Consider the following 54,838-nt stretch of genomic DNA (forward strand, 5'->3'; position numbering starts at 1 on the left):
GTCCTCGCCGAACTCCACGCGGTGGCGGTAGTCGATGTAGGTCATGCGGCCCCAGGGGGTGTCCCGCTCGATGTCCCACTGGTCGCGCGGCGTGCAGATCTCGGGCGTGCGCTTCTGGAACTTGACGGCGTCGCAGCCGGCTTCGGCGGCCACGTCGATCAGCTTGAACGCGTTGTCGAGGTCGCCGTTGTGGTTGATGCCGATCTCGCCGCAGATGTAGACGGGGCGGCCGGGGCCGGCCTCGCGCGAACCGAAGCTGCGGATACGGGAGTTGGTGCTCATCGCGGAGAGTTTCCTTACTGGGTGAGGGTGTCGAGCGAGGGTCCGAGGAGCCAGCCGGCGATCTCGCGGATCGCTCCGTCACCACCGGCGTTGGCGGTGACCGCACGGGCCGCGCCCCGGACGACGTCGTGGGCGCTGGCGACAGCCACCGGCCAGCCGACGAGGGCGAAACAGGGAAGGTCGTTGACGTCGTTGCCGGCGTACAGGACGCGCTCGGGCGAGATGCCCTGTTCCTCGCACCACTGCTTGAGCGCGAGGTCCTTGCGGTCGATGCCGTGCAGGACGGGGATCTGGAGTTTGCGGGCCCGAGCGGCGACGATCGGGTTCTGTTCGGTGGACAGGATCAGCAGCTTCTTGCCGCTGCGGCGCAGGGCGGCGACGCCGAGTCCGTCGCCCCGGTGCACGGAGACGAACTCCCGCCCGTCCTGGTCGATCATGACCCGGTCGTCGGTCTGCGTCCCGTCGAAGTCGAGGACGACGGCGTCGACTTCGGCGCCGGTGGGCAGTCCGCCGGCCCGCTCGGAGTCGAACAGGGGCGCCAACGCCCGTGCGCGGGCGAGGTCATGGGGGTCGTCGATCTCCAACACCCGTGCGGGGTCGGTGCGGACGAGTTCGGTGCGGCCGAAGAAGCGGTGGTTGTGGGTGCGGAACCCGGCCGCGTCCATCGCGTACGCGGCGCCGGTCTCCAGGAAGTCCTGCGGCCGGTCCTGGCGCCGGGGCCGGTACGCCTTGTCGTGGTTGACGCCCTGCCCGCCCTCGGTCTCCTCCCGCCACACGAACCCGTGGAAGGCGGCGACGGTGACGGCGGTGTCGGCGCCCTTCTCGACGACGGCGGCGGCGACCCCCTCCACGTCCTCGCGGACGAGGAACGGGCTGGTGCACTGGACGAGCAGGACGACGTCGACGGGGGCCCCGTGCGCCGCCTCGTGGGCGTCCATCGCGTGCAGGACGGCGGCCTCGGAGGTCGCGGTGTCCCCGGCGATGACGGCGGGCCGCAGGACGACCTCGGCGCCCGCCTCCCGGGCGGCGGCGGCGATGCCGTGGTCGTCGGTGGAGACGACGACGTTCGTGACGAGGCGGGCGGACAGGCACTCCCGCACGGCCCGCGCCACCAGCGGCACACCCCCGACCGGCGCGAGGTTCTTGGCGGGCACTCCCTTGGAGCCGCCCCGCGCGGGAATCACGGCAAGCACGCGGCGAACTGAACCAGCCTCAGCCGCTTGCGAGTTGGACATGGGGTGTACTCCTTGTACGAGTTCTTGGAACTTTCCGGAGGAGCCGGTCGCTGCGGGCTCACCGCTCACAGCGGCCCCACCCGTGCCGGAGAGTGCCCCCGTGTCCGGACAACTCCCTTCCCCGGTACCCCCGTTCATAGCTCCCCCATCCGCCGGATGACCGGCGCCACCCGCTGCACCCCGTGCCGGTAGGCCCCGCGTGCCGCGCGCCGGACGATCTGGCGCACGGGTCCCGGGGTCTTGTCGGCGGACGGTGCGCCGGGGAGCGGGGAGCCGTCGGGGGCGAGGTGGTGGCGGGCGAGGATGCCGGGGAGGTAGCCGGGGGCCGTGGCCTGCGTGTAGTACGGCTGGAGCGGCGGGAGTTGGGAGCGGTCGAGGAGTTTCGCGATGCGCGCGCGGGCGGCGTCGAAGGCGTGCTCGTAGCCCCCGTCGGCCGCGACCCCCTGCCGGGACACCCACTCCTCGTCCGCCACCGGCCGGTGTCCCGCGTCGAGTTGTTCCCAGGACGCGAGGCAGCCGGAGCCGACGAAGTGGTGGTTGCCGAGGGATTCGCGGATGCCGAGGTCGGTGAGGACGACGGTGGGGATCCGGCGGTGGAGCGATTCGAGCGCGGCCGTGGAGCTGATGGTGACCAGGAGGTCGGTGCGGTCGAGGACGTCGCCCATGTTCCCGTACACCAGCTGGAAGTTGGCCGGGAGGTCCTTGTTCTGGGCGAGCTTCTGGTAGGGCAACTCCTCGATGTGGGTGGTGTGTTCACCCGGCTTGGAGCGCAGCTTGAGCAGCACCTCGCGCTCCGGGTGCAGGCGTGCGTGCTGAACGAGCCGGTCCAGCAGGTACGTCCGGTCCTTGCGGCTCTCCGGCACGGAGGGCTGCGCGGCGAACACCACGGTGTACGGCTGGTGTTCACCGGTGTAGGGCGCCCCGCCGAGGAACGGCAGCGCGACCTCGGTCACGGCGGAGGCGTCGGCGCCGACCCCCTCGTACACGGCGGTGAAACGCTCCGCGTCCTGGCGGGAGTTGGCGAGGACGAGGTCCGCGCCGTGCCGCAGGAGGAGGCCGTCGGCCAGCTTCTCGTAGACGACGCCGACGTAGCCGGTGACGACGACGGGCCGGGGCCCGTCCCCCCAGACGTGCTTCAGGCCGTGCAGCATGGCCTGGACGCCGCCGCCGACGAGCGACAGGACGAGCAGGTCGTAGCGCTCGCGGCCCATCGCGCGCAGGAACTCGACGGCGGTCACCTCGGTCAGCGAGTCCGCGCTGATGCCCACCTCGGCGAGTTGCCGGGCGGTGGGGGTGGCGCGTCCGCGCAGCAGGTAGCCGTCCAGAATGGGTTCCGGGCCGCTGTCGGGGGTGATGCGCCGCGCGGTGCGGGCTCCCCATTTCCAGCGAGTGTCGGAGTCCGCTAGGACGGCGATCCTGAGAGGCGTAGAAGTACGTGGTGACACAACACGGGAGACTAGTAAAGCAAAATCTAGTCCCACAAGAACCAAGACTCAACAAAAAGTGAACAGAACCCCACCAAGTGACTAACTCGCCCGCTGCCTCACGGAAAGCAGACAGGATGCACGCTTCCGACGCACCGAGTTCACCGCCCGGCAAGATGTCTGACACTTTTCCCGCCGGGACACCTCCTACGCTCACGCAAGTGCCCAAGCTCTCCGTGATCGTTCCCTGTTACAACGTGCAGCATCTCGTCCTGGACACCCTCAGAAGCCTCCAGGAGAACGCGCGCGAGGACTTCGAGTTCGTCCTGGTGGACGACAAGTCGAAGGACGACACCGCGGCCGTTCTGGAACGCGCGGCGGAATCTATTTCCAAGATCTCCGAAGTACAGGTCGTGCGCCCCGAAAAAAACGGAGGGCTGGCCACCGCTCGCAATAATGGCCTGAATGTGGCGCGCGGGGAATACCTGACTTTCCTCGATGGCGACGATTGGTACGCTCGCGGCTTTTTGTCCGAATTGGTGGACGTGATCGAAAAGCTGGGCTGCGATTTCGTCCGAGTCGATCATGTGCAGACGACGGGCCGCGCGCGTTCGATCTTCCGCCACCCCCAGGGCCGCCGGAACGAGGTCCTGGACCCCCGTGACTCGATCCTGCCCGCCGACCGCTCGTCCTCGGTGGACTACCCGTACGCGTGGGCCGGCATCTACCACCGCAGGCTCGTCGACCGGGGCCTGCTGCACTTCACGGACGGTCTGCGCACCGCCGAGGACCGGCCCTGGATCTGGAAGCTGCACCGCGAGGCCGAGTCGTTCGCCGTGGCCGACCTGCACGGCATCTTCTACCGCCGGGGAGTCGCCAACTCCCTCACCCAGATCGGCGATGTGCGCCAGCTCGACTTCATCCGCGCCTTCGACCAGGTGATCGAGGAGACCTCGCGCGACCGCGACGCCGACCGGCTGCTGCCGAAGGCCGTCCGCACGTACTGCGCGATCATCGCCCACCACCTGTCGGAGATCGAGAAGTTCGAGCCCGCGGTCGCCAAGCAGCTCCGGATCCGCAGCGCCGCGGCCGTCCGGCGGCTGCCCCAGGACCTCCTGAAGGACGTGCTCGACACCATGGACATCCAGCGCGCCGCCACCCTGCGGCGACTGCGCCGCAAGGTCACGACAGCGAAGGCGGCCGCCTGATGCCCCGCACGACCCAGCTCTACGTCGCCTCCACGCTGTACGGCGTCGCGACCATCGCCGCGGGCCTCGACGCGGACGTCTTCCCGGCCGCCGACCGCAGGCTGCTGCTGGTCTGCAACAACGCGAACGCCCCCGAAGTCACCACGCCCCTCGACGAGATGCCGGGCTTCGCCCCGCTGCGGGGCCGCTTCGACGGCGTGCTGTCGTGGAACGACGCCATCAGCCCCTTCCACCCGAGCACCTGGGCGCCGCGCGCCGACGACACCGTCCTCTTCGAGCGGTACCTGCGCCTGCTGTGGGACCTCGGCGACGACCGGATCGAGATCGTCCTGGAGTCCATCCAGGTCAACCCGGCCCAGGCGATCGCCTCCTGCTTCACCGGCGCCCCGGTCGACGTCTACGCGGACGGCCTGATGACCTACGGCCCGACCCGCAACAAGATCGACCCGCTGATCGGCACCCGCGTCCGCCGCGTCCTGCACCTCGACCTGATCCCCGGTCAGCTCCCGCTGCTGCTCACCGAGTTCGGTGTTCCCGCGCAGACCCTGCCGACGGACGCCTTCCTCAAGGTGCTGGGGGAAATCGACGACACCGACGAAGAGTTGCCCCGGATTCCGGCCAACTCCGCGCTGCTGCTGGGGCAGTACCTCTCCGCGCTCGACATCCTCACCGTCGACGAGGAGGAGAACCTGCACCTGCGGATGCTGCGCGGGGCGGTGAAACAGGGCCACACCTCGGTCGTCTTCAAACCGCACCCCACCGCACCGGCCCGCTACAGCAAGGCACTTGAGGCCGAGGCGGCGAAACTCGGCGCGGAGCTGCTGGTGCTGGACACCCCCGTCCTCGCCGAGGTGCTGTTCGCGACGGCCGAGCCGGCGCTCGTGGTCGGCTGCTTCTCCACCGCCCTCTTCACGGCGAAGGAGTTCTACGGCATCCCCGTCGCCCGCACCGGCACCCAGCTCGTCCTCGACCGGCTGACCCCGTTCCAGAACAGCAACCGGGTGCCGGTGATCCTCGCGGACGCCCTGCTGCCCGACCTGGACGGCAAGGACACGCCCGTCCCGCTCGACGACCTGATCGAGACGATGGGCTTCGTCATGCAGGCCCAGATCTACCCCCACCTGCGCGCCACCGCCGAGCGCTACCTCAGCACCAGGCTCACCCCGCGCACCCAGCGCTACTTCCGCCGCAGGCGCCTCACCGCCCTCGGCCTGCCCGGCGGCATCCCGGCCCGCCTCGCCTTCATCCCCCGCAACTCGACGGCCCGCAGAGTGGTCCGCCGGGCGAGGGCACTCAAGAAGTCGGTGAAGAAGTAACGCGCGACGGCGCCGGGCCGGCCACCGTGCTCGCCGGCGAGGCGACTTGAGCCCCCGGCGCCCCAACTGCCCTTTGCCCACCTCTCCATGACGAGGGATACCAGCGTGACCGAGACGGCCGTAAGAACCGAGCAGGGCGAGGCGGAACGGATACCCGCACAGCAGCCCGCAGCACCCCGCGTCAACCGGCTCAGGGCGCTCGACGGGCTCCGGCTCGTGGCCGCGCTGATGGTCGCGGTGTACCACTACGCGGGGCGCGGCGCGCAGGTGTCGACCTCGTGGGGCGCCTCGCCGAAGACCGAGTTCCCGACGCTGCACAATTTCGCGACGTACGGGTGTCTCGGCGTCCAGGTGTTCTTCGTGATCAGCGGGTTCGTGATCTGCATGAGCGGCTGGGGCAGGTCCCTGACGTCGTTCTTCGCGTCGCGGGTCTCGCGGCTCATGCCGGGGTACTGGTTCGCCGTGGCCCTGCTGATCGTCGTCATGGCGCTGCCCGGGGTCCCGTTCAAGGGCGTCTCCCCGAGCGACGCCCTGGTCAACTTCACGCTGCTCCAGCAGCCGATCGGCGCCGACCGGGTGCTGGGCGTCTGCTGGACGCTGTGGGTGGAGATCCGGTTCTACGCGCTGTTCGCGCTGCTCGTCGTCATCCCCGGCGCCAACCGGCGCCGGGTGCTGATGTTCTCGATCGGCTGGCTGTTCGCCGTCGCCATCGCGCAGGCCGCGCACCAGCCGCTGCTCGACCTCGTCGTGATGCCGGAGTACGCGCCGTACTTCATCGGCGGCATGGGCCTCTACCTCGTGCACCGCGACCGCGGCGACATCTACGCCTGGGGACTGACCGCCGCCGGGTTCCTCATCGGCCAGCACTACGCCGTCAAGGACCTGTGGAACGCCTCCGACCCGAACGCCTTCGCGCACCGCACGACCTTCGGGATCGTCGCCGTCGTCGCCTTCGGCTTCATCGCCGTCGCCGCGATCGCGCTCGGCTGGCTGAACTGGGCGAACTGGCGCTGGCTGACCGTCGCGGGCGCGCTGACGTACCCGTTCTACCTGGTCCACGAGCACCTGGGGTGGGTGGTCATCTGGGGGCTGCACCGGAAGCTGGAGATCCCGGCGATACCGACGTTCTTCCTGACGATCGGGGGGATGCTGCTCCTGGCCTACCTGATCTACCGGTTCGTGGAGACACCGCTGACGCCGAGGCTGCGGACGGCGCTCCAGAAGGCCCGGTGATCTTCTGAAGGGCCGGTGATCTTCTGAAGGGCCGGTGATCACTCCTTCCCGTACCGTGCGGCGATCCCGGCGATGACGATCTCAAGACCGTCCGCGAAGTGCCGGTCGTAGTCGGCGAAGATCTCCGCCCCGGCCGCCGCGCTCAGCGGGAACTCCGCGAGCCTGCGCGCCCGTTCACCCACGTCGTACCCCTCCCGCCGTTCGCCGGGGAGGGGTACGACGCCCTGTTCCTCGATGACGAACCCGACGGTGTAGCTGGTGGCGGTGGTGTACGCGCGCACCCCGTCGGCCAGCGTGAACCCCGCGTCGAGGAAGAAACGCAGGTTCTCCTCCATGCGCACGGCGTGCTCGGTCCCCGTGAAGCGTGAGCCGCTGAACACCTTCGCCCCGTCGCGGTAGGCGAGCAGCGCGGACCGCAGTCCGGCGCAGGCGCCCCGGATCCGGTCCTGCCAGGTGTCCGCCTCGTCCAGGGCGGTCCCGGCCTCCATCCGCCGGAACATCACCGTCGCCATCTCGTCGAGCAGCGCCTGCTTGTCCTTGAAGTGCCAGTACAGGGCGGGTGCCTTGACGTCGAGCTCCTTGGCGATGGCCCGCAGGGTGAGCCCTTCGAGCCCGACGTCGTTCAGCAGCGCGAGAGCTGTTTCGGCGACGCGGGTGCGGTCGAGGGGGGCGCGGCGTGCGGGCTCACGGCGTGCGGGCTCACGTTCTGTGGTCACGGGGGACAGCTTGACACCTTAACGATGTTAAGGGCGTGCTCGTAGGCACGACCACTTAACAACGTTAAGGCGACGCCCATGCAGCACACCGACGTCCTGATCGTCGGCGCCGGCCCCACCGGCCTGACCCTCGGCATCGACCTCGCCCGGCGCGGCGTCGACGCCCTCATGGTGGAGCGGGGCCCCGCCCTCTCCCCCGGCTCCCGCGGCAAGGGCCTCCAGCCCCGCACCCTGGAGGTCTTCCAGGACCTCGGCGTCCTCGACCCGATCCTCGCGGCGGGCGGCCCCTACCCCGCCACCCTGTTCTGGAAGGACGGCGTCCAGCTCGGCGAACACCAGATGTTCGAGCCCGTGGAGCAGGCCACGGCAGGCTCCCGCTTCACCGCCCCGTGGATGGCCCCCCAGTGGCGCACCCAGCGGATCCTGCACACCCGACTGCGCACCCTCGGCGGCCAAGTCAGCTTCGGCCACGAGGTGGTGACGATCCATCAGGACGACGACGGTGTCACCGCGTCCTTCGCCGACGGCACCACGCTCCGCGCCCGCTACGCCGTCGCGGCGGACGGCGGACGCTCGGCCCTGCGCCGGGCCGCCGGCATCGGCATGACCGGCGACGGCGCCCCCGAGTCCGACCCGTTCCTCGTCGCGGACGTCCGCGTCCCCGGCCTGAGCCGCACGCACTGGCACGTGTTCCAGAGCGAGGCGGGCCTCCTTGGCCTGTGCCCGCTCGCCGGCACGGACGAGTTCCAGCTCTTCGCCCAACTCCCGTCCGACAAGCCCCTGTCGGACGCCGTGTCGGCGGAGACGGTCACCGCGCTCCTGCGGGAGCGCACGCACCTCACCGAGGCGGCCGGCCTCGGCTGGCACTCCGTCTTCCGCCCCCGCACCGCCCTCGCCGACCGCTTCCGCGCCGGCCGCGTCCTCCTCGCCGGCGACGCCGCCCACGTCCATCCGCCGTCCGGCGGACAGGGCCTCAACACCGGCGTCCAGGACGCCTACAACCTCGGCTGGAAACTCGGCGCAGACCTCAAGGACCCCTCGCTCGGCGTCCTCGACACCTACGAGGAGGAGCGCCGGGCGATCGCCTCGGACATGCTCGCCCTCGCGACGGCCGTCCAGCGCGGCGAGGTGCGGCGCGGCCGGTCCACCCATCAACTCGACCTCAACTACCGCGAGTCGAGCCTCACGCGGGAGACGAGGACCGCGCCGGCCGGGCTGCGCGCCGGGGACCGCGTCCCCCACACCCTGCACGGGCTCGACCTCCACGCCCGTATCCAGGGCCCCGGCTGGAGCGAACCCACCCTCCCCGAGGGCGTGTTCCTCGTCCGCCCGGACGGGTACGTCGGCTGGGCCGGGGACTCGCGTGAGGGGCTGGCCGAGTATGCGGCGGGGGTGGGCGCCTGAACTCACCTCGCCGCGAGCCGAGTTGAGTGGTGGGCCGACCTCGCCGCAGGCCGGGGTCTCACACGACTCACCCCGCCGCCGACCAAGGTCCCACGCGGCTTGCCTCGCCGCAGGCCGAGTCGAGGGGTGGGCCGGCATCGCCGCCAACCGAGTTCTCACGCGACTCGCCCCACCGCAGGCCGAGTTGAGGGGGTGGCCCGGCCGTGCCGCAAGCCGAGGTCTCACGCGACTCGCCCCGCCGCCCACCCAGTTCTCACGCGACTCGCCCCACCACAGGCCGAGTTGAGGGGTGGCCCGGCCGTGCCGCAAGCCGAAGTCTCACGCGACTCGCCCCGCCGCCCACCCAGTTCTCACGCGACTCGCCCCACCACAGGCCGAGTTGAGGGGTGGCCCGGCCGTGCCGCAAGCCGAGGTCTCACGCGACTCGCCCCGCCGCCCACCCAGTTCTCACGCGACTCGCCCCACCGCCCACCCAGTTCTCACGCGGCTTGCCTCGCCGCCGACCGGGGGCTCACCCGGCTTGTTCCGCCTCCGGGCGGGGGCTCACGCGTCGGCCGGCGCCGGCATCAGAACGCGTCCGACGGTACGTACGTCCCCCACACCTCGCGCAGCGCTCCGCAGACCTCGCCCACGGTCGCCCGTGCCCGCAGGGCCTCGCGCATCGGGTAGAGGACGTTGTCCTCGCCGGCCGCAGCCTTGCGCAGGGCGTCGAGTGCCGCGTCCACCGCGCCCTGGTCGCGCTCGGCGCGCAGCTTCGCGAGCCGTGCCGCCTGGCGGGCCTCGATCGCCGGGTCGACGCGCAGCGGCTCGTACGGCTCCTCCTCGTCGAGCCGGAACCGGTTCACGCCGACGACGACCCGCTCGCCGGCGTCCGTCTCCTGCGCGATCCGGTACGCGCTGCGCTCGATCTCCGCCTTCTGGAACCCGTGCTCGATCGCGGCGACCGCGCCGCCCAACTCCTCGATCTTGCCCATGAGTTCGAGGGCGGCGGCCTCGACGTCGTCGGTCATCCGCTCGACGACGTACGACCCGGCGAAGGGGTCGACCGTCGCGGTCACGTCGGTCTCGTACGCCAGCACCTGCTGCGTGCGCAGGGCGAGGCGCGCGCTCTTGTCCGTGGGCAGCGCGATGGCCTCGTCGAAGGAGTTGGTGTGCAGGGACTGGGTGCCGCCGAACACCGCGCCGAGGGCCTGGACGGCGACCCGGACAAGGTTCACCTCGGGCTGCTGCGCGGTGAGTTGGACGCCGGCGGTCTGCGTGTGGAACCTCAGCATCAGCGACTTGGGGTTGCGCGCGCCGAACTCCTCCTTCATCACGCGGGCCCAGATCCGGCGGGCCGCACGGAACTTGGCGACCTCCTCCAGGATCGTCGTCCGCGCGACGAAGAAGAACGAGAGGCGGGGCGCGAAGTCGTCGACGTCCATGCCGGCGGCGACGGCCGTGCGGACGTACTCGATGCCGTCCGCGAGCGTGAACGCGATCTCCTGCGCGGGCGAGGCGCCGGCCTCGGCCATGTGGTACCCGGAGATCGAGATCGTGTTCCAGCGGGGGATCTCGGCGCCGCAGTACTTGAAGATGTCGGCGGTCAGCCGCAGGGAGGGCTTGGGCGGGAAGATGTACGTCCCCCGCGCGATGTACTCCTTGAGTACGTCGTTCTGGATGGTGCCCGTCAACTTGCCCGCCTCGACGCCCTGTTCCTCGGCGACGAGCTGGTACATCAGCAGGAGCAGCGCGGCGGGAGCGTTGATCGTCATGGACGTGGAGACCTGGTCGAGGGGGATGCCGTCGAACAGGACGCGCATGTCGTCCACGGAGTCGATGGCGACGCCGACCTTGCCGACCTCGCCGGAGGCGATGGGGGCGTCGGAGTCGTGGCCCATCTGGGTGGGGAGGTCGAAGGCGACGGAGAGGCCGGTGGTGCCGTTCGCGATGAGGTCGCGGTAGCGGGCGTTGGACTCCGTCGCCGCGCCGAAGCCGGCGTACTGGCGCATCGTCCAGGGGCGGCCGGTGTACATCGAGGGGTAGATACCTCGGGTGTACGGGTACTGTCCGGGTTCCCCCAGCTTCTCCGCCGGGTCCCAGTCCGCCTGGGTGTCCGGTCCGTACACGGGGTCGATGGGGATTCCGGACTCCGACTCACGCGTCATGGTGCCGCTGCCTCTCGCCGAGCTGCTGGTACGCCGCCGGACCCGCGATGGGGTCCCGTCACCATCTTGGCTCAGGGGAGTTACGGAAGGACAAAGGGCGCGGGCGGGACCGGGGGAACGTGTCCCGCCCGCGCCATGCGCACGGAGCCGTAGGTACGGGGGGAACCCCCGGCTCCGTACTGAGGGCCGATGACCAGTCGGCTCACTTGTTACTGCGCCGGACCCCCGAAAAACGTCACACCCTCGGCGAAAAAACTTCGGACCGAGAAGAATACGCAGCTCAGGACGCTGTCATCGGCGCGGCGTTCCCGTGGGGGCGTGCCCCGCCGCCACCGCCGTGTCCGCCGCCGGACTTCCCGCCGTCGCTCCAGGAACCCTTGCTGCCGTCGGAGGACCCCCCGGACCGTCCCCCGGACTTGCCTCCGGAATCGCTCCCCGGGCCGACGCCGCCACCACCCCCGCTGCCCCCGCCTCCTCCGCCGCCGCCCCACCCCTGCTGGCCCCCGTTCCCCGAGCCCCCGCCGGATCTCGACCCGCCGGTACCCGTAGTACCCCGGGTACCCCCGAAGCCGCCGCCTCCGTAGCCACCGCCCGCAGCGGTCCCGCCACCGGAGCCCTGGCCCCCGCCGGCACCCTGACTCCCGCCCGAGGCCGCACCCCCGCCTCCGCCGTAACTCCCCTTGTCCCACTGGTCCTTGAGCACACCGGCGCAGTAGGCGGGCACCCGGTCCGAGCCCCCGGCGGCGCCTTCGAGCGACTTCCGCCGCTGCCCGTCGACGGCCCGCCCGAGCGCGAGATCACGGCAGACGGCGGCGTCAAGGGCCTCGTCCCGACGACCGCCCCCGGCCGTGCCCGCGCTACCCGTGACCCCCGTAGTACCCGTAGCCCCCGTAATACCCCCGGCGGTGTCCCCACCCTGAGAGCCACCCCCGGAACCCGTAGTACCCCCCGTACCCGTAGTACCTCCGGCGCCACCCCCCGGCCCCGGCACGACCTGCCCCGAGCCGCCCCCGTCCTCGGCCCCGGACGAAGCACCCCCGCGCTCCCCCGACCCGGTCTCCCGCGCGTCGGGCGTCGCACCGGCGGAGACGGTCGCCCCCGGCTCGGGCGACCCCCCGCCCGACCCCACCCCGGCGACGACGGCCGCGCCCCCGGCGACCCCGAGCACGAGCACGGCGGCAAGACCGAACCGGGCAGCCCGCCGGCGCCGGGACACCGCGGGCCCGGCCACGGGCACCCCGAGCCGCACGACGTCGCCCACCTCGTCGACGTCCCCGACCGGCGCCGCCGCCAGGGCCGCCGCGTCCGCCTTCTCCGCGCGCACCTTGCGGAACGCGGCCAGCGCGGCGGCCTCGCCGGGCAGCTCCTCACCGTCGTCCGGGGCGGCGGGCGCCAGGGACGCCAGCGTGTGCGCGAGACGCGCCGCCCGCTCACGGGCCGCGGGCTCGACGGCGTCGGGCGACTCCCCGCTCAGCAGACGTTCCGCCGTGTCGCGGTCCAGCCACCTGTACTGCTCGTCGGCCATCACATGTCCTTCTGCGTCCGCGCGCACGCATGCGTCACACCCGACGACGGTACGGTCCCCGACCGGCCCGGCAGCGCGTCGAGCACGCCCGACGCCTCGGGGTCCTCTCCGATCAACTCGGCGAGCTTCCTCAGACCGCGGTGCGCGGCGGTCCGTACGGCGCCGGGGCGTTTGCCCAGCGTCTCGGCGGCGGTCTTCGCGTCGAGTCCGACGACGACCCGCAGCACGACCGCCTCGGCCTGGTCCTGCGGGAGCCGCGCGATGAGGGAGAGCGTACGGCCGGTGGCAAGCGCCTCGATGGCCTCCCCGGCGGTGTCGGACTCGGCGGCGCGCCCGCTCAGCTCGGTCTCGTCGCCGACGGTCGCGGGCCGCCGGCCCCGCATCCGGATGTGATCAAGAGCACGGTTGCGGGCGATGCGGGCGGCCCAGCCCCGGAAGCGGTCGGCGTCGCCGGTGAACCGTTCCAGGTCCCGGGCGATCTGGAGCCACGCCTCCGACGTCACGTCCTCGGCGTCCGCCTCGCCCACCAGCGTCCGGACGTATCCGAGCAGCCGGGGATGCACGGCGCGGTACACAGCACGGAACGCGTTCTCGTCCCCGTCCTGCGCAGCGAGCACCGCGGCAGTCAGCTCCGCGTCGTCCCCCAGCACCCCGGCACCCTGGTCCCTAGCTCAGCCGATCGATGAATGTCCCGCCGATGGTCCCCACAGCACACGGCGGTGGTCCAGCCGCCCTGCTGTCCGGCGCGAAAGGCACGTTACGACCTGAAACCGCGCCCCGTCCACGCCGGTCCACCCCTCGCACACCCCGGGTGTGACAGAAACCGCCCCCGCGACGCTGAACAGAACACGGGCCGCCGCGCGACCCGTACAGCGACGACCGGGGCCTCTCCTGTGGGGGGTGGCGGCCCCGGTCGTTGCCTGCTCCCGCCGGGGGTGGGGCTGGTCCTTGGGAGCTACTGCTTGAGGACTGCTACTTGAGAGCCAGGAGTCCCTGAGGGCTACGGCGTGCCGTCGCACGGTGCCTCGTCCTCCCGCCGCCAGTCGTCGCACCGGCGTGTGGGTGCGGTGAGAGCGCCGGAGTCACGGGCGTCGCGGAAGGCGGCCAGGGCCTCGGCCTCCGCGGCGGCGTCGGGGCCGGGCGGGGTGAGGGCGGCGGCGAGCAGGCGGGGCAGGTCGGTCATTCGATCCCCAACTCCCGTGCGAGGCGCCGCAGTCCGCGGTACGCGGCGGTGCGGACGGCACCGGGCCGCTTCCCGAGGACGCGCGCGGCGGCGGGCCCGTCGAGCCCGACGACGACTCTCAGCAGGACGGCCTCGGCCTGGTCGGGCGGCAGCCCGCGGACGAGGGCGAGGGCACGCTCGGTGGACAGCGCCTCGGCGACCTGGTCGTACGTGTCGTGCGGGGCGACGGGGTCGGCGTCCTCGATCGCACCGCCCCGTAGGGGACGTGCCCTGGCCCGGCGCAGGTGGTCGAGCGCCCGGTGCCGGGCGATGGTCGCCGACCAGCCCCGGAACCCGGCGCCGTCCCCACGGAACCGTCCGAGGTCGCGGGCGATCTCCAGCCAGGCGTCGGAGGCGACGTCCTCGGCCTCGTCGCCCACGATCCCCTTCAGGTACCCGAGCAGCCCCGGCTGCACGAGCCGGTACACCACAGCGAACGCCACCTCGTCGCCCTCCTGGGCACGGGCGACAGCCACCCCGAGCTCCCCGTCGAACGCCGCCTGAGGGCGCCGGGGTTCCCCACCCTGCCCCACCACAAGTCCCCGTTGATGCCGTTGCCCGTCCGAGGGCGACGACCGCGCGGCCCACCCCCGTGGGACCGCACCGGCCGCCGGTCCGCGACGCGGCCCTCACTACCCCCAGCGACGAACGCCCCAAATCCATCACAGGGTTAACGTGTGGAACAGGTCACACGGGGCCTCCCCCGCACCGTCGTTCAGCGGAGGTATCAGCAACTCGCCGCAGGGATCGGCTCGTTCAGGTCGTCTCCACCACCCGCCCCCGTCGGGAGACGACCGCGCGCAACACCCTCCGCCCCTCCGTGGAGACGTCCAAGGCGCGGCGGAGGCCGGTGGGGCCGTGGGTGGCGATGACCTCCAACACCGTGGCCTGGCGGCGGAGTTCGGCGATGACGAGGGGTGGGAGGCCGTCGGTGCGGCCGTCGCGGGGGATCTCGCCGGGATGGTGGGCGGGGTCGAGGGTGAGGTGGATGCGAAGGGCGGCCCGGGAACAGGTGTCGGCCCAGTCGCGGACGGCCTCGCCGATGCGGTCGGCGGGGGCGGCGTCCAGCATCGACCGGGCGAGGAGGGCGGCCTCGCCGCTCTCGGGGGCGGCGCCGGTCTCCGGGACGGTGTCCAGTTTCGCGGCCGTCTGCTGGAGCAGGGACGCCCACTCGCCGGCGTCGCCGCCGGACGCCAGGTTCCCCCACAGCGGGCGCAGGACCTCGTCGTCGCCGCCCAGGAGCGACACGCAGCGATCCAAACAAGCCAACCCGCTCGCGGCCAGCCCCAGTTCGTCGGCCCCCGCCAACATTTCGACCAGGTTCATCGACTTCTCCCTCCCCTGGGCCTCACCCCCGCAACGAAGCCCGTACGTCCCTATGGCGCCCCAGTCTCACAGGGCCACCACCCGAAACGCCAGGCCAACCGGAACGGAGATTTCCAGCCAAGTGTGGGAGGGGGCGGGGTACGGAGATCTCACGGTCGCCGGACGAAGGCTCGACGACCCCCGCCGACAACTCGCCCGACCGGAGCGCGTCAACTCCCCGACCGGCGCACGGCCGCTCCCTGACCGGCGCGCACCGAGCCTTCGTCCGACGCCCGTCACACCCATGAACCGGCGTTCAGGCACCCCCAGCCCCAACGCCGCCTCACCCACGACCGGCGTTGCACCAAAGCCCTCGCCCGACGCCCGTCACACCCGTACCCGGCGTTCAGACCCCCGCAGCGAACGCCCGCCACCCCCCGAACCGGCGTTCACCCCGCCCGAGTTCGACGACCCCCGCCCTTCAACTCACCCCATCCGAACCGGCAGCGCCGCCGTCCAAGCCCCCGCCAACGCCTTCTCGTTCTGCATCCGGGTGACCCGCAGCACGACGAGGATCGCGAGGACCCCCGCGACAGCCTCCACCGCGTCCGTGACCATGGTCATCCCGGTCAGCCGCCGGAGTTCGGCGGCGGTGTCCGCGTGCCGGACCATCGCGGCCCCCACCCGGCCGGCGAGAAGCCAGAGGATCCACGCCGCCCACCACACGTTGACGAGCGCGGGGGACACCGTCCGCCCGAGCGGCGCGCTCGCGTTCCAGACGTCGACCATCAGGCGCCGGGGGAACCAGAGGTTGACGACCGGCACGAACCAGGCGCCGATGACCCACCCCCGCGCCTTGGCGTGCCCGCCCGGCTCGAAGACCTCCCCGTTCACCCGGACCCGCCAGAACCAGCAGAGGTAGACGACGACGGCGGCGATCAACAGGGGCGTCTGGATCATCGCCGCCAGATTCGTCAACCGGTCCGCGTCCTCGGCCCGTTCGACGACGTCGACCCCGGCCGCGAGGTCGTCATAGACGCCGTACGTCACACCCCCCGCCCACAGTGAGAAGAACTGCCCCGCGACAACGGCCCCCAGCAGCACGGCCGTCGCTCTTCCCAGCCCCACCGGCGAACGCAACCACACAACAGACATCAATCCCCCCGAACTTACCGAAACAAGTCAAATGAATTCCGGGCCTCCCCAGACCCGGAACGCGTATTCTCGCACGGAATTCCCTCAGCTCACCCGCCCGGCCAACTCCCGGAACCGCGCCCAGGAAAGCTTCGGCTGCCGCGCGTCCCACAGTTTCTGGGCAGTCGCCCGAAGCGGCATCCGAATCCCCGCGGCGACCTGAGCCTGGGTCTGCGAGTTCGACAGATCGCACCAGACGGCGAAAACCCCGCCGAGAATCTGCGAGTCGTAAGTGGCGGGAACCTCGGTGGTCCCCCGCAGCACCCGGGGATTCCACCGCTCATAGATCCGCTGCCCCGTCGGATAGACGAAGGTGTTCGGCTCCCCGAGCACGTAGTAAAGGAACTCGTCGTTGTAGTTGACGACTTGCCGCCCGGCGGCGAGATATTCGACCGGTTTGCGCGCCCCGATCTCCTTGCCGGTCCAGTAGGCGACCTGGATCCCCTGGTCCGCCTGGACGCTCGTCCCCTGGTAGAACCCGTCGTTCCAGGCCCGCACGGTCCGCCCGGCGACCGCCTTCGCACGGTCGTTGAGCCACCCGGTGGCGAGATCGGCGACGCCCGCGCCGGCGCCGTACTCGTCGCGCGCGGCGGTGGCGAGCTGCGGATAGAGGGCGCCGGGATTCGGCACCGTGAGCGCCTGGTACTCGTCGCCGCCGAGATGCCAGTCGGACCCGGGGAACAACTCGGCGTATTCACCGAGGAGTTCGTCGACGATCCGCGCGGAGGCCGCCTTGGAGATGTCGATGGCGCCTTTCGTGGGCACCCCGTTCACATTGCGCAGCCGCAATTCCGGATGCGCGGCGAGGACGGCCCCGAGATGCCCCGGCGAATCGATCTCCGGCACGATCTCGATGTGCCGGGACGCCGCGAGCGAGACGATCGACCGCACCTCGGCCTTGGTGAGATGAACCTTGGAGACGACCTCCGGATGCGTGTCGGAGGCGATCCGGAAACCCTGGTCGTCGGAGAAATGCAGCCCGAGCTGATTGAACTTCAGATCGCCCAGTTCCCGCACCCGGTCCTCGATCCAGGCGGCGCTGAAGTTCTTGCGCGCGATGTCGAGCATGAACCCGCGGACGGGCTTGGCGGGCGCGTCCCGTACGACCCCCTCCGGCGCGCCCCCGCTGCCGCGCACCTCCTGCTTCAGCGTCCGCGTCCCGTAGAACACCCCCGCCTCGGACGCCCCGCTGACGATCACCCTCCCCCCGCTCACCGTCATGCTGTACGACTCGGCGGGCCCGTCCTCACCGAGTTCGAGACGTACGTCACCGGCGCGCGCGTCGGCGGCCTCGCCCCCGTACGCGATCCCCAACTCCCCGGCGATCAGCCGTCCTTCGTCGGCGAGCCGGGAGTCGTCGACGACGACCCGGTACCCGGCGGCGGGCCGCCAGCCGGGCCCCCGCGCCGGGGTGTGCGAGGTGACGGCGGGGACGGTGCGGGGCGCGGTGGACAGGGGGTAGGAGGACGGGGGCCGCGTACTGGGCGAGGTACCAGGGGTACTACGGGTCTCCCCGGACGCCGAAGCCCCCGTCGACGACCCCGAGGACGCCCCGGACGACCCCGAGGACCCGGACGTCGAGGCCCACACCCCGATCCCCACCCCGAGCCCGACCGTCACCACGAACGCCCCGGCGACGACCGCGCCCCGCCGTCCGCCGGCCCCGCGCCCACCGCTCTCGCGCCTGCCGCGCCTGTGCCTGCTCACGCCGCCAACCTATGGCTCACGTCCGACCACCCGCCGTCCACCACACGTTCCGAAACTCTCCCGATCGAGTGAAATTCGGGCAACTGTCGGACACACCCCGACCACTCTCGATAACGTGACGCCACACCAGCCCCCCGTGACACGAGGATCACCGCTGCCCGCCCATCGCGTGGCCATACCGGCCCTACCCGAACAACCCACACCTACGTACACGCGCCTCACCGCGTTCAACGCCGCGTCCCCGGCAGAGGCGTACGCCCTCCTCCTCACCTGCCTCCACAGCGAAACCTGGGCAGCGAGAGTCGCGACCCACCGCCCGTACCCCACGCTCGAAGCACTCCTGGCGGCAGGGGACGAGGCGGCGTACGACTTGACGAGGGGGGATCTGGCGGAAGCGCTGGCGGCGGAGAAAATGCCGCAACTCCCGCCAGAGACATACGTAGCAGCCCACATGGCGCTGAGCGCGGCACACGCGGCATACGAGTCGAAGTTCGGCCACTCGTTCGTCATCGCGGCCGAAACCATCGATCACACCCTGGAAGCCATCCGGTCACGTTTGCTGAACGATCCGGAGGACGAACGGGTACTGGCGGCGGACGAACTCCGCAAGCTCGCAAAGCAACGGTTGTCCAGTGCCGTCAGGGGCGCGGGGAACTGCGCGACCAGCCACAACGGCGCCGCACCCGGCACATAACAGGACCCACCACCCCGGATGCCACCACAGTTCACCCATCCGCGTGCCACTTCGATCACGCCGGTAGGCCCGCCGTAAACCCGCGCTCACCGCGTAGCTAACATGCTGGGGGCCGGTGGACCGTACCCGGCCGGGCCAGACCGACAGCACAAGCCGGCAGGCCCCGACACCCCGCTCCCGGAGGGACTTCCGTGCCGGCTGGAACGCTGTACCGCGGCCGGGAAGGAATGTGGTCCTGGGTGGCTCACCGAGTCACCGGCGTCCTCATCTTCTTCTTCCTGTTCGTTCACGTGCTGGACACCGCTCTCGTCCGTGTCTCCCCCGAGGACTACGACAAGGTCGTAGCCACGTACAAGACCCCGATCGTCGCGTGCCTGGAGTACGGCCTCGTCGCCGCCATCCTCTTCCACGCGCTCAACGGCCTGCGCGTCATCGCCGTCGACTTCTGGTCCAAGGGCCCGCGCTACCAGAAGCAGATGCTCTGGACGGTCGTCGGCCTGTGGGTCGTGCTGATGATCGGCGCGATCTACCCCGTCCTCGGCCACGCGGCCCGCGAACTCTTCGGGAAGTGACACCGATGGCCACCACCGAAACCACCGCGTCCGGCATCGGCCCCGTCGAGGGCGGTTCGCTGTACGACGTCGACAACCCGGCCCCGTACATCGAGGCCCCGCGCAAGCGCACGAAGAAGACCCCGAAGTCGACGAGGGGCAACTTCGAGCTGGCGGCGTGGCTGTTCATGCGCCTGTCCGGCGTCGTCCTGGTCGTCCTGGTCATCGGGCACCTGCTGATCCAGCTCGTGCTGGACGGCGGCGTCTCGAAGATCGGCTTCGCGTTCGTCGCGGGCCGCTGGGCCAGCCCCTTCTGGCAGGTCTGGGACCTGCTGATGCTGTGGCTGGCGATGCTGCACGGCGCGAACGGCCTGCGTACGGTCATCAACGACTACGCGGAGCGCGCGAACACCCGGCTGTGGCTCAAGGGCCTGCTCTACACCGCCACGGTGTTCACCATCCTGCTGGGCACGCTGGTGATCTTCACCTTCGACCCGAACATCCGCTAGGCACGGGGCTGCGACCAATCATGAAGATCCACAAGTACGACACCGTCATCGTCGGCGCCGGCGGCGCCGGTATGCGCGCGGCCATCGAGTCGACGAAGCGCAGCCGCACCGCCGTCCTGACGAAGCTGTACCCGACCCGCTCCCACACGGGCGCCGCGCAGGGCGGCATGGCCGCCGCGCTGGCGAACGTGGAGGAGGACAACTGGGAGTGGCACACCTTCGACACGGTCAAGGGCGGTGACTACCTGGTCGACCAGGACGCCGCCGAGATCCTGGCGAAGGAGGCCATCGACGCCGTCCTCGACCTGGAGAAGATGGGCCTGCCGTTCAACCGGACGCCCGACGGGACGATCGACCAGCGCCGGTTCGGCGGGCACTCCCGCAACCACGGCGAGGCCCCGGTGCGCCGCTCCTGCTACGCGGCCGACCGCACCGGTCACATGATCCTCCAGACGCTGTACCAGAACTGTGTGAAGGAGGGCGTGGAGTTCTTCAACGAGTTCTACGTCCTCGACCAGCTGATCACCGAGGTCGACGGGGTCAAGCACTCCGCCGGTGTGGTCGCGTACGAGCTGGCGACCGGCGAGATCCACGTCTTCCAGGCGAAGGCCGTGATCTACGCGTCCGGCGGCACCGGCAAGTTCTTCAAGGTGACGTCGAACGCGCACACGCTGACCGGTGACGGGCAGGCCGCCTGCTACCGCCGGGGGCTGCCGCTGGAGGACATGGAGTTCTTCCAGTTCCACCCGACCGGCATCTGGCGCATGGGCATCCTGCTGACGGAGGGCGCCCGCGGTGAGGGCGGCATCCTGCGCAACAAGGACGGCGAGCGCTTCATGGAGAAGTACGCGCCGGTCATGAAGGACCTCGCGTCCCGTGACGTCGTCTCGCGCTCCATCTACACGGAGATCCGTGAGGGCCGCGGCTGCGGTCCCGAGGGCGACCACGTCTACCTCGACCTCACGCACCTCCCGCCGGAGCAGCTGGACGCGAAGCTCCCGGACATCACCGAGTTCGCGCGCACCTACCTCGGCATCGAGCCGTACACGGACCCGATCCCGATCCAGCCGACGGCGCACTACGCGATGGGCGGCATCCCGACGAACGTCGAGGGCGAGGTCCTGTCGGACAACACCACCGTCGTCCCGGGTCTGTACGCGGCCGGCGAGGTCGCCTGTGTCTCCGTGCACGGCGCGAACCGCCTCGGCACCAACTCGCTGCTCGACATCAACGTGTTCGGGCGGCGGGCCGGCATCGCGGCGGCCGACTACTCGAAGACGGCCGACTTCGTCGAACTCCCGGAGAACCCGGCGCAGTTCGTCGTCGACCAGGTGGAGCGGCTGCGCGCGTCGACCGGCAACGAGCGGGTCGCGGTGCTGCGCAAGGAGCTCCAGGAGACCATGGACGCGAACGTCATGGTGTTCCGGACCGAGCAGACGATCAAGACGGCCGTCGAGAAGATCGCCGAGCTGCGCGAGCGCTACAAGAACGTCTCGGTGCAGGACAAGGGCAAGCGGTTCAACACGGACCTCCTCGAAGCGATCGAGCTGGGCAACCTGCTCGACCTCGCCGAGGTCATGGCCGTCTCGGCGCTGGCCCGCAAGGAGTCGCGCGGCGGTCACTACCGCGAGGACTACCCGAACCGCGACGACGTCAACTTCATGCGCCACACCATGGCGTACCGCGAGGTCGGCGACGACGGCACCGAGTCCATTCGTCTCGACTACAAGCCGGTCGTGCAGACCCGCTACCAGCCGATGGAGCGTAAGTACTGATGGCAACTCCCGTTCTGGACAAGGTGGAGGCGGAGGCCGCGGCCTCGGACCACCTCATCACCGTCACGTTCCGCGTCCGCCGGTTCAACCCGGAGGTCTCGGCCGACGCGACCTGGGAAGACTTCCAGCTGGAGATCGACCCCAAGGAGCGCGTCCTCGACGGCCTCCACAAGATCAAGTGGGACCTGGACGGCACGCTGACGTTCCGTCGCTCCTGCGCGCACGGCATCTGCGGGTCGGACGCCATGCGGATCAACGGCAAGAACCGGCTGGCCTGCAAGACGCTGATCAAGGACATCAACCCGGCCAAGCCGATCACCATCGAGCCCATCAAGGGGCTCACGGTCCTCAAGGACCTGGTCGTCGACATGGAGCCGTTCTTCCAGGCGTACCGCGACGTCATGCCCTTCCTGATCACGAAGGACACGAACGAACCGACGCGTGAGCGGCTTCAGACGGCCGAGGACCGCGAGCGGTTCGACGACACGACGAAGTGCATCCTGTGCGCGGCCTGCACGTCGTCGTGCCCGGTCTTCTGGAACGACGGCCAGTACTTCGGCCCGGCGGCCATCGTCAACGCGCACCGCTTCATCTTCGACTCGCGTGACGAGGCGGGCGAGCAGCGCCTCGAGATCCTCAACGACCGTGACGGCGTGTGGCGTTGCCGCACGACCTTCAACTGCACGGACGCCTGCCCGCGTGGCATCGAGGTCACGAAGGCGATCCAGGAGGTGAAGCGGGCGCTGATCACGCGCCGCTTCTAGCAGTTCCCGCGAAGGGCCCCGCCGCTCCGGTTCACTCACCGGGGCGGCGGGGCCCTTCGCATTGGCCTGATGCGTCAACTCACCTTGATCTGCTTGAGAGTTCAAGCCAGACTCTGCCGCATGGCAATCCTGAGAAAAGCGGCGACGGCCGGACTGGCCCTCGCAGCCGCGCTCTTCGCGATACCCCCCACTGCCTCGGCCTCTCCCGCAGGCGCCTCTCCCGCGTGGACGACGGAGACGTCCGCCGGGAGCACGATCACGGTGGTGCCCAGCACAAGTGGCCGCCCCGGCAAGGAACTTCTCTTCCACACCGAGGGCAACGGCAAGGCGTTCGTCGTCCTGCCGCTCAAGCACCTTCCGGCGAACAGCCTCTGGGCCCGGGTACGGGTGAAGCTGGGGGCCCTGCCGGTCAAGCCGGACTGGGCGCACTGGACGCTCGCGGAGGCGTCCGGCAGCGATTCACCCACGCTGGTGCGGCCGTTGGGCGGTCAGTACGCGCCCACCGACAACGGGAACTTCTACGGCGTCGGCTCGGACCTGGGCCCGACCGGTGACTGGACGAACTGGCGGACCTCGGCGCCGGCCGCCGCGGGCGTCTGGCAGTGCGTGGAGTTCCATCTGGACGCGTCCGACAACAAGGTCACGGTGTACTTCGACGGGGTCGAGAACCCCGACCTGACCGTGTCGACCAAGAGCCACGGCGGGACCTCGGACGACTTCGTGTTCCCCACGTTCGACAAGCTGAAGCTCGGCTGGCAGCTGTACCAGGCGGACCCGAGCCCGTCGTCGTACGACGTGCGGATGTCCGGCATCGCGGTGGGCCCGCGGCGGGCCGGCTGCTGAGCCCGTAGACCCGCGGAGGGGTCCGCCCCTGGGAGAAGATCAGGGGCGGACCCTTGGACCCCGCGGGGGGGGGATCAACCGCGCAGGACCCGGCCCTGCTTGTCCGTGCGGTCGTTGCTGACGAGGAAGATGATCCCGTCGATGAGCGCCCAGAAGCCGAGGCCGCCGCAGGTCAGGAGCTGGGCGATGCCGACGCCGACGCTGCCGACGTAGAACCGGCCGATGCCGAAGCACCCGAGGAAGATCTGGAGGATGCCCGCGACGATCTTCGACTTGTCGGAGTACGAGCGGCCCTGCGGGTCGTAGCCGTAGGGGGCCTCGGGGCCGGGGACGGGGACGGTCATGTGAACTGCTCTCCTGACGGACTGCTGGATGCGAGAACCGGGGAGCGCGCGCACCTGTCAGCGCATGACTCGGCCGTCCCCCCGTGTGAGCGCTGAGCGTAAGTACGGGACGTCACCGAACGACACCTCTGTCGAACTATCGTTCCCGTACCGTGATAAAGCTTTCGCCAACTTCCGATCGGTTCCGGCCACTTCGAAAGCCCCGGTCAACCCGGAAGCGCCGCGCGCAGTCGCGTCAGCGAAGGTTGCGGACGACGGCCCAGACGACCGCGAAGCCCAGGATCAGCACCTGTGTCCGCCCGCCCATCCGGGGTCGCCAGTGCCGTCGGCGCACGGCGCCCTCCCACATCCAGCGGGCCAGCAGCGCGAGTGCGAACGGCGCCGCGAGGAGCAGCGCGCGGTTGTCCAGCCAGGCCGCGCCCCAGCGGCCGTGCATCAGGTCGTACGCCATCCGGGTGCCCCCGCACGCGGGGCAGAGCAGGCCGGTCACCGCCCGGAAGGGGCAGCGCGGCAGCAGGTGTCCCGGTTCGTGCGGGTCGGTGCCGTAGAGGTACGCCGCCCCGGCGGCCCCGGCGACGAGCACCGCGAGGGGGCCGGTCGTCGGGTGCCGCAGGAGGCCCCGCGCGAAGGACGTCATCTTGGAGCCTGCTCCGGGCAGGCTCTCAGCCACGGAGGACCCGGCCCTGCCCGTCCGTCGTGTTGTTGCCGGTCAGCAGGATGATGCCGTCGATCAGGGCCCAGATGCCGAAGCCGCCGCAGGTGAAGAGCTGGGCGAGGCCGAGGCCGACGTGGCCGATGTAGAAGCGGCCGACGCCGAGGGTGCCGAGGACGAGCTGGAGGATGCCGGCGACGATCTTCGACTTGTCGGAGTAGGGGCGCCCGTAGGCGTCGTACCCGTAAGGGGCGTAGGGGTCGCCGGTGTAGGTGCCGGGCGGGACGAAGCCGCCGGGCTGGCCGGGGCCGGGCGGCATCTGGCCCCCGGGGTACCCGTAGCCCTGCGGGGGCGGCGGGTAGGCGCCCTGCGGCGGAGGCGGGTAGCCCTGGCCCTGCGGGGGCTGCTGGTACCCGTAGCCCGGCTGGGGCTGCCCGTAGGGGTTGTCCTGGGGAGGCTGCCCGTAGGGGTTGCCGCCCGGGTAGCCGTATCCCGGCGGCTGGTTGGGCTGCTGCGGCTGTTCCGTCACGGTGGGGCTCCCCCGGGGTCTGACAATCGGATGCACGTCATCTTGCCCGATATCCCTGTGCCGCAGCCCTCGATCCGGTACGGAGTGCACCTATTGTGACGGTATGTCTGATGACGAGTCGTACGACCTTCTCGGGTTCGACAACGTGCTGCTGCCGGTCGGCGACATCGCCGAGGCGGTGCGCTTCTACGAGCGTGCCGGGTTCGCGGTGGGCTTCCGGTTCGACGAGGCCGGGATCGCCCTGCTGAAGGTGGGGCGCGAGACGCCGGGGATCCTGCTGCGCCAGGAGGAGGCGCTGGGCCACCGTCCGCCGCCGTGGGGCTGCACGCGCGTGTGGCTGGAGGTGCCGGACGCGCGCGCGATGGGGCGCAGGCTGACGGCGGCCGGCCTCGCGCCGCTCGACGAACCGGCGTCCGTGGCGACCGGCTGGACGGTCGAGATCGCCGACCCCTGGGGCAACGTCCTCGGCTTCACGGACTACACGAAGCGCCCGGAGCTGGCCCGCCGCTGACACCCGTGTTGAACGTGTTCAAAAATAGGTCTACAGTCACCACATCAGCGTTTTGAACGCGTTCAAGAAAGTGGTGGGGACATGGATCGCACCGTCATCGCGTACGTCGTCTACCTGGCCGTCAGCATCGCGCTGACCGTCTGGGTCGCCCGGACCCTCAGCCGCAACGGGCGGCTGTTCCTCGCGGACGTCCTGAACGGCGACGAGAAGCTCGCCGAGGCGGTGAACCACCTCCTGGTGGTCGGCTTCTACCTCGTCAACCTCGGCTTCGTCGCCCTCTACCTGAGCAGCGACGACGCCCCGGCGAACACCCGGGAGATCTTCGAGGCCCTGTCGACCAAGCTCGGCGTCGTCCTGCTGGTCCTCGGCGCGATGCACCTGGGCAACGTGTACGTCTTCAGCCGCATCCGGCGCCGGGGCCTGCTGGAACGCCGCGAGGTGCCGCCCATCGCGCCGCAGGCGTGGGTCGCGCCGACGAAGCCGGCCCAGGCGTGAACGCCACCGCCACCGCCGCCGCCGACCGGGACGCGCACGGCGTCCCGGTCCGCGGGCTCACCGTCCTGTACGACGCGGACTGCGGCCTGTGCACGGCCCTCAGCGGCTGGCTGGCCCGTCAGCCGCAGCTCGTGCCCCTGGACCTCGTGCCGGCCGGCTCCGACGCCGCGCGGGCGCGCTGCCCCGACCTCGACCACGGAGCGACGCTCGACGAGATCACCGTCGTCGGCGACGGGGGCCAGGTCTACCGGGGCGCCGCCGCCTGGGTCGTCGTCCTGTGGGCCCTGCGCGGGCGGCGGACGCTCGCGCACCGGCTCGCCACGCCGTCCGGGACGCGGCTCGCGCGCGGGATGGTGCTCGCGGCGGCGAAACTCCGTGAGCGCGGGCGGGTGTACGTCTGTGACGGCGGCTCCTGCGCCACTGGTTAGGCTCGCGACCGTGTCCGTGAACAACGACGGCCCCGCGGTGGCCCCCAGCAAGTCCGAGCAGACCCGTGCGCTGATCCTGGAGACCGCGATGCGGCTCTTCCAGGAGCGCGGGTACGACAAGACGACCATGCGGGCCATCGCCCAGGAGGCGGGGGTCTCCGTCGGCAACGCGTACTACTACTTCGCCGGCAAGGAACACCTCATCCAGGGGTTCTACGACCGGCTCGCCGCCGAGCACCGGGCGGCCGTGCGGCCGCTGCTCGCCCGCGAGACCGACTTCGAGGCCCGCCTCGCCGGGGTGCTGCGTCTCTGGCTCGACCTCGCGACGCCGTACCACGAATTCGCCGTCCAGTTCTTCAAGAACGCCGCCGATCCCGACAGTCCGCTGAGTCCCTTCTCACCGGAGTCGGAGCACGCGCGCGAGGAGGCGATCTCCGTGCACCGCGAGATCCTGCGGGGCGCCGCGAAGACCAAGGTCGCCGACGACCTCAAGGACGTCCTCCCCGAGCTGATGTGGCTCTCCCAGATGGGCCTCGTCCTCTACTGGATCTTCGACCGTACGGAGGGCCGCGAACGCAGCTACCGCCTCGCCGAACGCGGCGCCCGCCTCACCGCCCGCGGCGTAGCCCTCTCCCGCTTCCGTGTCCTGCGCCCCCTGGTCCGCGAGGTCCACGAACTCTTCACGGACTTCCTCCCCGGCATGACAAAGCTGCTCCCGAATCCGGGGTCAGAGGTCAAGGGAAAGGGCAAGTGATCGCTTCCGGGTGAACCCGTTCGATCGGGACATCCGGGGGCGGGCCTGCCTACGATGATGCTCTCGACACCAGCCCACAGGAGGCACGCGATGTCCGCAGCATCTGTCGAGCGGCCCCATGGAGACCGTCCGCTGATCGCGGAGGCGAACCGGCTCATGGATCGCAATCCGGGCTACCGCGTCGAGATCATCGGAGGCCAGATCCTCGTGACCCCGCCACCGGACGGCCCGCATGGGGAAGCTCTGATGGACCTCGCCCTGGTCCTCTCCGAAGCCGGTCTGCACAGGGCCGGGTCCAAGATCATCCCGGGTCTCGGCATCTGGTTGCCCGGCACCGAGGACTACGCGATCCCGGACCTCTCCCTGGTCGACGCCGACTATCGGGACCACCGCGCCGAGAACGGCTGCTACGCACCGGTCTGCTTCCGTCTGGTCCTGGAAGTCACCTCCAGCAACTGGAAGACGGACCTGCGCTACAAGGTCAAGGCGTACGCCGCTGCCAAGGTTCCCGTCTATCTCATCGTGGACCGCCATCACCAGCGTCTGCACGTCCTGAGCGACCCCGCCGGGGACGGGTACGAGAACCATCGCCCCTACTCCCCCGGCGAAGTCGCCCCACTGCCCCGCTCCATCGGCACCGACGTCACCGTGGACGTCGCCGCGATCCTCGAAGCCGGGCGCTAACCCACCACCTCCCCCTCCCTCAGCTCCACGTCCTGGACCACCGGTCCCTCGCCCACGTTGACGTGGCGGGCCGACGACCCGTACGCGGGCGCGGTGACCGCCAGGAGGTAGGTGCCCGGGGTGGGGACGGCGAGGATGTAGGAGCCGTCGGCGAGGGTGGTGACGTGGTCGAGCTGGCGGCCTCCGCCGTGGGAGAGGAGGGTGACCGCGGCGCCGCCGACGGGGAGGCCGGCCGTGTCGCGGACGAAGCCGTGGACGACGGAGGAGGGGCCGTCGGGGGCGGCCGGCGGGGTCTCCTGGGGCTCGACCGCGAGGTGGGGCAGGCGCCGGTCCAGCCAGGCCGGCAGCCACCAGTTGGACGTGCCCAGGAGGTGCATCGCCGCCGGCACCAGCGCCGTCCGCAGGACGAACGCGTCGAGGGCGACGGCGACGGCGAGCCCGACGCCCGCCATGGCGGCCCCGGCGTCCCCGCTGAGGACGAACGCGAGGAACACGCACACCATGATGAGCGCGGCGGAGTTGATGACGCGGCTGGTCTCGGCGAGCCCGACGCGCACGGCGCGCGCGTTGTCGCGGGTGTGGACCCACTCCTCGTGCATGCGGCTGACGAGGAACACCTGGTAGTCCATGGAGAGCCCGAACAGCAGCGACAGCATGATCACCGGGAGGAAGGCGTTGATCGGCCCCTCCTTGCCGAGCCCGAGCAGTTCGAGCCCCCAGCCCCACTGGAAGATCGCGACGAGGACCCCGAACGAGGCCGCCGCGGCGACGAGGTTCATCACCGCCGCCGTGAGCGGCACCACCAGCGACCGGAACGCCACCAGGAGCAGCAGGAACCCGAGCCCGATGATCGTGGCGACGAACAGCGGGAGCCGGTCGCCGGTGACGGTCGCGAAGTCCTTGGAGACGGCCGTGACACCCCCTACGTGCGCGTGCGCGCCGGCGTCGGGGATGACCCGGTCGCGCAGGGTGTCGATGAGGTCGTCGGTCTCCCGGGACTGCGGCGACGTCGTGGGGATCACCTGGACGACGGTGACGCCCTGGGCCGGCGGAAGGGCGGCCACGCGCGCGACCCCGTCGGCCGCCTGGATGCCCCGCACGAGCGCGCCCGTGTCACCGCCGTCGGCGACGACCTGGAGGGGCCCGTTGAAGCCGGGCCCGAAGCCCTCGGCGAGGAGGTCGTACGCCTGGCGGGTCGTCGTGGAGGTGTCGTCGTTGCCCTGGTCGGTCGCGCCGAGCCGCAGGGACAGCACGGGCAGCGCGAGGACGACCATGACGGCGAGCGCGAGCGCGGCGATCTTGCGGGGCCCGGCCTGGACGCGCGCCGCCCAGCGCGCCGAGAGCCCGCTGGCCCGCTCCGGCTCGGGCCCTTCGGCGGCGAGCCGGCGCCGCTGCTTGCGGCTGAGCACGCGCGCGCCGAGGAAGCCGAGCAGCGCGGGCAGCAGGGTCGTCGCCGCGAGGACGCTGAGGACGACGGTGAGGGAGGTGCCGATGACGACGCCGTCGAGGAAGCGCAGGTTGGTGACGAGCATCCCGGCGAGCGCGATGCAGACGGTGCCGCCCGCGAAGAGCACCGCGCGCCCGGAGGTGTTGAGGGCGGTGACGGCCGCCTCCTCGGGGTCGAGTCCGCGCAGGACGCCCTTGCGGTGGCGGGTGACGATGAACAGGGCGTAGTCGATGCCGACGCCGAGGCCGATCAGGGTGGCCAACAGCGGGGCGAGGTCGGGGATGTCGGTGGTGTGGCTGAGGAGCTGCGTGCCGAACAGGCCGAGGCCCACGCCGAAGACGGCGATGGCGATCGGCAGGAGCATCGCGAAGAGCGAGCCGAACGCGAGGAACAGGACGATGGCCGCCGCGGCGAGCCCGACCAGCTCGGCAAGGCCCGTGGGCGGCTCCTGGACGCGCTGGATGGCCTGGCCCCCCAGCTCGACCCGCAACCCCTCCTGTTCGGCCGCCTGAGCGGCGTCCACGACTTTCTCGATGAGTTCCTTCGGGATCTCGTTGGCCTGCTGCGTGAACGTCACCTGCGCGTAGGCGATCGTCCCGTCGCGGCTGATCTGCGCGGCCCCCGAGGCGCCCGCGTAGGGGCCGGCGACGTCGCCGACGCCGTCCAGGGCCGCGATCTCCTTCAGCGCGGGTTCGACGCGCTGCCGTACGGCGTCGTCGCGGACCGTGCCTGTGTCGGTCTTCCAGACGACCGTGTCGGTGTCGCCCGCGCGTGCGGGGAACGCCTTCTCCATCAGGTCGTACGCCTTCTTGGAGTCCGTGTCCGGGAGCGAGAAGACGTTCGCGTAGTCGGAGCCGGCCGTCGAAGCCGTGAACCCCATCCCGAACAGTGCCCCCACCCACAGCAACAGGACCACCAGCCGGTGCCGATAGCACCAGCGTGCCAATGCCGCCACGCTTCAACTCCTTTTCTTCTCCGGTCGGTTCGGTCGGTCCCCCAGGTCCTGACGGACAGCATCGACAGGAGCACGCGCGCCTGGACATCCACTGGGCGCGACTCTCAAGGAACTCCAAAGACAAACCCGGGACGGCTGTCGGTGGGGGCGCCGATACTGGGGGCATGACGACGGCCCCGGGCACTGTGCTGGTCGTGGAGGACGAACCGAGCATCGCCGACGTCCTCGCGATCGCCCTGCGTTTCCACGGCTTCGAGGTGATGGTCGCGGGCACGGTCCGCGAGGCCCTGACGCTGGCCGGCCGCACCCGGCCCGACGTCGCGCTGCTCGACGTGATCCTCCCGGACGGCGACGGGCGCGCCCTGGGGCGTGAACTGCGCGCGCGCCGGGCCGACCTGGCGATCGTGTTCCTCACCGCGCGCGACTCGCCCGCCGAGATCGTCGGGGCGCTGTCGTACGGGGACGACTACATCACCAAGCCGTTCGACATCGACGTCGTCGTCGCGCGCGTGGGCGCGGTGCTGCGGCGCACGCGCGCGGACGACGTCCTGCCACAGCGCCCGCCCCTGCGGTACGGGGACCTCGAACTCGACGAGACGACGTACAGCGTGCACCGCGCGGGGCGCACGGTGGAGCTGACGCCGACGGAGTACGCGCTGCTGCGGTTCCTGGTGCGCAACGGCGGGCAGGTCGTGCCGAAGGAGCAACTGCTGCGCCACGTCTGGCAGTACGAGCACACGCCGCCCGAGTCGACCGTCGTCGAGACGTACATCAGCTATCTGCGGCGCAAACTGGCCGCCCTGGGGCCGCCGTTGATCACGACGCGGCGCGGGGTCGGGTACGGGCTGGCGTGACGGGGTTGGTGTGAGGGGACTGGTGTGATGGGGCTCCCGCGCGCGTGGGCGATGCGTTCCCTGCGGGTGAAGCTGACGCTGGCGAATGTGGCGCTGCTGGCGCTGGGGATCACCGCGGCGACCGCCGTCAGCCTGATGGCGATGCGGCACTACCTGATCGGACAGATCGACTCGGGGCTGACCAAGACGCGGGCCTCCCTGGAGAGTTCGCAGCTCACTCTGCGGGACATCGACTCGTTGACCGTCCTGGCGTTCATCCGCGACCAGATGCAGCCCGAGCGGGCTCAGGAGCCGTCGACCCCGGACTCCGTGTTCGCCGTCCTCGACGAGCGGGGGAACGCGCTGCCGCTGTTCGGGGTCGGGCCGACCGAGCCGCAGAAGGGGATCGCCGAGGCCGTCGGGCCGCCCGCGGAACTCGTGCGCGGCAGCACACCCCAGGACGTCGAGCTGCACGGCGCCCCCTACCGGGCGACGGCCACACGCCTGAAGGACGGCACGGTCATCGTGATGGCGGCCTCCGCCGACGGCCTGCACAAGGGCATGGCGAAGGCGCTGAAGGCCGATCTCGCCGTCGGGGGGCTGCTGCTGGCGCTGCTCGCGTGTCTGACGCTGTTCAGCGTGCGGCGGCGGATGCAGCCCCTTGAGGACATGGTCGAGACGTCGTCGGCGATCGCCGAGGGTGATCTGACGCGGCGGGTGCCCTCCAGCCGGGAGGCGACGCAGGAGGTGGAGCAGCTGCGGCTGGCCCTCAACTCGATGCTGCACCAGGTCGAGACGGCCCACCGTACGCGCGAGCGCAGCGCGGCCCAGTTGCGCAGTTTCGTCGCGGACGCGTCCCACGAGCTGCGGACGCCGCTGGCGGCGATCCGGGGCTATCTCCAGCTGTACGACCGGGGGATGCTGCGCGAGGAGGGCGAGCGGCGGCGCGCCTGGGACCGGATGAACGCCGAGGTGGACCGCATGGGGCGGCTGGTGGACGAACTCCTCACGCTGGCCCGCCTCGACCAGCACCCCGAGCTGCGGCTGCGCCCGGTGGACGTCGCCCGCCTGGTCCGTGACGCGGCGCAGGACCTGCGCGCCCAGCAGCCGGCGCGGCCCCTGACGGTGGACGCCTCCGGCGCCGTCTTCCTGCACGCCGACGAGTCGGGCCTGCGCCAGATCCTCGGCAACCTGCTCTCCAACGTGCGCACCCACACCCCGCCGGACGTCCCCGTGCACCTGTCGGTGTGCCGGACGGACACCGGGGTGACCCTGCGGGTGGCCGACAAGGGCCCGGGGCTGGAGCCCGACAGCGCCGCCCGCGTCTTCGACCGCTTCTTCCGCACCGGCACCGCCGCCGGCAGCGGCCTGGGCCTCGCGATCGTCCAGGGCGTCGCCGAGGCCCACGACGGGACCGTCACCGTCGAGACGGCCCCGGGAGAGGGCCTGACGGTGACGGTCGAGCTACCGGAGCGCCCGCGGGAGTGCTCCTAGATCCAGTTGAGGCTCCACAGGCGGAACACGCCGTTGCCGTCGGCCAGGTACTGGCTGCCGCCGACGTCCTCGGTGGCGACGACGTACTCCTTGCGCTGCCACAGCGGGATGACGGGGACGTCCTGGGCGACGTCGTCCTGGAGGCGGCGGAAGTCGGTGGAGACGCGGCTGCGGTCGGCGTACTGCTGGCTGGAGAGGATGAGCTTGTCGACGGCCTTGCTGCTGTAGCCGGTGTTCATGGTGGAGCCGGTGCCGACGAGGGGGGCGGCGAAGGTGTCGGCGTCCGGGTAGTCGGCGACCCAGCCGACGGCGTACGCGTCGAGCTTGCCGTCGGCCCACTGCTTCTTGAACTCGGACCACTCGTAGCCCTTGACGTCCACCTTGAACAGGCCGCCCGCTTCGAGCTGGCGTTTCAGCTCGGCGGCCTCCGGCTCGGCCGCGCCGCGCTTTCCGTAGCCGTAGGTGAACGTGACGGGGGTGCTGACACCGGCCGCCTTCAGGAGCTGCTTGGCCTTGTCGACGTCCGGCTGGGGGTAGGCGTCGAAGAACGACGTGGAGTGCCCGGTGATGCCGGTCGGGATCAGCGAGTACAGGGGCTCGACGGTGCCGTCGTAGACGGACGTGGCGATCTCCTGGCGGTTGACGAGCCAGGCGAGGGCGCGGCGCACGCGCTCGTCGCGCAGGGGGGAACCCTCGCGGACGTTGAAGTACAGGTTGCGCGTCTCGGAGCTCTCGGCCTCGGTGACCCGCTGGGTGGTGTCGCTGGCGCTGAGCGACGCGAGCATCTTGGGCGGCAGCTGGCGGGTGGCGACGGAGACCTCCCCCGCCTTCCAGGCCGCCTGGAGCTTCGCGGAGTCCGCGTAGTACCGCAGCTCGACGGGCTTGCCCGCCTTGAAGGCGCCCTTGTAGCTGCCGTTGGGCTCAAGGGTGATCTTCTCGTCCTTGGTGTACCCGGTGAGCGTGTACGGGCCGGTGCCGTCGGCGCCGTCGTCCGTACGGACCTTGTTCTCGGGGTACTTGGTGCTGTCGACGATCGCGCCGACGCCGGTCGCCAGCTTGAACGGGAACGTCGCGTCCCCGGACGACAGCCGGAAGACGACGTTGTCACCGTCCGTGTCGACGGACTTGAGGTTGGACAGCAGGGGCGCCGGACCGACCGGGGAGTTGATCGCCTTGATCCGGTCGATGGAGTACTTGACGTCCTTGACGGTGACCTTGCGCCCGCTCGGGAACTTCAGGTCGTCGCGCAGTTCGCACTGGTACGTCGTCAGCCCGCCGCCCTCGAAGCCGCAGCTCTTGGCCGCGTCCGGGACGGGCTCGACGCCGCCCGGCTCGTACGTGAGCAGCGACTGGTAGATGTTGCTGTAGAGCGCCCAGGAGCCCGAGTCGTAGGCACCCGCCGGGTCGAGCGAGGTGATCGAGTCCGTCGTCCCGACCACGATGGTCTTGTCGTTGTCGCCGCTGGACGGCAGCAACTGCCACCCGCCCACGCCGACGGCGGCCAGTACGGCGACCGCCGCGATGATCCGCATGCGAACAGATCGCATGGTGGTGCCCTGCCTCCCCAGGCCCGCCGAGGGGCCCAGTGCTTACGAGAAATAGGCCACTCCCTCAAGTGGCCGGGTCACCTAATCACACACGCTTTCACCCAGGGAAGGCTAATCGGATGAGATGAGGGAGAACTTACCCGAACAGTTGTTTCGGTCCGGTTTCAGGCCTGACGGGACGCCAGCTCGATCACGGTGACGTCGGACTGCGCGCCCACGCGCGTGGGCATGCCCCAGGCGCCCGCGCCGTTGGAGACGTACAGCTGGGTGTCCTCGTACCGCTCCAGGCCGGAGACCGTGGGGTTGGCCGCCGCCGCGATGTAGTTGCCGGGCCACAGCTGGCCCCCGTGCGTATGGCCGGAGAGCTGGAGGTCGACGCCGTGGTCGACGGCGTCGTGGATCTGCACGGGCTGGTGGGCAAGGAGCACGCACGTGCGCGCGGTGTCGCGGTCGCCGAGCGCCTTCGCGAAGTCCGGGCCCTGGCCCTCGCTCTCGCCCGCGAGGTCGTTGACCCCGGCCAGGTCGAACCACGGGAGTTCGGTGCGCTGGTTCTCCAGCGGGCGCAGGCCCAGGCGGCGCACCTCGTCGACCCACTGCTCGGCGCCGGAGAAGTACTCGTGGTTGCCGGTGACGAAGTAGCTGCCGTGCCGGGCTCTGAGCTGCGCGAGCGGCGCCGCCGCCGGGCCGAGGTCCTTCACACTGCCGTCGACCAGGTCGCCGACGACCGCGATCAGGTCGGGCTGCGTGCCGTTGATCGTGTCGACGACCTTCTGCGCGAAACCCCGGCCCAGGACCGGGCCGAGGTGGACGTCACTGACGACGGCGATCCGGTAACCGTGCGCGGCACGCGGCAGCTTCGCCAGGGGGACCGTGACGCGTTTCACCTTCGGGCCGCGCAGGACGCCGTAGGTGCCGTAGCCGACGGTGGTCACGGCGGCGGCCGCCGCGGCGCCGGCGACGACTCGGGAGACGAAGAGGCGGCGGGTGGGGGTGGCGAGGGGGGAGGGAGCAGACGTGGTCGCTGGTTCAGGGGCCGTCGGGCCGGAGGCCGTCTGGGGCGGTTCAGGGGCCGGGGAGACGTCTGGGGTGGCCGGGACCTCGGAGAGGGTGCGGGCGGGCTCCTGGGGGGCCTTCAGGGGCTCGGAGGCGGGGCTGGAGGCGGGGTCGGCGGTGCGGCGGGCCGTCCGGCGTTCCAGGAACAGCCGCAACAGCGGACGTACGGCCTCGCCCGCCACCAGCGCCAGCAGCAGGTACATCGCCACGGCCAGCCACAGGAAGCCCGGCCAGGCCAGGACGCGCTGGAGCCAGAACGGGGCGCCCGCGCGCTCGGCGACCAGGGCCGAGATCGCGAGGATCCAGCCGGCCGCGATCAGGACGGCGCCCCCTCGGCGCGCCCAGCCCGGACCCCGGGTCGTGTCGCGGAAGAGCCGGCGCCACAGGTACCAGTTGCCGGCCACCAGGACACCGAGCACGAGCACACCGAAGACGATCACCATGACTGACGTAAACCCCTTGTTCCCACGGTCACTTGAGTGACGGTCACTTGTGTGGCTCGATCCGCTACGACGTGGCGCGCAACGCACGCAGGGAACGCAACCCGATGAGCCCGATGGCCGTCCCCAATACGAAGGAAACGACGGCGAGGGTCAGGTGCACCCAGAAGTAGGCCGTGGGATGTCCGTCCTCGAAGGCGAGACCACTGCCGTCCTTGATCAGGTTCTTGACGAAAGTGGTCCATACGCAAGTAACCAGTACCCCCACCATCCCCTCGTGGAGGCGCTGAGCGGATACTGACCTGGCACGACGCCCCGCCCACAGAGGACGCACCCCGATGAAGCTCAGCCGCCGCACCTCCTGGTTCCTGCTCGCCTTCGGCGCCTGGTCTTGGGTGATCTGGGTGACCTTCATCAAGAATCTCTTCGAGGACGCCAGCGGGTTGGCGTTCGACGACGGCAACCCCACGGCGTACTTCTGGGTCCACCTCGCGTTGGCCATCACGTCGTTCATCCTAGGTACTGCCGTGGGCATGATCGGCCTGCGAGGGGTGCGGGCTGCCCAACGAGCGACCGAGTAACCTCGCCCGATTCCAAGCAGCAGTCAGCCCCGCCGCGCTTCTCTTCAGAGGCGGCGGGGCTGACTGCTGGCGGGCTCTACGCGGCGTCGCGAACGAGGCTGACGAGACTGGTAAAAGCCGCGCGGCTCACTGTGAGGTGCGGCCCGTCAACGGCCTTGCTGTCGCGGATCTTGACCTCACCCGTCGTCCGGGCGTGCTCCGGGGCCCACTCAAGGCACTCGCCACCCTGCCCGTTGCTGTAGCTGGACTTGGCCCAGCTCAGAGTGTGCTCGTTCTGGTTAGCATTCATTTTCATACTCTTTCAGGCACTTACGGAACAGAGTGACACTCTCCCCACTTCGAGCGCCTGTGGAACATCGGCTTCAAGGCCACTGATCTCGTTGCCGCCGCTGACGACACGGCCGAGCACGATGACGAGGGCGACGCCGAGGAGAGGCGGTCGGCATGAGCGCACCGGCCTCGCCGCCGCGCACGGCCGCCGCACTGGCCGCCCGTGAACGCCGCGTCAAGGACATGCTCCAGCGGATCGAAGCCACCGTCGCCGAGTTGCGGCATCGACACACCGCAGTCAGCTTCCAGGCCGTCGCCCGCAAGGCTGGCGTCTCCCGCACCTTCCTCTACGAAAACCCCGAGGCCAGGAAGCTGATCGAGACCGCACGGGAGCGGGGCGAAGGAGCCGGCCGACCAGAGCGGCAGCACAGCAGCGAGGCCGAGGTGGCCTGGCGTGAACGCGCGCTCAACGCCGAAGACGGGCTCAAGACCGCACACGCGGAGATCAGAAGACAGCGCTCCCGCATGGGCCAGTTGCTCGGTCAGATCCGCGACCTGGAGGCCCGCTGGTCGGACGAGTCTGTGACACACCTGGTCGAGCAAAACGCGCAACTCAAGCAGCGAGTTCAGCAACTGTCCCAGGACCAGCGGCAGATGGAGGAGCGACTGCAGGCTACTCGGACGAACAACAGGTTCCAGGACCGCCGCATCGCCCAGTTGGAAGCACAACTGCTGGAACACACCGGCGGCAGTTGAGCGCCGTGCTCGCCTTGCGACTCGGCACCCGCTTCTGGCGCCTGGACGGGGGCCGTCATTCTCCCCGTCCGGCGCCTGGAGCGTACGGCCCGCGTCAGGGCCTCGGCAGCGGCAGGTCGGGCATCTGCGGGTGCCGCAGGTGCTGCCCGCCGCCGTAGACGTGCAGCGTGAACGTCTCCGGTCCCGGCCTGCCGGCCGTGTCGTAGGCGTCCAGGACGCGCTCGATCCGTTCCCACAGCTTCACCGGGCCGCCCTCGCGCACGGCCCATCCGTGGCTTGCGGGGGTGAGGGTGGCGGCGGAGCCGGTGACGACGTCGACCAGGTGCACCACTTCGCCGACGGTCGTCATCTGCGCGTCGGGCACAGCGCTTTGGGCGAGGAAGCGCAGGTGGAACGCTTCCTCGGTGGCGGCCGCGATCCGCTCCGGGCTGTGCGGGGTGGCGCGGGGCTTGTCGGGCAGGCCCGCGGCCCAGTGGGCGGGGTTGCCGAACACCGGCGCCGCGTGCGTACGCGCTGACATGAACGACACGGTGCCGCCGAGCAGTCGGCCCTCGGCGGTGCCGTCCTCGGCCACCGTCAGCAGGACGCGGGCGTATCCGTAGAGCCAGCCCGACAGGGTGAGCAGGATCTTCCCGCCCGGCCGTACTTGCGCGAGCAGAGCGGGCGGGATCGCGCGGAAGGAGCAGGCGGCCACGATCCGGTCGAACGATGCTTCGGGCCAGTACCCGTACAGTCCGTCCGCCACCGCCAGGGTCGGGGTGTAGCCCAGGCCGTACAGCGCGCTCGCCGCCTGCTCCAGTCGGCGGCCGTCGACCTCGATCGACGTGACGTCGGCGGAGCCGAGGCGTTCGCAGGCGAGCGCGGTCGAGTAGCCGGTCCCGGTGCCGATCTCCAGCACCGTGTGCCCGTCGGTGACCTCGGCGTCCGCCCACATGCGCACGACGAGCGAGGGCAGCGTGGATGAGGAGGTGGGGGCTCCGCCGTGGCGTACGACGGGGGCCTTCCAGTCGGGTTCCTCACCGTCGAACTGCGTGATCAGCGTGGTGTCGGAGTACGCGGCGGCCAGCCAGCGGCCGTAATCGAGTTCGGCGGTGACCGGCTCCCACACCGTCAGGCCCTGCTCGTCACGCTCATCGGCGGGCAGGTAGAAGCCGGGCACGAACCGGTGCCTGGGCACCGCCTCGACGGCCTGGCGCCAGGCCGGATCGGCGAGGACGCCGTCGGCAGCGAGGCCCTTGGCCATCGCCTCGCGCAGGCGGACGGAGTCGGTCTCAAGGTCGGCGGGCATACTCATCTCGGCCCCGCCTCCTTCCTGCTCAGGATGTCGGCGAATGCCTCGGTGATGGTCGGCGCGTCGGGTAGCCAGCCCCACTGCCCGTTGCTGTTGCACTCGATCGCCGTCCAGTGTTCCGGGGCATCTCCGTCGCCGGTCAGGGCGAAGTCGAAGCAGCCGAAGACCAGGCCGAACGAGGCCAGGTAGCTGTGCAGCGCGGCCTCGATGGAGGCAGGCACGGTGATGGGGGCGTGGATCAGGTCGTCCCAGTTGCCGCGGCGCCAGTCCAAGGCGCCGTCCGGGGCGGCGATCTGTTGGGCGAAGACACGGCGGCCGACCACGGTGACCCGCACGTCCCCGGTCTTGGGGATCTCGGCCTGGAACAGGTGGGCGGTCACCGCGAGGGAGTCATCGAAGGTCTCGGGATCAATGCGCTGGGCCCAGATCGCGCCGGTGTGCCCGTCTTCGTCCCGGGGCAGGCCACGGAATGTCTTGTAGATGACGGGGCCGTGTTCGGCGGCGAACTTGCGGGCCGCCTCGACGTCGTTGGTGACCAGGGTCGGCGGGATCGACAGCCCGAGCTCGGTGAACCTCTGCAACTGGGCGGGCTTGAAGTCCGCGCGGGTCACCGCTGCCGGGTGGTTGACGTAGACGGCGCCGTGCAGGGTGTTCAGGATGCCGCCGAGCCCGTGCCTCGCCTCAGCGGCGGCGAACTCCCGCTGTTGCGGGGGCAGATGCTGATACCGGGCGGCGTAGGGGGTGGGGCGGCGGTAGTAGACCGCCGCCACCTCCCCCAGCTCCACCTCCCGGCTCGCCGTACGCAGTCGCCCGCCCCACGAGGGCGCCCCCGCCTCGATGCGGGCCCCGAAGGTCAGCCCGGTGCCGATATCGGCGGGGTCGACGCGTACGACGGGCACCTCACGCTCGTTCAGCGCGGCGATGACCCAGTCCGCGGTGACGTCTTCCAGCGCGGTGACGACCAGGACGGTGGAGGCCATCGGTCAGTCCGACTCGTAGTCGGTGGTGTTGTCGTCCTGGGTCTGCGGCTGCGGGTTCTGCCCGTCCCCGCCCCCGGACATCGACGCCGTGCCGGTCGTCTTCGACGTGCCGTGCTTGCCCATCTCCACGACCTGGCCGGCGGCGTCGGTGTAGCGGGCGGTCTGCGTGGCCCCGTCCAGCACCACCGTGGCGTACGACGGCGGGCCGATGGGCAGCCGGTCGGTGACCAGCCCCATCGCCCACGGTGCCTGAGCGGTCGGTGTAGCCATGTGCTCACCCTTTCCCCACTGGATGAAGCGGAAGCCGATCAGCCCCCGCTTGAGCAGAATCGATGCCCACCTATGCTCCTGACCAGTACCGTAAGGGTCGCGAACCGTGGCGAAAATGCCACGCTCCGTATACGCAGGCGGGGAGGGCGAGACAGTGATGGCCAGCAGATCCGGCAACCCGCACCTGGCGCTGTGGACCGCGGCGAGCGGCCTGTCCCACGGGGAGATCGCCCGCCGGATCGCCGTGGCGGGCAAAGCCCGAGGCCACCGGCAGATCGCCCCCGACGCCACCCGTATCCGACGCTGGATCGACGGCGAGAAGCCCCGCCCGCCGGTCCCCGCCCTGCTCGCCGACGTCCTCTCGGAAGCGGTCGGCCAGCCGCTCACTGCCGGTGATCTCGGCCTGACGGGTACCGGTGTGGTGCTGGATAGCATCCAGCTCCCGCTGCTGACCGAAGCAGCGGCCCAGGCCCTGGCCGGATGGACGCAGATGGACTTCATGAACCGCCGCGATACCCTCAAGCTCGCCGTCGGCGCCCCGCTGATCCTCGCCGCCGAACGGATGCTCGGCGGCACTGCCCGCGCACTGAACCATGACCACAAGGGCTTCGACGCCGACACCGTCACCGCCCTCGAAGAGGTGACCGCCTTCTTCACCAAGGCCGACGCCTCCAAGGGCGGCGGCCTGTACCGCTCGGCGATCGTCGCCCAGCTCGACGAGGTCGCCCGCCGTATCCAGGACGGCGTCCCACCGAAGCTGAAGGCCCGAGTGTTCGCGGCGACCGCCGACCTCGCGGCGCTCGCGGGCTGGGTGAGCCATGACGCCGGCCGCTACGGCATCGCCCAGCGCCTGTGGAGTTACGGCACGTACGCCGCTGGCGAGGCCGGGCAGCGCGACCGCGGGGTGGAGATCGTCACCCGCATGTCACACCAGATGATCTACCTCGGGCACCCCCAGGACGCCCTCGGCCTGCTCGGCGCCGCCGCCAAGAAGGCCACACTGCCCGCGACGAAGGCGCTGGTCTCCTCGCAGACCGGCCGGGTGCACGCGGCCCTCGGCGACGAGCGAGCGGCCCAGAGGCACCTCGGCACCGCCGACGAGCTCCTGGCGGACGGTCTCGGCGACGACGTCCCCGAATGGGTCGCGTACTTCGACGCGGCCGAGCACGCCGGCGCCCGAGCGGTCTCCGCCCGCGACCTCGCCGGACTCGGCCGTGGCCGCAGGGCCGCGAGCGTCCACTTCGAGGACGCCCTCAAGCTCAGGAAGCCCGGCTTCGACCGGGTCCGCGTCATGGACCGCGTCGGCCTGGCCGCCGCGCTCTTCGACGAGGGCGAGGTCGAGCAGGGCGCCGCTGCGGCCCACCAGGCGCTCGACGACGCGGCCCGCATCGACTCCACCCTCGTCGTGTCCCGGCTCAACACGCTGCTGGACGCGGCCCGCCCGTACAAGACCGCCGCGATCGACGACGTACGGACTCGGGCAAAAGAACTGGCCGCCGCCCGGCCGACCACGATCGCGGCCTGAGAGTATCGAGCGCATGGGCAAGCACCGCCGACCCGGACCGTCGAACCAGCCGTCGCGCGCCGTGCCGCGCGTGGACGCCGACGACCCACTCGCCGCCTACAACAAACGGCGCCGCCCCCCGATGGACCTTTCCCGCCGTCACTGGCCCGTGCACGGCGGCGCCAGCCACCTCCGGCCCGACGAGCCGCGCGTCCTGGAGGAGTGGACCGGGTTCGCGTATGAGGTGGTCGGCACCGCTCCCAGCCTCGCGGCCGCCCAGGAATGGGTGAACGAACTCCAGATCGGCGACGACACCGCAGCCTGATGCCCCGTGACGAAAGGCATCCCGGTCCACGGCCAGTGCGATGGCCTAGCGAACGCCAGCCACCGCAGCCTCGACCGGACACGTGCCGAACATGTCCGGCACGCAAAGCGCCTGGTCAAGCCAGCTTCTCGCGAGAGACGGTCGGAAAACTGGAGATCACCGGGAAGTGCCAACTGACGTGCACGCACTGCCTGTCGGAGTCCAGCCCGCAGGCCACGCACGGCACGATGGCCCCCGAGGACTGGCGTGCGGTCATCGTCGACGCCGCCGCGCTCGGCATCCGTTCCGTCCAGCTCATCGGGGGCGAACCGACCGTTCACCCCAACTGGCGGGAGTTCACCGACCTCGGGCTGTCGCTCGGGCTGCACGTCGAGATCTACAGCAACTTGTTTCACGTCGCGCCCGGCTGGTGGGAGGTGTTCGAGCGGGACGGCGTGACGCTGGCGACGAGTTACTACAGCGACGACCCGGCCGAACACGACAAGATCACTGGCCGCGACGGGAGTTACGCCCGTACTCGGTGCAACATCTGGGAAGCCATCACGCGGGGGATCACGCTCCGGGCGGGGATCGTGGACATTCTTCCGGGGCAGCGCGTCACAGAAGCCGTCGCGGAGTTGGAATCCATGGGCGTGACGGCCATCAAAACGGACCGGGTTCGCGCCGTGGGCCGTGCCGCGCTCCCCGGCACCGCACCGTCGCTCGACGAACTGTGCGGCAGGTGCACCCGAGGACGCGCGGCCGTTCTCCCGAACGGGGACCTCACCGGATGCGTGCTGTCGCGCGGCTTCCCGGCGGGCAACGTCCGGGAAACCCGGCTCGCCAACCTGCTGGGCGGGAAGGCGTGGCATGACCTGGCGGCACGCATCCCGGCGCCCCGGGCCGCATGCCCGCCGGACGACTCCAACGACTGCACCCCTGCCAGCACGGATTCGTGCGACCCGCAGTGACCGGCAGGACCGCTGAAAGGACCTCGATGGACTGGGAAGAGCACGCGTCACGGCTCGCGTCGCACGTCACTGATCCCGATTCCCGCTGGGTGGGCGCGGTCGCGCACACCCCCCGTCACGAACTCGTCCCCCGCTGGTGGGAGCGCGCGGGCGAGAAATGGCAGCTCCGTGACGGGCCGTCCGACCATGCGGCATGGATGCGCGCCGCGTACGCGGACCGTTCGCTGATCATCCGAGTCGGCTCGCTCCACGCGGACCGCGCGCACCCCGGTGACCAGCCGCAGGGGCGTACCACTTCGTCCGCCACGCTGCCGACCCTGGTGGTGCGGATGCTGCGGCACGGCCGTCTCGGGGACGGGCTGTCGCTGCTGGACCTCGGGACCGGGGCCGGTGGGCTCGCCGCGTACGCCTGTCACCGGCTCGGGGACCACTGCGTGACCAGCCTGGACATTGACCCCTACCTGGTCAGCGTGGCCGGTAAGCGGCTCGCCCGCATGGGCCACCACCCCAAGATGGTCACAGCGGACGCCACCGAGTGGGTACCGGGCACGTACGACCGGATCGTGGCCACCGTCGCGCTCTCCCCCGGTCCCGGACTCCGGGCCGTGGTCGGGGCACTGGAACCCGGCGGGCGCCTCGTGACGACGCTCGCCCGTACCTGCCTGCTCGTCACCGGCTGGAAAGACCGGTCGGGGGACGTCGTGGGTCGGGTGGAACGGGACATGGCCGGTTTCATGTCGACCCGCTCCGGCAGCGACTTCCCGCCCGCCCAAACCGAGTTGTTCGCCCTCGCCCGCGACGCGGAAGGGGAACACCGCAGCAGCGGACGCTATCCCGTGGTGGACATCGAGAACGCGTGGGAACTGCGCTCCATGCTCGAAGTCACCACGCCCGGTGTGGAGATCGACTACCGGTCCGACGGGGACAGTCGCACCGCCTACCTGATCCACCCGGACGGTTCATGGGCCCGCGCATCCGCCGAACGGCTCGACGACCCGCCGGAAGTGCACCAAAGCGGCCCTCAGCGCCTGTGGGACGCCCTGGAACGCATCCGGTTCCAACTCAACACCGAGGGCTCGTTGCCACTGCTCGGCGCGAACCTCCGGATCACCCCCGACGGGGTGTGTCACCTGTCGCGCGGACGCTGGCAGACGTCCTTGGGCGCGCAGTAGCCCCGGTGCGGCGGCCGAACAGCGCCGAGTACAGGACGCGTAAGGAGAAGGCACGCCCTGACTCCCCGCCGGTATGCCCCGTGGCGTACCGGCGGGGCTTCCTTTCCTTCCGACACAGACGAACGAGGATCACGGCCGATCATGCCGCTGCAATGCACCGCCTTCATCGAGGTGCCGAGAAGGGTCGGCGTGAGCCCCCTCTCGGCGCTGCCCGTGGCAGCAGAAGAATGGGAGGACATAGTTCCCACTGAGGTTCTGTGCGTGCTGGGTGAACACGACGAGAAAACCGAGCATGCGCAGTGCTCTGGCCCGGTTCCCGCTTGGGCAAGCCGTGCCTGTGGACAGTGCGTTGGGCAGACGGCGACCGATTCGTCCGCGCGAGCGGGCCCGGCGTAACGCTCTACGCCTGCCCGGACTGCGTGGTCGCCGTCGGCGTGGGGCGGTAGCGGACGACGTACTCAAAGGACAACGACTCACCTTCCGGCAGCCGTAACCGACTTTCCGCCACGCCCTGCCACTCCCGTGTGCGACGAGTGGCAGGGCTCACCTCGCCGCACGCGTTTCCCGGCTCATCGGCCTGGCCACAGTCCGATGAACTGGCCAGAGTCACGCTGTCGGGAACCCCGTAGGCGGTTCCGCCGTCGCTAGGAAGGGGGGAGGGGTCTCGCTACCCGGTCGGGCCGAGCCCCAGGAGGTGGACATGAGGTCTCACCTGCTCCTTTAGCGTGATCTTGCGGCAAGTGGCCGGCGTGTTATGGAAGGTGACCCGAATGACCCAGCTCCACACCCCGAAGGCGAGCAGGAACCAGGAGAGGGGGCGGGTGAGCTTCATGGGCCCAGTATCGCCGTCGGGTGTCCGGTTCCAGGAGGCGGGGGACGGGCGCGCTGGGAGTCCGGCGGGGGTGGCGGGTACGTTCTGGGGCGTGCCCGCACCCATGAAACGGACGGTCAGGCGATCCCTGACGGTCACCGCAGCCACGCTCGCGACCGCCGCGCTCACCGCGCCCTTCGCCGTCGCCGCGCCCTCGCCGTCCCCGTCGCCGACGCCCTCGGTGACGCCGCCCGCGAAGATGTCCACGGTCGGCGGGGCGCGGCTGGGGCTGCCGGGGACGCAGGCGGATCTGGCGAACGGGGCGCCCGTGCTGCCGAAGGACGTCACCGCGCGGTCCTGGATCGTCGCGGACGCGGAGTCCGGGGAGGTGCTGGCCGCGCACAACGCGCACTGGCGGCTGCCGCCGGCGTCCACCATGAAGATGCTGTTCGCGGACACCGTCCTGCCGCGCTTCCCGAAGACGACCCAGCACAAGGTGACGCCGGCCGAGCTGGCGGGCATGGGGGCCGGGTCCAGTCTCGTCGGGATAAAGGAGGGCGAGACGTACTCGGTGCACGACCTGTGGCTCGGGGTGTTCCTGCGGTCCGGGAACGACGCCGTGCGGGTGCTGTCCGCGATGAACGGGGGCGTGCGCGCGACGGTGGACGAGATGAACTCCCACGCGGAGGAGCTTCAGGCGCTCGACACGCACGTGGTGTCTCCCGACGGGTACGACGCGCCGGGGCAGGTGTCGTCCGCGTACGACCTCACGCTGATCGCGCGGTCCGGGTTGCAGAAGAAGGACTTCCGCGAGTACGCGTCGACCGTGCGCGCGAAGTTCCCGGGGCAGACCAAGAAGGACGCGAAGACCGGGAAGACGTCCCGGACGCCCTTCGAGATCCAGAACACGAACCGGCTGCTCAGCGGCGACTACGACATCGCCCAGTACCCGGGGATCGCGGGCGTCAAGAACGGCAACACCACCAACGCGGGCGCGACGTTCACGGGCGTCGCCGAACGGGCCGGGCGCGTTCTGCTGGTCACCGTCATGAACCCCGCCAAGGAAGCCCACAACGAGGTCTACAAGGAGACCGCCGCCCTCTTCGACTGGGGCTTCCAGGCCGCCGGCAAGGTCCGTCCCATCGGCGAACTCGTCCCCCCGAAGAACGCCACCCTCTCCACCCCCCGGCCCGGCTCCACCCCCACCCCCGAGGGCCAGGCCGGCGGCGGCACGTCCCCCATCGCCGCGAAGTCCACCCCCTCCAGCACCAGCGGCATCGGCACAGCCCTCGCCATCACCGCCGCCGCCCTCCTCACCCTCGCCGGGGGCGCATTTCTGGTCAACCGCAAGTGGCCCCTGCGGAGGCGGTGAGCACACCGGGGGGCGGGGCGGAACGGCGTCGCGGCGAAGGAGACAGGGAGCACAGGGCCGCACGGCGTTTCGGAAGCCGTGCCCGCGCGGGCACGCGGGACATCGCGGACGCCGCTCCGCACGGGCGCGCGGCGCGCGGGCGACTGAGGAGCAGCTTGCGGAGAGCCGAAAGCGAGGGCCGGGGCAGCGGGACAAGGCGGCCTCGCGGAAGGGGAACGCGGGCCGGAGAGCGGAAGCCGATGGTGTTCGCGAGCCGCACCGTGCGGGCTCGCACCTCACAGGCACGGTCCGGCAGGAGGGACGCGGGCGTCCGCCCCGCCGGAGGCATCGCCGGTCGCTCCTCGCGGCGCCTCACCGACTCTCCCGCCCCGTCCGCGAAGGGCCGCACGGGCGCCCGGCGAGCTGCGGGGTCCGTGGCACAAGTGCCCGCGCGGACGTCCTCGCGGCGCGACGGGGGCAGCACCCGCGCGCGGGCCGGAGCGGCAGACCTTCGGCTCCGCCGGGCGGGGTCTCCCCCCGGACGACCACCAGGCGGGCCACCCACTCACCCGGCCCCGCCGAGCACACGGACTCCCGTCAGCCGGGGTTCCCATCGGCCAACGTTCCTAGCGGCCAGGGCACCCGCCAGCCAGGACCCCCATCGGCCGGTGCTCCCGCCGACCAGAGCACCCGCCAACCAGTGCTGCCGCCGCCCAGAATTCCCAGCAGCCAGAACTCCGACCGCCCAAACCTCCCGGCGCCCAACGCTTCCGCCAGCCAGCGTTCCCGCCGGCCAGCGCTTCCGCCGGCCAAGATTCCCGCCCCGTCGCCCCCAAGGCTCGCCCCGGCGCCTGCGCCGTACCCCGCGGCTACCAGCCCCGTCGTCCCTGGCGAACCCCCTGCCGGCGCCCCCTCACTTCCCCCCCTCGGCTACCGGCCCCGCTGTGCCTGGCGAGCCCCCTACCAGCGCCCCCTCACTTCCCCTCCCCCTCGACCTCCCCCGCCGACGCCCCCCGCGTAGCCGTCCAAGCCGCGCAATACAGCACCAGCTTCGCTGTGAGGTTGATCCAGAGGAGGAGGGCGACGGGGACGCCGAAGGCGCCGTACATGGATTTGGTGGCGACGGATTGGAGGTAGCCGCTGAGGACGAGTTTGAGGAGTTCGAAGCCGAGGGCGCCGATGAGGGCGGCGGTGAGGAGGCGGTGGCGGGGTGGGTCGACGCCGGGGAGGAGGGTGAGGACGTAGAGGAGGAGCAGGAAGTCGGCGAGGACGGCGACCGCGAAGGCGACGACGCGCAGCAGGAGGGCACCCCAGCTGTGCTGGTCGAGACCGAGGGCGTCGGCGATGAGACCAACCGCCCAGGAGGCGACCGTGGAGGCCGCGAAGGTGACGAGGACGGCGCCGCCGAAGCCGAGGAGGACGCCCGCGTCCTTGGCCTTGACGAGGACGGGGTTGGCGTCGTCGTCGGGAAGTTCCCAGACCGCGCGCAGGCAGTCACGGATCTGGCCGACCCAGCCGAGCCCGGTGAACAGCAGGACCGCACCGGCGATGAGCCCGACGGTCCCGGCGTTCTGGACGAGGGAGGCGACGTCGAGCTGTCCGGAGATGCCGGGGACCTGGTCGGCGATGCGGTCTTCGAGCCGCTTCTGCTGATCGCCGCTGAGCGTGGCCGCCGTGACCGCCGCGGCCAGCGTCAGCAGCGGGAACAGCGAGACGAAGCTGATGAACGTCATCGCCGCCGCGAGCCGCGTCCACTTCACCTTGTCCAGCCGCTCGTACGACCGCCACGCGTGCGTGGCCGACAGCCGGACCACCCACGGCCCCACAACCGGAAGCGTTTTCAGCCAGTCCATGATCCGAACTCTGCCTCACCTAGTGACGGAAGACCCAGGTCCGGGTTCCCCAAAACCGCGGAACTGTACGCCGTCCCGTTCACCAGCGCGCCACCGCCAGCCCGTACATCACCGCCCACACCACCCCGATGACCGCCAGCGCCCGATCCCCCAGCACGACCTTCTCCGGCTCCCCGGCGGCCCCCCGGTCCGCGAAGACGGCGTACCGCAGCACCGCCAGCACGAACGCGACCACGGACAACTGCCGCCAGGGCAGCACGCCCGCGTACGCGTGGCCGTCCCCTTCCAGCGCCCACAGGCAGTACCCGAGGACGGCGGCCCCGGCGGCGAGTTGCCAGACGAACCGCAGGTACCCGGCGGTGTACGCGGTGAGCAGCGCACGCGTAGCGCCCGCGTCGCCGCCCATCTGCACGGCCTCGGAGTACCGCTTGGCGGCGACCATGAACAGCGCCCCGAACCCGGTGGTGATGAGGAACCAGCGCGACAGCGGGATGCCGAGCGCGAGCCCGCCGGCGCCCGCGCGCATGAGGAACCCGGTGGAGACGACGGCCAGGTCGACGACGAGGACGTGCTTGAGCCGCACGCAGTACGCGAGTTGCAACGCCACGTACGCCGCCAGGAGCGCCGCGACGGCGGGCGTGGACAGCCGGAGCGCCAGCGCGGGCCCCGAGGCCGCCAGAACGCCGCCCAGGCCGTACGCGAGGGGCACGGGGACCTGCCCGGCGGCGACCGGCCGGTGCCGTTTGACGGGGTGGGCGCGGTCGGCGTCGGCGTCCCGGGCGTCGTTGACGAGGTAGACGGCGGCGGCGCAGACGGTGAACAGGCCGAAGACGAGGGCGAGTTGACCGGCCGCGTGCCAGGACAGCAGGCGTCCGGCGGCGGCGGGCGCGGCGACGACGAGGACGTTCTTGACCCACTGCCGGGGCCGTGCGGTCCTGAGGAGACCGGCGAGGAGGCCGCCCCGCCCGCCCTCACCCAGCGCTCGCTCGCCCTCACCCAGCGCCCGCCCGCGCGCGTGGGGCGCGGTCAGCAGGCGCCGGTCACAGCCCTCGTCCATAGCGGTCATAGCGGTCATAGCGGCTCACTGTTCACGCCCGACCGGCCGCCCGACCGGCAATATTGAGCGAAATCCCATTTATCACCCATTTCGGGGAGGGGATTTGATGTTGACGAGGTTTCAGGACAAAACGCCTACAGAGGGGCGCTACGGTCGCCGACATGCCTGCCGAGACCGTTTCCGTCACCGGATGGGGCCGCACCGCTCCCACCACGGCCCGTCTGATCCGCCCAGGGACGTACGAGGAGGCCGTGGCGGCCGTCCGTGACTGCGGGGCCCGGGGAGGGATCCCGAGGGGCCTGGGGCGGGCGTACGGGGACGCGGCGCAGAACGCGGGCGGCGCCGTCCTGGACATGACCGGCCTGGACCGGGTCCACGCGATCGACGCCGCCGAGGGGGTCGTCCTGTGCGACGCGGGCGTCTCCCTGCACCGCCTGATGGAGGTCCTGCTGCCGCTGGGCTGGTTCGTGCCGGTCACGCCGGGCACCCGGTACGTCACCGTCGGGGGCGCGATCGGCGCCGACATCCACGGCAAGAACCACCACGCGTCCGGCGCCTTCGCCCGCCACGTCCCCTCGTTCGAACTCCTCACCGCCGACGGCACGGTCCGCACCGTCCGCCAGGGCACCCCCCTGTTCGACGCGACCGCCGGCGGCATGGGCCTGACCGGGGTGATCCTCACCGCGCGCGTGCGCCTGCTGCCCGTCGAGTCGTCCCTGATGGCCGTCGACACCGAGCGCGCGGCCGACCTGGACGACCTGCTGGCCCGGCTGACCGGGGGCGACCACCGCCACCGGTACTCGGTCGCCTGGATCGACCTCCTCGCGCGCGGGGCGGCGACGGGCCGCGCGGTCCTCACGCGCGGGGACCACGCCCCGCTGGACGCCCTCCCCGCACGCGCGCGCAAGGCCCCGCTGGCGTTCCGGCCCGCCCGGCTGCCCACCGCCCCCTCCTTCGTCCCCGGCGGCCTGCTCACCCGCACGACCGTCGGCCTCTTCAACGAACTCTGGTACCGGCGGGCCCCTCGCACGCGGGCGGGCGAGTTGCAGCGGATCCCGGCGTTCTTCCATCCGCTGGACGGCGTCCCGCACTGGAACCGGGTCTACGGGCGGGGCGGGTTCGTGCAGTACCAGTTCGTCGTCCCGCACGGGCAGGAGGAGGCGCTGCGGCGGATCGTGCGGCGGGTGTCCGAGCGGCGCTGCCCGTCGTTCCTCGCGGTCCTCAAGCGGTTCGGCGAGGCCGACCCCGGCTGGCTCTCCTTCCCGCGCCCCGGCTGGACCCTCGCCCTGGACGTCCCGGCCGCCCTGCCCGGCCTCGCGGCCTTCCTGGACGAGCTGGACGAGGAGGTCGCCGGCGCGGGCGGGCGCGTGTACCTCGCCAAGGACTCCCGGCTGCGGCCCGACCTCCTCACCGCGATGTACGCGCGCGTGGACGACTTCCGCGAGCTGCGCGCCCAGCTCGACCCACGCGGGGTGTTCGTCTCGGACCTCGCGCGCCGACTCAGCCTCTGAAGCCTCCAAAGGCCCCCGCCCGCCACCCCAGCCCTCAAGGAGCCCCGTGAAAGACGCCTTCGGCCTCCCCCAGTCCCTCCTCGTCCTCGGCGGCACCTCCGAGATCGCCCTCGCGACCGCCCGCCGCCTGATCGCCCGCCGCACGCGCACGGTGTGGCTCGCCGGCCGCCCCTCCCCCGCCCTGGAGCGGGCCGCCCGCGACCTCGGGGCGCTCGGCGCGGACGTCCGCACGGTCGCCTTCGACGCCCTGGACGCCGAGTCCCACGAGACCGCGCTCGGCAAGGTCTTCGCGGAGGGCGACATCGACGTCGTCCTGCTCGCGTTCGGCGTGCTCGGGGACCAGGCGCACGACGAGCGCGAACCGCTGGCCGCCGCGCGCGTGGCGCAGACGAACTACACGGGGGCCGTCTCCTCGGGGCTGGTGGCCGCCCGCGCGCTCCAGGCGCAGGGGCACGGCTCGCTGGTGGTGCTCTCCTCCGTCGCCGGGGAGCGGGCACGGCGCGCGAACTTCATCTACGGCTCCAGCAAGGCGGGCCTCGACGCGTTCGCCCAGGGCCTCGGCGACGCGCTGCACGGCACCGGGGTGCACGTCATGGTCGTCCGCCCCGGCTTCGTCCGTACCCGGATGACGGCCGGCCTGCCCGAGGCTCCGCTGGCCACCACGCCCGAGGCGGTCGCGACGGCGATCGAGGCGGGGCTGCGCAGGCGGGCGGAGACGGTGTGGGTGCCGGGGGTGCTGCGGGTGGTGATGTCGGCGCTGCGACACGTCCCGCGCGGGGTGTTCCGCCGACTGCCGGTCTGAAAACCCGGGATCAGAGGCTCGGGATCGAGTCCTCGGCCACCGGCGCGGACGCCTGCGGCGGGACCAGCGGGCTGCCGAACGGGTACTCGCGCAGCTTGCGCCACACACCGTCCGCGCCCTGCTCGTAGAGGGCGAAGCCGGTGCAGGACCACTCGGCCTCGTAGCCGGACAGCTCCTCGTAGGCGCGGTCCATGGCCGCCTCGTCGATGCCGTGGGCGATGGTGACGTGCGGGTGGTAGGGGAACTGGAGGTCGCGGGCGATGGGCCCCGACGCGTCGCGGACCTGCTGCTGGAGGCGGGTGCACCCCTCGGCGCCCTCGACGATCCGGACGAAGACGACCGGGGACAGCGGCCGGAAGGTACCGGTGCCGTCGAGGCGCATCGGGAACGGGCGGCCCGCGCGGGCGACGTCCGTCAGGTGCGCGTCGACGGCCGTGAGCGCGTCGTCCGCGATCTCGGTCGGCGGGAGCAGGGTGACGTGCGTGGGGATGCCGTGCGCGGCGGCGTCGCCGAAGCCCGCGCGCAGCTCCTGGAGCAGGCTGCCGTGAGGCTCCGGGACCGCGATCGACACGCCGATCGTTACGGTCCCCACGTCGTCTCCTGTCGTCTGGTGTCGTGCCGTTCCGGCTATCGACTGTAAGGCCACGGCCCGCGTAGGGGCAGGCGCAGCCGGAGTGATGTTCAGCGCTCCGGGAGCGTCAGTGCTTGGCGGGCAGGAAGCCGACGCGCTCGTACGTGCTCGCCAGGGTCTCGGCGGCCACGGCGCGGGCCTTCTCGGCGCCCTTCGCGAGCAGCGCGTCCAGCGTCTCCGGGTCGTCCAGGTACTGCTGGGTGCGCTCCTTGAACGGGGTGACGAAATCCACGACGACGTCCGCGAGGTCCGTCTTGAGGGCGCCGTACATCTTCCCCTCGTACTCGGCCTCCAGCTCGGCGACGGTCTTGCCGGTCAGCGTCGAGTAGATCGTCAGGAGGTTGCTGACGCCCGGCTTGTTCTCGGTGTCGTAGCGGACGACCGTGTCGGTGTCCGTGACGGCGCTCTTGACCTTCTTCGCGGTCGCCTTCGGGTCGTCCAGGAGGTTGATGAGGCCCTTCGGCGTCGACGCCGACTTGCTCATCTTGATCGTCGGGTCCTGGAGGTCGTAGATCTTCGCCGTCTCCTTCAGGATGTACGGCTTCGGGATCGTGAACGTCTCGCCGAACCGGCTGTTGAAGCGTTCCGCGAGGTCGCGGGTCAGCTCGATGTGCTGGCGCTGGTCCTCGCCGACGGGCACCTCGTTCGCCTGGTACATCAGGATGTCGGCGACCTGGAGGATCGGGTACGTGAACAGGCCGACGCTCGCGCGGTCCGCGCCCTGCTTCGCCGACTTGTCCTTGAACTGCGTCATCCGCGACGCCTCGCCGAAGCCGGTCAGGCAGTTCATGACCCAGGCGAGCTGGGCGTGCTCCGGGACGTGGCTCTGGACGAACAGCGTGCAGCGGTCCGGGTCCAGGCCCGCCGCGAGGAGCTGCGCCACCGCCATCCTCGTGTTCGCCCGCAGCTCCTTCGGGTCCTGCGGGATCGTGATCGCGTGCAGGTCGACGACCATGTAGAACGCGTCGTGGGACTCCTGCAGCGCCACCCACTGGCGCACCGCGCCGAGGTAGTTGCCGAGGTGGAACGAGCCGGCGGTGGGCTGGATACCGGAGAGCACACGGGGTCGAGCAGAGGCCATGGGCCCATTCTCTCAGGTTCCGCGAGCGGAGTTGGCGCGCGGCCGGGGTGGGGAGTGGTCCGGGGTGTGGGGGCGGCGGCCCGCACACCCCGGAAGGACCCGAAAGGCTCAAGCCCTTCAGCCCAGGTCGATCTCCGGGTACAGCGGGAAGCCCTTCACCAGGTCCGTCGCCCGCTGGGCGATCTCCTGGGAGACCTTCTCGTCCAGGACGTGGGCCGCCTTCGAGGGGGCGCCCGACTTGGTCGTCCCGGCCTCCGTCGTCGTCAGGACGCGGTCGATCAGGCCGGCCACCTCGTCCATCTCGGCGGTGCCGAGGCCCCGGGTCGTCAGGGCGGGGGTGCCGACGCGGATGCCGGAGGTGTACCAGGCGCCGTTGGGGTCGGCGGGGATGGCGTTGCGGTTGGTGACGATGCCGGAGTCGAGGAGGGCGGCCTCCGCCTGGCGGCCGGTGAGGCCGTAGGAGGTCTCGACGTCGATGAGGTTGAGGTGGTTGTCCGTGCCGCCGGTGACGAGGGTCGCGCCCCTGCGCATCAGGCCCTCGGCGAGGGCGCGGGAGTTGTCGACGATGCGCTGGGCGTAGTCCTGGAAGTCGGGCCGGCGGGCCTCGGCCAGGGCGACCGCCTTGGCGGCCATCACGTGCGGGAGCGGGCCGCCGAGGACCATCGGGCAGCCCCGGTCGACCTGGTCCTTGAGGGAGTCGTCGCACAGGACCATGCCGCCGCGCGGGCCGCGCAGGGACTTGTGGGTGGTCGTGGTGACGATCTGGGCGTGCGGGACGGGGTCGAAGTCGCCGGTGAGGACCTTGCCCGCGACGAGGCCCGCGAAGTGGGCCATGTCGACCATGAGGGTCGCGCCGACCTCGTCCGCGATCTCCCGCATGAGGCGGAAGTTCACCAGCCGGGGGTAGGCGGAGTAGCCGGCGACGATGACGAGCGGCTTGAACTCGCGGGCCTGGACGCGCAGGGCGTCGTAGTCGATGAGCCCGGTGACGGGGTCGGTGCCGTAGGAGCGCTGGTCGAACATCTTGCCGGAGATGTTGGGCCGGAACCCGTGGGTGAGGTGGCCGCCCGCGTCGAGGGACATGCCGAGCATGCGCTGGTTGCCGAAGGCGTGGCGCAGCTCGGCCCAGTCGGCCTCGGAGAGGTCGTTCATCTGGCGGACGCCGGCCTTCGCGAGGAAGGGCACCTCGACGCGGTCGGCGAGGACGGCCCAGAAGGCGACGAGGTTGGCGTCGATCCCGGAGTGCGGCTGGACGTACGCGTGGCGGGCGCCGAACAGTTCGCGGGCGTGCTCGGCGGCCAGCGACTCGACCGTGTCGACGTTGCGGCACCCGGCGTAGAAGCGGCGGCCGACCGTGCCCTCGGCGTACTTGTCGCTGAACCAGTTCCCCATCGCCAGCAGCGTCGCCGGGGAGGCGTAGTTCTCGGACGCGATCAGCTTCAGCATCTCGCGCTGGTCGTGGACCTCCTGGCCGATCGCGTCGGCGACGCGGGGCTCGACCTCGCGGATCACGTCGAGCGCGGCGCGGAAGGCGGTGGACTGGCGGGACAGGGGCTCGGACATGAGACCTCCGGACGTAGGACTTACGGCGTTCGGCGTTCAGTTCGGCCCAGGCGCACGGCACTAGCTCACTCCGGGCCGCTCCCCGATGGTCCGTCCCATCCCAGCGCGCCAGTCACGACCCGCCCCCAGCCTACCCGCCGGCCTCGACCCGCCACCGGCCCACTTCCCGATACGCCGAGTCGTACACGGCGCTCCCGTCGCCGGGTTCCAGCGCGTAGTGGTGCAGGTTGCCGCCCCAGTACCGCAGGATGCGGCCCAGTTCCTCGACGGGACGTTCGGGGTCGACAGTGACTTCGAGCACGAATTTCGCGGTCGTCATGCCTTCTATCGTTTCATTGACCCACCCTGTGAGACTTTTCGACGACGGCCCAGGGGCGATCGCCGAAAAGTCTCAACCCTGGATCAGGTGCGGCACGAATCTCGCGTACCCGTCGGTGACGAGCCCCGACGACTCCCGGATGCCGAGCCCCGCGGACTCCCCCTCGACCGTCCACGCGCCGAGCACGACGTGGTTGCCGTCGAAGTCGGGCAGCGGGGCCAGTTGCTGATAGCAGCAGGGCTCTTCGCGGACGACGGCGGCGCCCGCCGGGTGGACGGTGACCCCGGCGCCCTCGCGGCCCAGCAAGGGTTTCGAGACGTACTCGGTCAGCTCCCGGGGGCCGTCCAGGTACGCCGGAAGGAGGTTCGGGTGGTCGGGGTACAGCTCCCAGAGGACGGCGAGGAGGGCCTTGTTGCTGAGGAGCATCTTCCAGGCCGGTTCGATCCAGAGGGTGCTGCCGGTGCCGCCGCCGTTGTCGAGGGTGTCGAGGACGTGGCCGGCGAAGCGGTCCGTCGTCAGCCATTCCCAGGGGTAGAGCTT

At 71.1% G+C, this 54,838-nt stretch carries 56 protein-coding genes, 1 pseudogene and 1 riboswitch (2 of these 58 cut by a window edge); of the genes and pseudogenes, 26 read left to right on the forward strand and 31 right to left on the reverse strand.

The window, feature by feature from the left end; translation table 11 throughout:
- The 3 genes from IAG44_RS14945 to IAG44_RS14955 form a co-directional block, all read right to left on the reverse strand.
- On the reverse strand, window positions 1-282 hold the 5' end (the start) of the coding sequence (locus IAG44_RS14945; RefSeq protein WP_187747615.1) for an N-acetylneuraminate synthase family protein. 657 nt of this gene lie to the left of the window's left edge; only the first 282 of its 939 coding nucleotides appear in the window; it begins with the start codon at window positions 280-282; its stop codon lies off the left edge, out of view.
- A gap of 14 nt (window positions 283-296) precedes the next feature.
- Window positions 297-1,517: an acylneuraminate cytidylyltransferase gene (locus IAG44_RS14950; RefSeq protein ID WP_187747616.1), complete on the reverse strand. Its 1,221-nt coding sequence runs from the start codon at window positions 1,515-1,517 to the stop codon at window positions 297-299.
- A 134-nt stretch (window positions 1,518-1,651) separates the two neighbouring features.
- A complete protein-coding gene (locus IAG44_RS14955) occupies window positions 1,652-2,962 on the reverse strand; it encodes a DUF6716 putative glycosyltransferase (RefSeq protein ID WP_187747617.1) in 1,311 nt (436 codons plus the stop codon).
- Between the two features lie 200 nt (window positions 2,963-3,162).
- Here IAG44_RS14955 and IAG44_RS14960 point away from each other — a divergent pair, with 200 nt between their 5' ends.
- The 3 genes from IAG44_RS14960 (at window position 3,163) to IAG44_RS14970 (ending at window position 6,698) form a co-directional block, all read left to right on the forward strand.
- A complete protein-coding gene (locus tag IAG44_RS14960; RefSeq protein ID WP_187747618.1) occupies window positions 3,163-4,149 on the forward strand; it encodes a glycosyltransferase family 2 protein in 987 nt (328 codons plus the stop codon).
- A complete protein-coding gene (locus IAG44_RS14965; protein ID WP_187747619.1) occupies window positions 4,149-5,465 on the forward strand; it encodes an alpha-2,8-polysialyltransferase family protein in 1,317 nt (438 codons plus the stop codon). The genes IAG44_RS14960 and IAG44_RS14965 overlap by 1 nt, the downstream gene beginning before the upstream one ends.
- Before the next feature lie 105 nt (window positions 5,466-5,570).
- Window positions 5,571-6,698 (forward strand): acyltransferase family protein, encoded by a 1,128-nt coding sequence (locus tag IAG44_RS14970; protein WP_187747620.1) that lies wholly within the window; start codon window positions 5,571-5,573, stop codon window positions 6,696-6,698.
- Window positions 6,699-6,736: 38 nt separating this feature from the next.
- Here IAG44_RS14970 and IAG44_RS14975 read toward each other — a convergent pair whose 3' ends face one another.
- The gene (locus IAG44_RS14975; RefSeq protein WP_187747621.1) at window positions 6,737-7,414 is read right to left on the reverse strand and encodes a TetR/AcrR family transcriptional regulator C-terminal domain-containing protein; all 678 of its coding nucleotides are present in this window, start codon (window positions 7,412-7,414) and stop codon (window positions 6,737-6,739) included.
- A 78-nt stretch (window positions 7,415-7,492) separates the two neighbouring features.
- On the opposite strand from IAG44_RS14975, the gene IAG44_RS14980 reads away from it, so the two are divergent.
- Window positions 7,493-8,818, forward strand: coding sequence for an FAD-dependent monooxygenase (locus IAG44_RS14980; protein WP_187747622.1), 1,326 nt, complete (start codon window positions 7,493-7,495; stop codon window positions 8,816-8,818).
- A 566-nt stretch (window positions 8,819-9,384) separates the two neighbouring features.
- On the opposite strand, the gene IAG44_RS14985 is transcribed toward IAG44_RS14980, so the two are convergent.
- The 8 genes from IAG44_RS14985 to IAG44_RS15020 all read right to left on the reverse strand — a co-directional run bounded on the left by IAG44_RS14985 (window position 9,385) and on the right by IAG44_RS15020 (window position 17,918).
- Window positions 9,385-10,965, reverse strand: coding sequence for an acyl-CoA mutase large subunit family protein (locus IAG44_RS14985; RefSeq protein ID WP_187747623.1), 1,581 nt, complete (start codon window positions 10,963-10,965; stop codon window positions 9,385-9,387).
- 280 nt (window positions 10,966-11,245) lie between these two features.
- Window positions 11,246-12,490 (reverse strand): hypothetical protein, encoded by a 1,245-nt coding sequence (locus tag IAG44_RS14990; RefSeq protein ID WP_187747624.1) that lies wholly within the window; start codon window positions 12,488-12,490, stop codon window positions 11,246-11,248.
- Window positions 12,490-13,140 carry an RNA polymerase sigma factor gene (locus IAG44_RS14995; RefSeq protein WP_187747625.1) on the reverse strand — a complete coding sequence of 217 codons (651 nt, stop codon included), beginning with the start codon at window positions 13,138-13,140 and terminating at the stop codon, window positions 12,490-12,492. The genes IAG44_RS14990 and IAG44_RS14995 overlap by 1 nt, the downstream gene beginning before the upstream one ends.
- A gap of 350 nt (window positions 13,141-13,490) precedes the next feature.
- On the reverse strand, window positions 13,491-13,673 hold the full coding sequence (locus IAG44_RS15000; protein ID WP_187747626.1) for a hypothetical protein: 183 nt from the start codon (window positions 13,671-13,673) through the stop codon (window positions 13,491-13,493).
- Window positions 13,670-14,245 carry an RNA polymerase sigma factor gene (locus IAG44_RS15005; RefSeq protein ID WP_187747627.1) on the reverse strand — a complete coding sequence of 192 codons (576 nt, stop codon included), beginning with the start codon at window positions 14,243-14,245 and terminating at the stop codon, window positions 13,670-13,672. Before IAG44_RS15005 ends, IAG44_RS15000 begins: the two co-directional genes overlap by 4 nt.
- Before the next feature lie 223 nt (window positions 14,246-14,468).
- The gene (locus IAG44_RS15010) at window positions 14,469-15,038 is read right to left on the reverse strand and encodes a hypothetical protein (RefSeq protein WP_187747628.1); all 570 of its coding nucleotides are present in this window, start codon (window positions 15,036-15,038) and stop codon (window positions 14,469-14,471) included.
- Window positions 15,039-15,503: 465 nt separating this feature from the next.
- Window positions 15,504-16,145 carry a DUF4328 domain-containing protein gene (locus IAG44_RS15015; RefSeq protein WP_246561729.1) on the reverse strand — a complete coding sequence of 214 codons (642 nt, stop codon included), beginning with the start codon at window positions 16,143-16,145 and terminating at the stop codon, window positions 15,504-15,506.
- A 111-nt stretch (window positions 16,146-16,256) separates the two neighbouring features.
- The gene (locus tag IAG44_RS15020; protein ID WP_425508450.1) at window positions 16,257-17,918 is read right to left on the reverse strand and encodes a beta-N-acetylhexosaminidase; all 1,662 of its coding nucleotides are present in this window, start codon (window positions 17,916-17,918) and stop codon (window positions 16,257-16,259) included.
- 136 nt (window positions 17,919-18,054) lie between these two features.
- Here IAG44_RS15020 and IAG44_RS15025 point away from each other — a divergent pair, with 136 nt between their 5' ends.
- The 6 genes from IAG44_RS15025 (at window position 18,055) to IAG44_RS15050 (ending at window position 23,054) form a co-directional block, all read left to right on the forward strand.
- Window positions 18,055-18,612 (forward strand): 2-oxo-4-hydroxy-4-carboxy-5-ureidoimidazoline decarboxylase, encoded by a 558-nt coding sequence (locus tag IAG44_RS15025; protein WP_187752693.1) that lies wholly within the window; start codon window positions 18,055-18,057, stop codon window positions 18,610-18,612.
- Window positions 18,613-18,803: 191 nt separating this feature from the next.
- Window positions 18,804-19,184, forward strand: coding sequence for a succinate dehydrogenase, cytochrome b556 subunit (gene sdhC, locus IAG44_RS15030; protein ID WP_187747630.1), 381 nt, complete (start codon window positions 18,804-18,806; stop codon window positions 19,182-19,184).
- Between the two features lie 5 nt (window positions 19,185-19,189).
- Window positions 19,190-19,672: a succinate dehydrogenase hydrophobic membrane anchor subunit gene (locus IAG44_RS15035; protein ID WP_187747631.1), complete on the forward strand. Its 483-nt coding sequence runs from the start codon at window positions 19,190-19,192 to the stop codon at window positions 19,670-19,672.
- A gap of 20 nt (window positions 19,673-19,692) precedes the next feature.
- Window positions 19,693-21,447 carry a succinate dehydrogenase flavoprotein subunit gene (gene sdhA / locus IAG44_RS15040; RefSeq protein WP_187747632.1) on the forward strand — a complete coding sequence of 585 codons (1,755 nt, stop codon included), beginning with the start codon at window positions 19,693-19,695 and terminating at the stop codon, window positions 21,445-21,447.
- Window positions 21,447-22,211: a succinate dehydrogenase iron-sulfur subunit gene (locus IAG44_RS15045; RefSeq protein ID WP_187747633.1), complete on the forward strand. Its 765-nt coding sequence runs from the start codon at window positions 21,447-21,449 to the stop codon at window positions 22,209-22,211. The genes sdhA and IAG44_RS15045 overlap by 1 nt, the downstream gene beginning before the upstream one ends.
- Window positions 22,212-22,331: 120 nt before the next feature.
- A complete protein-coding gene (locus tag IAG44_RS15050) occupies window positions 22,332-23,054 on the forward strand; it encodes a LamG domain-containing protein (protein WP_187747634.1) in 723 nt (240 codons plus the stop codon).
- Window positions 23,055-23,128: 74 nt separating this feature from the next.
- On the opposite strand, the gene IAG44_RS15055 is transcribed toward IAG44_RS15050, so the two are convergent.
- From IAG44_RS15055 to IAG44_RS15065, 3 genes are all read right to left on the reverse strand, one after another.
- On the reverse strand, window positions 23,129-23,398 hold the full coding sequence (locus tag IAG44_RS15055; RefSeq protein WP_187747635.1) for a TM2 domain-containing protein: 270 nt from the start codon (window positions 23,396-23,398) through the stop codon (window positions 23,129-23,131).
- A gap of 235 nt (window positions 23,399-23,633) precedes the next feature.
- Window positions 23,634-24,035, reverse strand: coding sequence for a DUF2752 domain-containing protein (locus IAG44_RS15060; protein ID WP_187752694.1), 402 nt, complete (start codon window positions 24,033-24,035; stop codon window positions 23,634-23,636).
- 25 nt (window positions 24,036-24,060) lie between these two features.
- The gene (locus IAG44_RS15065) at window positions 24,061-24,579 is read right to left on the reverse strand and encodes a TM2 domain-containing protein (protein ID WP_187747636.1); all 519 of its coding nucleotides are present in this window, start codon (window positions 24,577-24,579) and stop codon (window positions 24,061-24,063) included.
- Window positions 24,580-24,682: 103 nt separating this feature from the next.
- Between IAG44_RS15065 and IAG44_RS15070 the strand changes: the two genes are divergently transcribed.
- From IAG44_RS15070 to IAG44_RS15090, 5 genes are all read left to right on the forward strand, one after another.
- Window positions 24,683-25,090, forward strand: a complete 408-nt coding sequence (locus IAG44_RS15070; protein WP_187747637.1) for a VOC family protein — start codon at window positions 24,683-24,685, stop codon at window positions 25,088-25,090.
- An 81-nt stretch (window positions 25,091-25,171) separates the two neighbouring features.
- Entirely contained in the window at window positions 25,172-25,585 is a 414-nt protein-coding gene (locus IAG44_RS15075; protein ID WP_187747638.1) for a hypothetical protein, read from the forward strand.
- Window positions 25,582-26,013, forward strand: a complete 432-nt coding sequence (locus IAG44_RS15080) for a thiol-disulfide oxidoreductase DCC family protein (protein WP_187747639.1) — start codon at window positions 25,582-25,584, stop codon at window positions 26,011-26,013. Before IAG44_RS15075 ends, IAG44_RS15080 begins: the two co-directional genes overlap by 4 nt.
- 10 nt (window positions 26,014-26,023) lie before the next feature.
- A complete protein-coding gene (locus tag IAG44_RS15085; protein ID WP_187747640.1) occupies window positions 26,024-26,767 on the forward strand; it encodes a TetR/AcrR family transcriptional regulator in 744 nt (247 codons plus the stop codon).
- Between the two features lie 90 nt (window positions 26,768-26,857).
- Window positions 26,858-27,451: a Uma2 family endonuclease gene (locus IAG44_RS15090; protein ID WP_187747641.1), complete on the forward strand. Its 594-nt coding sequence runs from the start codon at window positions 26,858-26,860 to the stop codon at window positions 27,449-27,451.
- Here the strand turns inward: IAG44_RS15090 and IAG44_RS15095 are convergent.
- On the reverse strand, window positions 27,448-29,844 hold the full coding sequence (locus IAG44_RS15095; RefSeq protein WP_187752695.1) for an MMPL family transporter: 2,397 nt from the start codon (window positions 29,842-29,844) through the stop codon (window positions 27,448-27,450). The genes IAG44_RS15090 and IAG44_RS15095 overlap by 4 nt on opposite strands.
- Before the next feature lie 173 nt (window positions 29,845-30,017).
- Between IAG44_RS15095 and IAG44_RS15100 the strand changes: the two genes are divergently transcribed.
- Both IAG44_RS15100 and IAG44_RS15105 read left to right on the forward strand, forming a co-directional pair.
- Window positions 30,018-30,707 carry a response regulator transcription factor gene (locus tag IAG44_RS15100; protein ID WP_187747642.1) on the forward strand — a complete coding sequence of 230 codons (690 nt, stop codon included), beginning with the start codon at window positions 30,018-30,020 and terminating at the stop codon, window positions 30,705-30,707.
- 27 nt (window positions 30,708-30,734) lie between these two features.
- The gene (locus tag IAG44_RS15105; RefSeq protein WP_187747643.1) at window positions 30,735-32,180 is read left to right on the forward strand and encodes a sensor histidine kinase; all 1,446 of its coding nucleotides are present in this window, start codon (window positions 30,735-30,737) and stop codon (window positions 32,178-32,180) included.
- On the opposite strand, the gene IAG44_RS15110 is transcribed toward IAG44_RS15105, so the two are convergent.
- From IAG44_RS15110 to IAG44_RS43535, 3 genes are all read right to left on the reverse strand, one after another.
- Window positions 32,177-33,727 carry an ABC transporter substrate-binding protein gene (locus IAG44_RS15110; protein WP_187747644.1) on the reverse strand — a complete coding sequence of 517 codons (1,551 nt, stop codon included), beginning with the start codon at window positions 33,725-33,727 and terminating at the stop codon, window positions 32,177-32,179. The two genes, IAG44_RS15105 and IAG44_RS15110, sit on opposite strands and share 4 nt — an antisense overlap.
- 164 nt (window positions 33,728-33,891) lie before the next feature.
- Window positions 33,892-35,223: a metallophosphoesterase gene (locus tag IAG44_RS15115; protein ID WP_187747645.1), complete on the reverse strand. Its 1,332-nt coding sequence runs from the start codon at window positions 35,221-35,223 to the stop codon at window positions 33,892-33,894.
- A 64-nt stretch (window positions 35,224-35,287) separates the two neighbouring features.
- Window positions 35,288-35,491: an SCO4848 family membrane protein gene (locus tag IAG44_RS43535; protein ID WP_246561732.1), complete on the reverse strand. Its 204-nt coding sequence runs from the start codon at window positions 35,489-35,491 to the stop codon at window positions 35,288-35,290.
- A gap of 67 nt (window positions 35,492-35,558) precedes the next feature.
- On the opposite strand from IAG44_RS43535, the gene IAG44_RS15120 reads away from it, so the two are divergent.
- Complete coding sequence (locus IAG44_RS15120) at window positions 35,559-35,801, forward strand: SCO4848 family membrane protein (RefSeq protein WP_187747646.1); 243 nt, start codon at window positions 35,559-35,561, stop codon at window positions 35,799-35,801.
- 76 nt (window positions 35,802-35,877) lie between these two features.
- Here the strand turns inward: IAG44_RS15120 and IAG44_RS15125 are convergent, their stop codons facing one another.
- Complete coding sequence (locus tag IAG44_RS15125; RefSeq protein ID WP_425508451.1) at window positions 35,878-36,096, reverse strand: DUF397 domain-containing protein; 219 nt, start codon at window positions 36,094-36,096, stop codon at window positions 35,878-35,880.
- A gap of 149 nt (window positions 36,097-36,245) precedes the next feature.
- Between IAG44_RS15125 and IAG44_RS15130 the strand changes: the two genes are divergently transcribed.
- Window positions 36,246-36,827, forward strand: a complete 582-nt coding sequence (locus IAG44_RS15130; RefSeq protein ID WP_187747648.1) for a DUF6262 family protein — start codon at window positions 36,246-36,248, stop codon at window positions 36,825-36,827.
- A 94-nt stretch (window positions 36,828-36,921) separates the two neighbouring features.
- Here IAG44_RS15130 and tgmC read toward each other — a convergent pair whose 3' ends face one another.
- Genes tgmC through IAG44_RS15145 form a run of 3 tightly spaced genes read right to left on the reverse strand, consistent with a single transcriptional unit; the run spans window position 36,922 to window position 39,368 of the window.
- The gene (gene tgmC, locus IAG44_RS15135) at window positions 36,922-38,121 is read right to left on the reverse strand and encodes an ATP-grasp peptide maturase system methyltransferase (protein ID WP_187747649.1); all 1,200 of its coding nucleotides are present in this window, start codon (window positions 38,119-38,121) and stop codon (window positions 36,922-36,924) included.
- Complete coding sequence (gene tgmB, locus IAG44_RS15140) at window positions 38,118-39,098, reverse strand: ATP-grasp ribosomal peptide maturase (RefSeq protein ID WP_187747650.1); 981 nt, start codon at window positions 39,096-39,098, stop codon at window positions 38,118-38,120. The genes tgmC and tgmB overlap by 4 nt, the downstream gene beginning before the upstream one ends.
- A gap of 3 nt (window positions 39,099-39,101) precedes the next feature.
- Window positions 39,102-39,368, reverse strand: a complete 267-nt coding sequence (locus tag IAG44_RS15145; RefSeq protein ID WP_425508452.1) for a putative ATP-grasp-modified RiPP — start codon at window positions 39,366-39,368, stop codon at window positions 39,102-39,104.
- A gap of 157 nt (window positions 39,369-39,525) precedes the next feature.
- On the opposite strand from IAG44_RS15145, the gene IAG44_RS15150 reads away from it, so the two are divergent.
- The 4 genes from IAG44_RS15150 to IAG44_RS15165 all read left to right on the forward strand — a co-directional run bounded on the left by IAG44_RS15150 (window position 39,526) and on the right by IAG44_RS15165 (window position 43,319).
- Window positions 39,526-40,893: an NsdA family TPR-like regulatory protein gene (locus IAG44_RS15150; RefSeq protein ID WP_187747651.1), complete on the forward strand. Its 1,368-nt coding sequence runs from the start codon at window positions 39,526-39,528 to the stop codon at window positions 40,891-40,893.
- Between the two features lie 13 nt (window positions 40,894-40,906).
- Window positions 40,907-41,197: a DUF6087 family protein gene (locus IAG44_RS15155; RefSeq protein ID WP_187747652.1), complete on the forward strand. Its 291-nt coding sequence runs from the start codon at window positions 40,907-40,909 to the stop codon at window positions 41,195-41,197.
- A 149-nt stretch (window positions 41,198-41,346) separates the two neighbouring features.
- Window positions 41,347-42,147 carry a radical SAM/SPASM domain-containing protein gene (locus IAG44_RS15160; RefSeq protein WP_246564002.1) on the forward strand — a complete coding sequence of 267 codons (801 nt, stop codon included), beginning with the start codon at window positions 41,347-41,349 and terminating at the stop codon, window positions 42,145-42,147.
- 26 nt (window positions 42,148-42,173) lie between these two features.
- Window positions 42,174-43,319 (forward strand): methyltransferase domain-containing protein, encoded by a 1,146-nt coding sequence (locus tag IAG44_RS15165; RefSeq protein ID WP_187747654.1) that lies wholly within the window; start codon window positions 42,174-42,176, stop codon window positions 43,317-43,319.
- Between the two features lie 757 nt (window positions 43,320-44,076).
- Here IAG44_RS15165 and IAG44_RS44750 read toward each other — a convergent pair.
- A pseudogene (locus IAG44_RS44750) lies at window positions 44,077-44,151 on the reverse strand (SCO4848 family membrane protein); the annotation flags it as partial.
- A gap of 91 nt (window positions 44,152-44,242) precedes the next feature.
- Here IAG44_RS44750 and IAG44_RS15175 point away from each other — a divergent pair.
- Window positions 44,243-45,502 (forward strand): D-alanyl-D-alanine carboxypeptidase family protein, encoded by a 1,260-nt coding sequence (locus IAG44_RS15175; RefSeq protein WP_343075736.1) that lies wholly within the window; start codon window positions 44,243-44,245, stop codon window positions 45,500-45,502.
- Between the two features lie 953 nt (window positions 45,503-46,455).
- Here the strand turns inward: IAG44_RS15175 and IAG44_RS15180 are convergent.
- The gene (locus tag IAG44_RS15180) at window positions 46,456-47,334 is read right to left on the reverse strand and encodes a YihY/virulence factor BrkB family protein (RefSeq protein ID WP_187747656.1); all 879 of its coding nucleotides are present in this window, start codon (window positions 47,332-47,334) and stop codon (window positions 46,456-46,458) included.
- 79 nt (window positions 47,335-47,413) lie between these two features.
- Window positions 47,414-48,409: a decaprenyl-phosphate phosphoribosyltransferase gene (locus IAG44_RS15185; RefSeq protein WP_246561733.1), complete on the reverse strand. Its 996-nt coding sequence runs from the start codon at window positions 48,407-48,409 to the stop codon at window positions 47,414-47,416.
- A 143-nt stretch (window positions 48,410-48,552) separates the two neighbouring features.
- Between IAG44_RS15185 and dprE1 the strand changes: the two genes are divergently transcribed.
- Together dprE1 and dprE2 are read left to right on the forward strand one after the other, a co-directional pair.
- Entirely contained in the window at window positions 48,553-49,902 is a 1,350-nt protein-coding gene (gene dprE1 / locus IAG44_RS15190) for a decaprenylphosphoryl-beta-D-ribose oxidase (protein ID WP_187747657.1), read from the forward strand.
- Window positions 49,903-49,948: 46 nt separating this feature from the next.
- Window positions 49,949-50,704, forward strand: coding sequence for a decaprenylphospho-beta-D-erythro-pentofuranosid-2-ulose 2-reductase (gene dprE2, locus IAG44_RS15195; protein ID WP_187747658.1), 756 nt, complete (start codon window positions 49,949-49,951; stop codon window positions 50,702-50,704).
- A 10-nt stretch (window positions 50,705-50,714) separates the two neighbouring features.
- Here dprE2 and IAG44_RS15200 read toward each other — a convergent pair whose 3' ends face one another.
- The 5 genes from IAG44_RS15200 to IAG44_RS15220 all read right to left on the reverse strand — a co-directional run.
- Window positions 50,715-51,296 carry a 2'-5' RNA ligase family protein gene (locus tag IAG44_RS15200; protein WP_187747659.1) on the reverse strand — a complete coding sequence of 194 codons (582 nt, stop codon included), beginning with the start codon at window positions 51,294-51,296 and terminating at the stop codon, window positions 50,715-50,717.
- Between the two features lie 106 nt (window positions 51,297-51,402).
- Entirely contained in the window at window positions 51,403-52,416 is a 1,014-nt protein-coding gene (gene trpS / locus IAG44_RS15205; protein WP_187747660.1) for a tryptophan--tRNA ligase, read from the reverse strand.
- Between the two features lie 117 nt (window positions 52,417-52,533).
- Entirely contained in the window at window positions 52,534-53,979 is a 1,446-nt protein-coding gene (locus IAG44_RS15210; protein WP_187747661.1) for a glycine hydroxymethyltransferase, read from the reverse strand.
- Window positions 53,980-54,016: 37 nt separating this feature from the next.
- Window positions 54,017-54,105, reverse strand: a riboswitch (ZMP/ZTP riboswitch).
- A 4-nt stretch (window positions 54,106-54,109) separates the two neighbouring features.
- On the reverse strand, window positions 54,110-54,298 hold the full coding sequence (locus IAG44_RS15215; RefSeq protein WP_187747662.1) for a hypothetical protein: 189 nt from the start codon (window positions 54,296-54,298) through the stop codon (window positions 54,110-54,112).
- Between the two features lie 72 nt (window positions 54,299-54,370).
- Window positions 54,371-54,838: the 3' end of a glutathionylspermidine synthase family protein gene (locus tag IAG44_RS15220; protein WP_187747663.1), read on the reverse strand. It continues 708 nt past the right edge of the window; only the last 468 of its 1,176 coding nucleotides appear in the window; the start codon falls outside the window, past its right edge; the stop codon is at window positions 54,371-54,373.

It is taken from the genome of Streptomyces roseirectus (assembly GCF_014489635.1).
GTDB lineage: Bacteria > Actinomycetota > Actinomycetes > Streptomycetales > Streptomycetaceae > Streptomyces > Streptomyces roseirectus.

What these genes read in the sequence shown, in the direction of transcription:
- IAG44_RS15210 (WP_187747661.1), bottom strand. Translation starts at nt 53,979, where the DNA reads ATGTCCGAGCCCCTGTCCCGCCAGTCCACCGCCTTCCGCGCCGCGCTC.
- IAG44_RS15180 (WP_187747656.1), bottom strand. Translation starts at nt 47,334, where the DNA reads ATGGACTGGCTGAAAACGCTTCCGGTTGTGGGGCCGTGGGTGGTCCGG.
- IAG44_RS15100 (WP_187747642.1), top strand. Translation starts at nt 30,018, where the DNA reads ATGACGACGGCCCCGGGCACTGTGCTGGTCGTGGAGGACGAACCGAGC.
- IAG44_RS15120 (WP_187747646.1), top strand. Translation starts at nt 35,559, where the DNA reads ATGAAGCTCAGCCGCCGCACCTCCTGGTTCCTGCTCGCCTTCGGCGCC.
- IAG44_RS15155 (WP_187747652.1), top strand. Translation starts at nt 40,907, where the DNA reads ATGGGCAAGCACCGCCGACCCGGACCGTCGAACCAGCCGTCGCGCGCC.
- IAG44_RS15115 (WP_187747645.1), bottom strand. Translation starts at nt 35,223, where the DNA reads ATGGTGATCGTCTTCGGTGTGCTCGTGCTCGGTGTCCTGGTGGCCGGC.
- IAG44_RS15125 (WP_425508451.1), bottom strand. Translation starts at nt 36,096, where the DNA reads ATGAAAATGAATGCTAACCAGAACGAGCACACTCTGAGCTGGGCCAAG.
- IAG44_RS15150 (WP_187747651.1), top strand. Translation starts at nt 39,526, where the DNA reads ATGGCCAGCAGATCCGGCAACCCGCACCTGGCGCTGTGGACCGCGGCG.
- IAG44_RS15050 (WP_187747634.1), top strand. Translation starts at nt 22,332, where the DNA reads ATGGCAATCCTGAGAAAAGCGGCGACGGCCGGACTGGCCCTCGCAGCC.
- IAG44_RS14980 (WP_187747622.1), top strand. Translation starts at nt 7,493, where the DNA reads ATGCAGCACACCGACGTCCTGATCGTCGGCGCCGGCCCCACCGGCCTG.
- IAG44_RS15045 (WP_187747633.1), top strand. Translation starts at nt 21,447, where the DNA reads ATGGCAACTCCCGTTCTGGACAAGGTGGAGGCGGAGGCCGCGGCCTCG.
- IAG44_RS14965 (WP_187747619.1), top strand. Translation starts at nt 4,149, where the DNA reads ATGCCCCGCACGACCCAGCTCTACGTCGCCTCCACGCTGTACGGCGTC.
- IAG44_RS14985 (WP_187747623.1), bottom strand. Translation starts at nt 10,965, where the DNA reads ATGACGCGTGAGTCGGAGTCCGGAATCCCCATCGACCCCGTGTACGGA.
- IAG44_RS15165 (WP_187747654.1), top strand. Translation starts at nt 42,174, where the DNA reads ATGGACTGGGAAGAGCACGCGTCACGGCTCGCGTCGCACGTCACTGAT.
- IAG44_RS15145 (WP_425508452.1), bottom strand. Translation starts at nt 39,368, where the DNA reads ATGGCTACACCGACCGCTCAGGCACCGTGGGCGATGGGGCTGGTCACC.
- IAG44_RS15060 (WP_187752694.1), bottom strand. Translation starts at nt 24,035, where the DNA reads ATGACGTCCTTCGCGCGGGGCCTCCTGCGGCACCCGACGACCGGCCCC.
- IAG44_RS15185 (WP_246561733.1), bottom strand. Translation starts at nt 48,409, where the DNA reads ATGACCGCTATGACCGCTATGGACGAGGGCTGTGACCGGCGCCTGCTG.
- IAG44_RS43535 (WP_246561732.1), bottom strand. Translation starts at nt 35,491, where the DNA reads ATGGTGGGGGTACTGGTTACTTGCGTATGGACCACTTTCGTCAAGAAC.
- IAG44_RS15130 (WP_187747648.1), top strand. Translation starts at nt 36,246, where the DNA reads ATGAGCGCACCGGCCTCGCCGCCGCGCACGGCCGCCGCACTGGCCGCC.
- IAG44_RS15035 (WP_187747631.1), top strand. Translation starts at nt 19,190, where the DNA reads ATGGCCACCACCGAAACCACCGCGTCCGGCATCGGCCCCGTCGAGGGC.
- IAG44_RS15215 (WP_187747662.1), bottom strand. Translation starts at nt 54,298, where the DNA reads ATGACGACCGCGAAATTCGTGCTCGAAGTCACTGTCGACCCCGAACGT.
- IAG44_RS14950 (WP_187747616.1), bottom strand. Translation starts at nt 1,517, where the DNA reads ATGTCCAACTCGCAAGCGGCTGAGGCTGGTTCAGTTCGCCGCGTGCTT.
- IAG44_RS15110 (WP_187747644.1), bottom strand. Translation starts at nt 33,727, where the DNA reads ATGCGATCTGTTCGCATGCGGATCATCGCGGCGGTCGCCGTACTGGCC.
- IAG44_RS15000 (WP_187747626.1), bottom strand. Translation starts at nt 13,673, where the DNA reads ATGACCGACCTGCCCCGCCTGCTCGCCGCCGCCCTCACCCCGCCCGGC.
- trpS (WP_187747660.1), bottom strand. Translation starts at nt 52,416, where the DNA reads ATGGCCTCTGCTCGACCCCGTGTGCTCTCCGGTATCCAGCCCACCGCC.
- tgmB (WP_187747650.1), bottom strand. Translation starts at nt 39,098, where the DNA reads ATGGCCTCCACCGTCCTGGTCGTCACCGCGCTGGAAGACGTCACCGCG.
- dprE1 (WP_187747657.1), top strand. Translation starts at nt 48,553, where the DNA reads ATGCCTGCCGAGACCGTTTCCGTCACCGGATGGGGCCGCACCGCTCCC.
- IAG44_RS15075 (WP_187747638.1), top strand. Translation starts at nt 25,172, where the DNA reads ATGGATCGCACCGTCATCGCGTACGTCGTCTACCTGGCCGTCAGCATC.
- sdhA (WP_187747632.1), top strand. Translation starts at nt 19,693, where the DNA reads ATGAAGATCCACAAGTACGACACCGTCATCGTCGGCGCCGGCGGCGCC.
- IAG44_RS15090 (WP_187747641.1), top strand. Translation starts at nt 26,858, where the DNA reads ATGTCCGCAGCATCTGTCGAGCGGCCCCATGGAGACCGTCCGCTGATC.
- IAG44_RS15105 (WP_187747643.1), top strand. Translation starts at nt 30,735, where the DNA reads ATGGGGCTCCCGCGCGCGTGGGCGATGCGTTCCCTGCGGGTGAAGCTG.
- IAG44_RS15055 (WP_187747635.1), bottom strand. Translation starts at nt 23,398, where the DNA reads ATGACCGTCCCCGTCCCCGGCCCCGAGGCCCCCTACGGCTACGACCCG.
- IAG44_RS15070 (WP_187747637.1), top strand. Translation starts at nt 24,683, where the DNA reads ATGTCTGATGACGAGTCGTACGACCTTCTCGGGTTCGACAACGTGCTG.
- IAG44_RS14990 (WP_187747624.1), bottom strand. Translation starts at nt 12,490, where the DNA reads ATGGCCGACGAGCAGTACAGGTGGCTGGACCGCGACACGGCGGAACGT.
- IAG44_RS15010 (WP_187747628.1), bottom strand. Translation starts at nt 15,038, where the DNA reads ATGAACCTGGTCGAAATGTTGGCGGGGGCCGACGAACTGGGGCTGGCC.
- tgmC (WP_187747649.1), bottom strand. Translation starts at nt 38,121, where the DNA reads ATGAGTATGCCCGCCGACCTTGAGACCGACTCCGTCCGCCTGCGCGAG.